The organism is Bradyrhizobium sp. USDA 4354 (assembly GCF_054060315.1).
The window spans coordinates 7319260-7372009 of the sequence record NZ_JBSSDC010000001.1 but is presented as its reverse complement, the minus strand read 5'-3'; the positions used below and the strand labels follow the sequence as shown (position 1 = coordinate 7372009).

Genomic DNA, 52750 nt, shown 5'->3' with positions numbered 1-52750 from the left:
GCAATCAAGCAAAGACCCCGATAACATTCTCGTTAGCAGCAGGAATGATGATCCGGTGCGTCCGAAAAAGCCGTGTTCGCTGGTCACAGTTCCGGGCTGCCTCTCTGCTCTGCTGCAACGTAGCAGCGGACTCGGGTTGCAAGCGTGGAACTTCGAACCTTCCCGGCGCTTTGTGGAACTGGCCGGTGGTTCACATTTGATCGGTGCCGACATGGATCGATTGAAGCTCTCGCTGAGGAGTGCGCTGCTCGTGGCGCCATTGGTGCTCTGGGGCGGAAGCGCGCTCGGGCGCGACGACGGCCGCTACGCCGACTCGCCCCTGAAGCCATGGTTCGACAGCCTGCGCAGCCATCTGGGTCCGTGTTGCTCGGATGCGGATGGTTTCGCCGTTGCCGATCCCGACTGGGAGTCGCACAACGGGCGTTACCGCGTGCGTCTCGACGGGCAGTGGATCGAGGTGCCGGACGAAGCCGTCATCACCGAGCCGAACCGGGCCGGCCGCACCATGGTGTGGCCGGTGAAGACTGCGTTCGGGATTTCGATCCGCTGCTTCATGCCGGGGAGCATGATCTGACACTGGTCAGCGTGAGCGCTTGCTGGATTTGCGCTTCGACGACTTCTTCGACGACGACTTCTTCGACGACGTCCGGGACGTCCTCTTGGCGCTCTTTCGCTTCGAAGCTTTCTTCGGGACCTTCTTGCCCTTCTTGCGCGCCTTCGACAGTCCGATCGCGATCGCCTGCTTGCGGCTCTTCACGCGGCCGCCGCGTCCGCCACGGCCGCTCTTCGCGGTCCCCTTCTTGTAGCGCCGCATCTCGCTTTCGACATCGCTGCCGGAGCTGCGTGAGTAGCGGCGTTTCTTTGCCTTGCGTGCCATGCATGTTCTCCCTTGGCCGAAGAAAACCATTCGGCACAGCCATGGTTCCGGGGAGCGCGGATGCAACGTTCCAGGCGGGCGCCGCAGCCTAGAAGGAGTTCGCCAGCTCGATCTCCGCTTCCAGAGCCTGGATGCGCCGTGCGGCCTCGCTGAAAGACAGATCCCGCGCATATTGGGTGGGTTGATAGGCCTCTTCGCTGAGCCGTTTCAGCCTCAGCCCCTGCGCTCGCGTCATCTGCTCGCTCAGAAAAACCCTGGCGTCGTATTTACCTTGAACCTGCATGTCGCTCCTCCGTCTTGAAATCGTGACTTGACTATATGTTCTTATTTTGTTCTAACAAGCCATGGACAACAGAATTAATGAAATTCGACGTAAAATCAGGGCCTTGAGGCTTGAGATGGCCGACGTCGAGGCGTCGGTGCGCGACCTCGTCGAGCGCGACTGCGACTGCACAGAAAGGGCCCTGGCGCAGATGGATCTGCGCCGGAAAATCAACCTCCTGATCAGCGAATGGAAGGCGGCTGGTGGCAGCGATGTTCTGCCTGACGTCCGTGACCGGGTGCGCGTTCGTCCCGTGAAGACAGTCGGCAACCCCGTACGGGCGATCGGGCGCCGCTGAGATATTTGGAAGCGCGCGGCGGAGGAAGAGCCGGACCGGATATTGCAACGGCGCGCCGAACCGCGATCGCGGTTGAACGTGCGCGCAACGCGAGTGCCGGAGCTTGTGGATGCTGGATGCTGACAGCCCCCAGCGTCGAGCATCAGGCGGCAAGGGCCCCGCGCAATGGCGGAGCCCTCACGAATACCAGGGAGCGCCTATTTGGTTTTGGTCATGCCGCCTTTGTTCGTCATTGTGCCGCCCTGATCGGAGCCGGGACCAGAGCCGCCTTGGCCGGAAGGATCTGCGCCCTTGGAAGATTTGGTATTGGCGCCGGTGGTCTGCGACGATGACATCGAGGATCCGTGCTTGGCCTTCTGCGACTTGGCCTGGGCGGCGAACGGCGCGGCGGCTAGGCCGGTTGCCAACATCACGGCGAGAGCGAGCTTGGTCGTCTTCATGCGGGAAACTCCCTGAGTTAAATTGACGCAGGCAGCCAACCGCTATTCGCCGCAGGAGTTCCGAACAAAGCATCTCCCACGCGTCACGCATGCTTCAAGATTGCTTGTCCTCTACGAGGATGAACACGGCGCCGGTCAGCGTCGCGCCGATCGCGAACGTCGTCACCAAGGTGAGGGCGAAGACCATAGCGGCCTGGCTTCCGCCGTTATTCAGTAGGTTGGCCACGGCTGGATTGGACAGGACGAGCGTGAGGCTGAAGGCGAGGCCGAGGGCTGCGCCCATCATTGCGTGCGTCATCAGCTTGATAAGGCCGCTGGCAGAGATCAGCTCGGACGACTTCTTGGTGCGCATGGGACTGCATCCCGAACTGGCATGCCAACGCGCGCGCGATTCGCTGGTTCCGTTCGATTGAAAGAATTTGTCATCGCTGGCTTCATCCGACGTTCATGCCGGGCTTGCGAGGATGGGTGCCATCAAAACGGGAATATCGATATGGGTAAGGTAGTCTTTCTTTACCGCTCGCTGGCCTATCGCAACGCGGCCGCGGACATCTTGCGCAAGGCGCGCAAGCTCCCGCGTGGCGCGGAGCGGAGCGCGGCTCGCCGCTATGCCAGGGCGCTGCGCGATCTCGCCCGAACGGAAGCTTGGCTCGAAGGACGCGTCGCGCGCGAACCGCGGATCGCTCAGCGCATGACGAGCGCGGCGTCCGGTTAACCGGACGCGCGCTGCAATTCGGCGGAGCCGGCAGTGTCGAACTTGCCGAGAGCGGAGATCGCCGTTTTGCGTATCAACGGCACCTCCAGACGGCACAACAGGCCCTCGGCGCGCCAATCGAACTGCGCCTGTCCGCCAAGCTGGGACTCAATGCTCGCAAGCAAACTCCGCGTGCCGAAGCCGCGCGACTTCGGTGTCATGACCAGCGGACCGCCGGATTCCTCCCAGCTCAGCGTGAGCAGCTCGTTCTCGACCTGCCAACCGATCGCGAGCCGCCCCGATCGAGTCGAGAGCGCGCCATACTTTGCCGAGTTGGTGAAGAGCTCGTGCAGTGCGAGCGCCAGCGTCTGGGCCGTTGCCGGCAGCAACTGAACTTCGGGACCTGCCAATCTGATCTGGTCGCCGAGCGAATAGGGCGCAAGCTCCTCGTCGATCAGCCTGGAGAGCTCGGCGCCCTGCCAGCTCGACAGCGACAGGATGGTGTGCACGCGCGCCAGCGCATTGATGCGCCCCTCGACGGCGTTGACATAGGCCTTGACCTCGTCGGCCCGCGTGAGGCGCACGATCGACTGCGCCAGCGCCAGCGCATTCTTGGCGCGATGATCGACTTCCCGCGCCAGGAGATTCTGCCGTTCCTCGGCGCGCTTGCGCTCGGTGATATCGACGGTGACGCCGCTGACGCGCACCACGCGCCCGCTCTCGTCGACCGTCGCGGCCGCCGTGCCGACGCACCAGCGCACCTCGCCGTCGGGCCGCACGATGCGGAACTCCGTCTCATAGGCGCGCGTGCCCTTGTTGAATTCGGCGATCGCCTTGCGCAACTGATCGACGTCATCGGGATGCAACAGTGCCTGAACGTTGGCCGGATTGACCTCGAAGCTCTCGGGGCCGACGCCGAAGATGCGGTATTGCCCCTCGTCCCACATCCAATCGCCGCTGATCCAGTCCCAGTCCCAGGATCCCATCTTGCCGGCGGCGATCGCCATGCTGCGCCGCTGCTCGCTCTCGCGCAGCTTGGCGGTGGAGCTCTCCAGTTCCGCGGTGCGTGCGCGGACGCGGTCCTCCAGCTCGTGGTTCAGCCGTTCGAGCTCCCGCGTCTTGCGGTAGAGCTCGGCAAACACCTTGATCTTGGCGCGCAGCACTTCCGGCACGACCGGGACCGGCACGTAATCGACCGCGCCCATCTCGTAGCCGCGCAACCGGTCGATGTCGCTGACCTGGATGGCCGAGATGAAGATCATCGCGGTCTTCTGGAAACGCGGATGCTCGCGGATCATCGCGGCGAGCTCGAAGCCATCGAGCTCGGGCATGCAGACGTCGACCAGGATCACTGCGATCTCGGTCTTGAGCAACACCTCCAGCGCCTCGCGCCCCGAGGAGGCAATCACGAGGTTCTCGCCGAGATCCTTCAGAATCACCTCATAGGCGAGCAGCTTGGCGGGCTGGTCGTCGACGAGGAGGATATTGACCTTTTCGTGGTCCATTCGCGGATCCCACTCAGCGGTGCAGCCACATGCGGATCGCAAGCAGCAATTGGTCGGTGTTGACGGGCTTGGCGAGGTAGTCGGACGCGCCGGCTTCGAGGCACTTCTCCCGGTCGCCCTTCATCGCCTTGGCGGTCAACGCGATGATCGGGAGACGGGCGCATGCCGGGTTCTCGCGGATCACGCCGATGGTCTGATAGCCATCCATCTGCGGCATCATGATGTCCATCAGCACGATCGCGATGTCCGGATTGGATTCGACCAGTGTCACCGCCTCGCTGCCGGTCGTCGCCGTCAGCACTTTCATGCCGCGTCGTTCCAGCACGCTCGACAGCGCGAAGATGTTGCGGGCATCGTCGTCGACGAGCAGGGCGGTCTTGCCGATCAGGTCCTCGTCGGAACTGTTAAGCTTCTCCAGCATACGCTGCTTCTCGACCGGCAGCTCCGTGATCACGCGGTGCAGGAACAACGCAGTCTCGTCGAGCAGGCGTTCCGGCGACTCCACGCCCTTGACCACGATGCTGCGCGCCATGGTGTGGAGCTCGGCATCCTCCTCCGCCGAGAGCTCGCGTCCGGTGAACACCACGACCGGGATGTTCGACAGCGCCTCGTCATTGCGGATCTGGTCGAGCACCTCGAAGCCGCTCATGTCGGGCAGCCGCAGGTCGAGCACCACGCAATCGCAGGGCTGCTCGCGCAGCGTCGAGAGCGCGCCGGCCCCGGTATCCGTGGTCAGGATCTCGATGTCGTCGTGGTGCAGCAGCTCGCGGATCGAAAGCTGCTCGGCCTCGTTGTCCTCGACGATCAAGAGCCGCTTGCGCCGCGGTCGCGCATATTCCTTGATCTGCGTCAGTGCGGCCGAGACGCCCTCGGTGGTCGTCGGCTTGTTGACGAAGGAGAACGCGCCGCGCGCCAGCGCATGCTGGCGATCCTCGTCGAGCGTGATGATCTGCACGGGGATGTGGCGGGTGAGCGGATTGTGCTTGAGCTGGCTCAGCACGGTCCAGCCGAGCACGTCGGGCAGGAACACGTCGAGCGAGACGGCCGTCGGCTGGTACTGCTTGGCGAGTTCCAGGGCCTCGGCGCCGCGGGCGGCGACCAGAACCTTGAATCCCTTGTCACGGGCCAGATCGACCAGCACGCGGGCATAGTGCGAATCGTCCTCGACGATCAGGAGGATGGTGTCGCCGGGCTCGAGATTGAGCCGGTCGTCGGGCAGCTGCTCGATGGCGCGTTGCTGGTCAGGCGCGGCCGGCTGCAGCGCCGGCGGCTGGCTGTATTGCTGTGGCGTTGGCGCGGCGCGCGGCGCGAGCGTCGGGCCGGAATATTTCAACGGCAGATAAAGCGTGAAGGACGATCCCTTGCCCGGCGCGCTGCGCAGATGGATCTCGCCTCCGAGCAGGCTCGCGAGCTCGCGGCTGATCGCGAGCCCGAGTCCGGTGCCGCCATACTTTCGACTGGTGCCGGCATCCGCCTGCTGGAACGCCTCGAAGATCAGCTTCTGCTTCTCCAGGGGAATGCCGATGCCGGTATCGGACACTTCGAAGGCGATCACGGCCGGCGCGGTGTTCAGCACCGGGTGATCGGTCCCCCAGCCGCCAACCGCGCCGGCGACGTTCAGGCGCACTTCGCCTTCGGCGGTGAACTTGAAGGCGTTGGAGAGCAGGTTCTTCAGGACCTGTTGCAAGCGCTTGGAGTCGGTGACGATGCTGCGCGGCAGGTTCGGATCGACGTCGATCTTGAACGACAGATTGCGGTTGTCTGCCTCGTGCCGGAACGGCCGGCCGACGGTCTCGAGCAGGTTCGCGGTCAGGATCTCCTCGGCGTCGACCGTCACCGTGCCGGACTCGATCTTGGAAAGATCGAGAATGTCGCTGATGAGGTTGAGCAGGTCGGTGCCGGCGCCGTGGATGGTGCGGGCGAATTCGACCTGCTTGGCCGAGAGGTTGCCGTCCGGGTTGTCGCTGAGCTGCTGTCCGAGGATCAGGATCGAATTCAGCGGCGTGCGCAGCTCGTGGCTCATATTGGCGAGGAATTCGGACTTGTATTTCGAGGTCAGCGCGAGCTCGGTCGCCTTCTCCTCGAGCGCACGGCGGGCCTGCTCGATCTCCTGGTTCTTGCGTTCCACCTCGACGTTGCGCTCGGCGAGCTGCTGTGCCTTCTGCTCGAGCTGGTCGTTGGTCTGCTGCAATTCGCGCTGCTGGGTCTGCAGCTCTCCGGCGAGCTGCTGCGACTGCTTGAGCAGGCCTTCGGTCTGCATCGTGGCCTCGATCGAATTGAGCACGATGCCGATGGAGTCGGTGAGCTGTTCCAGGAACGTCATCTGCGACGTCGTGAAGGAGACGAGCGAGGCGAGCTCGATCACGGCCTTGACCTGACCTTCGAACAGGACCGGCAGCACGACCAGGTTTTTCGGCGCAACGCGGAACAACGCCGAGTTGATCGGCACCACGTCGGACGGAATGTCGGAGACGACACGCGGCCGCTTGTCGAAGGCGCATTGGCCGATCAGGCCTTCGCCGAACTGCAGCACGGGTTGATAGGGGTAGACGCCGTCGCTGGCGTAAGAGGCGAGCAGCAGGAGCTGCGGATCGTTCTCGTTCTCGACCTGGTAGATCACGCCAGTATGCGCGTTCACCAGCGGCGACAATTCGGTGAGCAGCAGCCGGCCGACGGTCGTGAGGTCGCGCTGGCCCTGGAGCATGTTGGTGAACTTGGCGAGATTGGTCTTCAGCCAGTCCTGCTCCGTGTTGACGTCCGTCGTCAGACGGAGATTCGTAATCATCGTGTTGATGTTGTCTTTCAGCTCCGCCACCTCGCCGCGGGCGTCGACCTGGATCGACCGCGTCAGGTCGCCCTTGGTCACGGCGGTCGCCACTTCTGCGATCGCGCGCACCTGTGAGGTGAGGTTGGCCGCCAAGAGGTTCACGTTGCCGGTGAGATCCTTCCAGGTGCCGGCCGCGCCGGGCACGTTGGCCTGGCCGCCGAGACGGCCTTCGACGCCGACCTCGCGGGCCACCGACGTCACCTGGTCGGCGAAGGTCGCGAGCGTCTCGGTCATGTTGTTGATGGTGTCGGCGAGAGCGGCGACCTCGCCGCGCGATTTCATCGTCAAGTTCTGCTTGAGGTCGCCGTTGGCCACCGCGGTCACGACCTTGACGATGCCGCGCACCTGTTCGGTCAGGTTCGCCGCCATCAGGTTCACGGTGTCGGTGAGATCCTTCCATGTACCCGCGACGCCGGGCACCTGCGCCTGGCCGCCGAGCTTGCCTTCGGTACCGACCTCGCGGGCCACGCGCGTGACCTCGCCGGCGAAGGCGTTGAGCTGGTCCACCATGGTGTTGATGGTGTTCTTCAGCTCGAGAATTTCGCCCTTCACGTCGACGGTGATCTTGCGCGAGAGGTCGCCGCGCGCGACCGCCGTGGTGACTTCGGCGATGTTGCGGACCTGCGTGGTGAGGTTCGCGGCGAGCAGGTTGACGTTGTCGGTGAGGTCCTTCCAGGTGCCGCCGACGCCGGGCACGACGGCCTGGCCACCGAGCCGGCCTTCGGTGCCGACCTCGCGCGCCACGCGCGTGACTTCGGCGGCGAAGGAGCGGAGTTGCTCGACCATGGTGTTCAGCGTGTCCTTCAAGAGAAGGATCTCGCCGCGCACGTCCACCGTGATCTTCTTCGAGAGGTCGCCGCCGGCAATGGCGGTCGCGACCTCGGCGATGTTGCGGACTTGGGCCGTCAGGTTGGAGGCCATGAAGTTGACGTTGTCGGTGAGGTCCTTCCAGGTGCCGGCGACGCCGGGCACCTCGGCCTGGCCGCCGAGCTTGCCTTCGGTCCCGACCTCGCGGGCGACGCGCGTGACTTCGCCGGCAAAGCCATTGAGCTGGTCCACCATGGTGTTGATGGTGTTCTTCAGCTCGAGGATTTCGCCCTTCACGTCCACGGTGATCTTGCGAGACAAGTCGCCGCGCGCCACGGCGGTCGTCACTTCGGCGATGTTGCGGACCTGGGCGGTGAGGTTGCCCGCCATCGAGTTCACGCTATCGGTGAGGTCCTTCCAGGTGCCGGCCACGCCAGGCACGTTGGCCTGACCGCCGAGGCGGCCTTCGGTGCCGACCTCGCGCGCGACGCGCGTCACCTCGCCCGCGAAGCGGTTGAGCTGGTCGACCATCGTGTTCAGCGTATCCTTGAGCTGAAGGATCTCGCCGCGCACGTCCACGGTGATCTTGCGGGACAGGTCGCCGCCGGCGATCGCGGTCGCGACTTCCGCGATGTTGCGGACCTGGGCGGTCAAATTGCCCGCCATCGAGTTCACGGAGTCGGTGAGATCCTTCCAGGTGCCGGCGACGCCGGGCACGTCGGCCTGGCCGCCGAGCTTGCCGTCGGTGCCGACCTCGCGGGCGACGCGCGTGACTTCGCCGGCGAAGGCGTTGAGCTGGTCCACCATGGTGTTGAGCGTTTCCTTCAGCTGAAGGATTTCGCCGGACACGTTCACCGTGATCTTCTTGGACAGATCGCCCTTCGCCACCGCCGTCGCGACCTCGGCGATGTTGCGGACCTGGCCGGTCAGGTTCGAGGCCATCGAGTTGACGCTGTCGGTGAGATCTTTCCAGGTGCCGCCGACGCCGCGCACCACCGCCTGGCCGCCGAGCTTGCCTTCGGTGCCGACCTCGCGCGCCACGCGCGTGACTTCGCCGGCGAAGGCGTTGAGCTGGTCCACCATGGTGTTGATGGTGTCCTTCAGCTCCAGGATCTCGCCGCGCACGTCCACGGTGATCTTCTTCGACAGGTCGCCGCCGGCGACCGCCGTCGTCACCTCCGCGATGTTGCGGACCTGCGCGGTCAGGTTCGAGGCCATCGAGTTGACGCTCTCGGTCAGGTCCTTCCAGGTGCCGGCGACGCCGAGCACGTTGGCCTGGCCGCCGAGCCGGCCGTCGGTGCCGACCTCGCGGGCGACGCGCGTGACTTCGCCGGCGAAGGCGTTGAGCTGGTCCACCATGGTGTTGAGCGTCTCCTTCAGCTGAAGGATCTCGCCCGAGACGTTCACCGTGATCTTCTTCGAGAGGTCGCCGCTTGCGATGGCGGTCGCGACGTCGGCGATGTTGCGGACCTGCGCGGTCAGGTTCGAGGCCATGAAGTTGACGTTGTCGGTGAGGTCCTTCCAGGTGCCGGCCACGCCGGGCACCTGGGCCTGGCCGCCGAGCTTTCCTTCCGTGCCCACCTCGCGCGCGACGCGCGTCACTTCCGAAGCGAACGAGTTGAGCTGGTCCACCATGGTATTGATGGTGTCCTTCAGCTCCAGGATCTCGCCGCGCACGTCCACGGTGATCTTGCGCGAGAGGTCGCCGCGCGCCACGGCGGTGGTGACGTTGGCGATGTTGCGCACCTGTGCAGTCAGGTTGCCGCACATCGCGTTGACGGAGTCGGTCAGGTCTTTCCAGGTGCCGGCGACGCCGGGCACGATCGCCTGGCCGCCGAGCTTGCCGTCGGTCCCGACCTCGCGCGCCACGCGCGTCACTTCGGAGGCGAAGGAGCGGAGCTGGTCCACCATCGTGTTGATGGCTTCCTTGAGCTGGAGGATCTCGCCACGGACGTCGACAGTGATCTTCTTGGAAAGGTCGCCGTTGGCGACCGCGATCGTCACCTCGGCGATGTTGCGAACCTGGTTGGTCAGGTTGTTCGCCATCGAGTTGACGCTCTCGGTGAGGTCCTTCCAGACGCCGGTCACCTCAGGAACCTGGGCCTGGCCGCCGAGCTTGCCCTCGGTGCCGACCTCGCGCGCCACGCGCGTCACCTCGGAGGTGAACACGCCGAGCTGCTTGATCATGGTGTTGACGATGGTCGCCGACTGCAAAAACTCGCCGCCGAGCGGACGGCCATCGACGTCGAGCTTGACGGTCTGGAGCAGGTCACCTTGTGCGACGGCGGCGACCGCGCGCGTCACCTCGCGCGTCGGCCACAAGAGGTCGTCGATCAGCGTGTTGACGGAACCTTCCATGTCGGCCCAGGAGCCCGAGGCGAGGCCGAATTTCACGCGCTGGCGGGTCTTGCCTTCGCGCCCTACCACCTGGCCGACCAGCTCAAGCTGCTGCGCCATGCGCTGGTTGGCGGCGATGATCTCGTTCAGAGTGTCGGCTATCTTGCCGTCTATGCCGAGATAGTCGCCACCCATCCGCACCGAAAAGTCCCCGCTGCGCATCGCCTGCAAGGCGAGCAACAGCTCCGCCCGGGAATCCGGCTCCGACGTACCGTTGGTTGGTGGCTTTGGGACGCGACGACCGGACCGTGATGCAGTTCCGGGATCGAGGTCGCTCATACTGATTCCCCCGCAAGCATCGGCCGAATCCGAGGCACGACGCGTTTGGTCGAAATGAAATAGAGCGTCAGCCAAATTCGAAATCAAGCGCCAAGGTGCGGCGCTAGGACATGGAACCCGCTTTGCTCAGCCCGGTTGAAGTAACGATGATCCCTAGAATTGGTTCCACGCCACTCAGAAAAGAAATGCCCTCGGGGCCCCGCCGCTCTGCTTGTCCATCCCCGGGGATTCACTGTTCGGAACGGAGTGCCGCACCCGACGGTTAGCCCGTAAAGACAGGGAGAACGGAGATGAAAGCAGGATTTGCCGCCATCGCTGTCATCGTGTTTGCCGCGGGACCGGCTTTCGGGCAGGGCGGTGCGCCCAGCGGGCGCGGGGCTGTGACCGGCGACCCCGCCGCAAGCTCAGCCAATCCGCGGGCGGAAACACCGACCACCGGGACGGCCAACAGGTCGAATCCGAGCGGCAGCGGCACATCATCTTCGGGCGGCAAGGACGACACTGGCGATGCGGGCCGGGACAAGATGCCGGAGAGCGACCGCACCGTGCGGCCGCAGAGCCAGCAACATCATCCGAACGACAGGTAGAGGCGGCTACTTGTCCGCCATGGTGCGCTCCGCGTCCCTGACCTGCGAGCGCAGCTTCGGGAGTTGCTCGCGCGCGAACGCTGCGAGCGCTGTGTTGTCGGGCGCCTTCAGATAGCGCTCAAGCAGGCTGATGATTGATTCATACTCGGGAATCTGCGCGGCATAGAAGCTTCTGACGTAGGTTGGACCATCCGACATTTCGGGCAGGACGAGGCTCGCGGTCGAGGATGTTGCCCTGCCGACGTGCAGTTCGGCGCCAATTGCCTCCTGGATCTCCTTCAGACTCTTGTCACGCTTGGCCGCTTCCTCGGCGCGCAGGGCGGCGAGATTCTTGACCTCCGCATTGCCCTTGAGGTCGGTGTTCTCAAGAAGACCCTGTTGAAATCGGCCGAAATCGTAGACGCAGCTGATAACCTCAACGGCGGTCAGTTGCCGTTCGTCAGGCTTCCGCTCGCCGGTACTGTTGGCAAGAGCCGGAACGCTGATGAATGCCAGGATGACGGCGGCAACAACTCGGGCAACAACTCGCATCGATATCAATGACAAACGGCATGCGAAGTTCCCTGCACATTACGATGCGGTAAGCGGGTTGCGACGCGAGAGTTCCGTCCCCACGTCCTCCACATGAAACAGTCTGACATCTTCAGGGATAACGCCGACAACTGTCTTCAGCTTGCCGAGCGAGCCGACGGACAACCCGCCCACAAACGCTATTCGCGCATGGCTGACGCCTGGACGGCGCTCGCGAACGAGCAGGATTGGCTCGATGGCGAAATCCCGCCCGTTCCGCTCCACACCGTTGCGCCGAAGCGAGAAGTGTGAATCTGGGTGTGAGACCGCGCACGGAAGGCAAGCAACTGATTTGGGATGATCCGGGAACCGTCGATTGCGTCGATTTGCAGTTCAGAAGGAGGTTTTGGCGATGGCTCCACGTCTGGCTCTTCTTTCCCTCATTCTCGCCTTTGGCGTCTCAGTCGCTTTCGCGACGGTGACGACAGTGCGGCAGGTGCATCTCGAGAACGCATCTGCTGCTGTCCACGCGACGCGCAGTTAGCTCTGTATCGGAACATTCGACGCCGCGGTGCGTAAGCGCTCCGAGACACCAGGAGGAGCCCATCATGGCCCATTCCGACCATGGCATCGTCAAGGACAAGCGTGCGGAGGAGCAGCCGCGCGACAAGCAGCGTGCACAGTCCGTGCACAAGACGGAGAATCCGAAAGGCTCGCCCTCGCGTGAAGCGACGCGCGATCCCAAGCTGAACGACAATAGCAAGACGCCAGGCTCCGGCGTGATGCCGGACGGCTCGAGCGACGCGACAGGCTAGTTCTGACGAGGAACGAATTCCCGCGGGAAGAGTCGACGGATTGCTTCCGGTTGTCATGCCCCCGGTGCGCCGGAAGCAATCTCCAAGGACGGCCCTGGCATCCCCGTGCCGGGGCCGTTTTGCTTATGGAGGGCTTCTGTGCGTCAGCTGCCGCTGCTGCTCTCCGGATCCCCGTGAGTATGTCCGTCAGGTCCGCGGCCGAACACGCCGAAGCTGCTTGACTTCACGCCGGCGGCGGCATCGACGCCCACAGCGTCCAGTCCGAATTTGAGGAGTTCGCGGACCGCTGCCGCCCGCGTCGGCATGCGGTGTTTGAACCGGAAATCGTCAATGGCGGCCAACTCTTCCGGTGAGAGCATGACCTGAAGGCGCTCGGCGCGAAGGTCTTTCATGGCGATCACGCAAATTGAGTAGATTGAGTAGTTTACTCAACGAACCAACTTGGCGAGAGTTCCTCCAGAGACGACAAAGTCTCGATATGAGTAGAAATACATAGTATAAACAATGGGTTATATTAGCAACGTATCCTGCCGTGGTGCATTTTTCCCGAAAGGGAGAAAGTCCATGACGGACGAAGTCAGGTTACCTCGCAAGCTTTCCGAAGAGCCCGAAGCGCCCGAGCCGGTGCGGCCAAGCCACCAGAAGGTCATCGATCAGGTCGAGCGCTGGGCCAACAGCCCAGGGCTCCAGCCGCCGCAATCGAGGACTTCGACGGTGGCGAAGGCGAGCTAAGGCTTCACGAGGGAGAGCCCTTTGCCGATGGCGAGTGAGTCGAGCGGCGCGATTTGTGCGTGACAATACGGAGCTTACGCCTGAGCCACCAGGCCGACACGGAAACGGTTGCCCAAACCGTCAACGCGGCGATGAAAGCGAATGCGACGCTTGCCCCGACGGTGGCATGGAAGACCGCGGCGAACGTCGCGAGACCGATGCTGCCGAGTGCTGCACCTGCGGCATCGAGCGCCGCGGCCTTCTGTCCGCGACGCCGCCCGCTCAGGCCGGCCTTCTCCTTGGCGTGACGCTCGTGGCTTTCGATCAGCGTCGCGCTGGCACAGAAGATCGCCGGAAGTGCAAGAAAAAGCCCGCCGACAGAAACGCCGAAATGCGAGCCGATGGCTCCCGCGAGTACCGTCGCACAGCCGCCGAGCACGAAGCGAACGACGTATTCGTACCACCGCGTCTGCTTCAGCGCCGATGACGATAGCTTGACCAGCATCAGGCGGCACCTCCCAAACCGGCGAGGAGACCGAAGGCGACCACGAGCCATGCGGCAAAGGCGAGGATCGTGGCGGGGAGCGCGCCGAGACGGAATCTCATCAGGAGGTGGCAGACGACGAGGCTGTAGCAGGCGAGCGCGATGGCGCCATAGATCATCGTCCAGCTCTCGGCCGCAGCATATTGCGAACCGTGCTGGACCACGGCGATGCCGAGGGTGACGAGCGCGACCGACGGCGCCGCGCCGAGCAGCCCGGCAAAGCTCTTTGGCCGCAGCATGTCACCGAAGATTGCGAAGACGGATACGATCAGACCGCCGGCGACGAAGCGCACGAGATATTCCGTCATGGCCGTACCCGCGAGGCTTCGGGCCGCTGCTGCCGTGACTTCGCCAGCGTGAGCGGCCTGAACAGTCGCTCGACGACGATGCCAAGTGTGAAGCCTGCCACCACGTCGCTGGTCCAGTGTGCGAGCAGCGCCACGCGCGTCAGCGACAACGCTACCGCGAGTGAGCGCGCCAAGCGGCGCGAGGCCGGTGGCAACAGGCCGGCGGCCGAGGCAAGGGCGCCCATATGCACAGCGTGACCTGAGGGAAACGCGTCGCGGGGACGCCCCGAATAAGGAACGCCGCGCCAGTGGCCGCTAACAGTCAGCCGGTCGGGCCTCGTCTGATCGAATAAGGATTTCAAGACGTGGGGCAATACGGCCGTCACCAGCGAGACCACCAGGACGTGATCGGCAACGGGACGCCGCTGCGGATGCCGGAGACGGGTGTAAAGCCATCCCGCCGCAGCGATCGCGACCAGCACGTGCTCGTCGGCACCCCAGGTCATTGCTTGGGCGGCGTGCTCGAGGTCTGAATTGGTGTTCTGTGCGATCTCGTTCGCGACCGCCGTATCGATCCGGGTGGGTTTGACTGTTGCGAGCGCCATCGGTCCGCCGGTGAGATTTCCTCCATGACGGTTTTGTAAAGCCCGGAGACAAAGAAGGTTCCTGAGCTCCAGCCGCGGGCATCAGCCCGCAGCGCCGCGACTACGGCTGCCCGGATCCGCCGACGGAGCCATAGACCTGGCCCGTCGCCAGCGAAGCCGCCGCGAGCGTTGCGCTCGCGGCGTGGACGACGTGCCGGCGGGATATTGAAGTCTTGTCTTGCTGCGTCATGATGCTCCCCGCGATGTCGAGATCTCAACACGCGGAGACTGGCACCGTTGCTAGGACGCGCGAAGGACGCGGCCAAGCCGGCGTCCTCGTTGGATGTCGACTTACGAGCCTATTTGGACTGACCGACGCTCGGCGCCTTGCCGAGCTCCTTCGCCATATCGAGGTGGTGCTTCAACGCCGGCAGCGTCTTGCCGGCCCAGTCCTTCAGCGCAGCATGGTCGCCGCCCTTGGCGTAGCGTTCGAACAGCGAGACGGCATCCTCATGGGCGCTGACCTGGTAGGAATTGTAGTTCGAGCTGAAATCCTTGCCCGTCGTACTCTTGAGCTTGTCGAGCTTGCTCTGGTGCGAGCTGTCGAGGGCCGTGGGCAGGGTCGCCTGTACCTTGCCATCGCCGACGAGGCCCTTCAGTTCGGTGCTGGTCTTGGTGTGGTCCGTCACCATCCGCTGTGCGAAGCTCTTCTCCTGGGCGTTGCCCTTTTGCTCAGCGAGCTTGCTCGATTCAATTTCGAACATGTCGCTGATGGCGACCTCCTTGACGAAGTCGGCCGTAGTAGGCGCGACGCCGAGTGCCGAGTTGACGCCGGTCTTCTCGCCCAGCGACTGGGCGAGCGCGGGGCTTGCAAAAAGCACGCAGGCCAGGGCGATGATGGTACGTTTCATGGTCCGGTCCCTTCGGGTGGGGCGCAGCTTCCTGCCGCGCGTTGCGCCGATCAACACGTCGCCGAAGCCGAGGTTCCTAGCGGTCAATCCGCGGGATGCCGGCCGGTCCGCGGATTGATGGGATCAGTCGGCTTGCGTCGAAGCCGCTCGGGCAGAAACGGCTCGGCCGGCGTAGCGGTTGCGTCAGCCCGGACGTCCGCATGACGCTGCGCCCGCTCATGCGGCGTCCTGTTGTCGTTGAAATGCCACTTCACGTCGACGCCGTCGACCGGGTCGTTGACGCCGTGCTGGATATCGCGGAAGTCACTCATGGTTCGCCTCATTGCTTTCCGGGCAGGATCGATTCGAGCACCTGCCGCGCTGCTCCCTTGATCATCCCGCTTTCGTTCGGATCGCCCTTCATCAGGGCGAGTGAGAAATTCTTCGCCTGCTGCAGCGTGATATGCGGCGGCAGCGGCGGCACCTCGGGATCGGTTTTCACTTCCAGCACGACGGGCATCTCGCTCGCCAGCGCTTGCTCCCAGGCCGAGCCGAGCAGCTGTGGGCTGTCGACGAAGATGCCGCGCAGACCGATCAGCTCGGCGAAGCGCGAGTAGGAGACATCGGGAATGCGCTGGGAAGCCTCGAATTTGGGATCACCGTTGATGATGCGCTGCTCCCAGGTCACCTGGTTGAGATCCTCGTTGTTGAAGACGCAGACGATGAAGCGCGGATCTTTCCAATCGCGCCAATACTTCGCAGCGGTGATCAGCTCGGCCATGTTGTTCATCTGCATGGCGCCGTCGCCGACAAGCGCAATCACGGGGCGGTCCGGCTGGGCGTATTTGGCCGCGAGCGCATAAGGCACCGCGGCCCCCATCGAGGCGAGGCCGCCGGAAAGCGAGGCTGTCATGCCGCGCCGCATCTTCAAGTCCCGCGCGAACCAATTGGCGCAGGAGCCGGAATCGCTGGTGATGATGGCGCGGTCGGGCAGGCGGGGAGACAATTCCCAGGCGACGAGCTGTGGATTGACGGGCGCCGCGGGCTGATGCGCGCGGTCATCCAACGTCTTCCACCAGCTCGCAACGTCGTCTTCGATAGACCTGCGCCAGGCGTCGTCGGCTTTGGGCCGGAGTCGCGGCAACAATGCGCGCAGCGTCTCGGCGGCGTCTCCGACGAGGCCGACCTCCATGGGAAAGCGGATCGACATCATGCCGGCGTCGACGTCGATCTGCACGCCGCGCGCCGCTCCTTCCTTCGGCAGGAATTCGGCGTACGGAAAGGCCGAGCCCACCATCAGCAGCGTGTCGCATTCCATCATCATGTTGTAGCTGGGCTCGGTGCCGAGCAGACCGATCGAGCCGGTGACCCATGGCAGGTCGTCGGGCAGCGCGGCCTTGCCGAGCAGTGCCTTGGCGCAGCCGGCCGATAGCCGGTCGGCGACCGCGATGACTTCGTCGGTGGCGCCAAGCGCGCCCGCGCCGACGAGCATGGCGACCTTCTTGCCGGCGTTGAGCACCTCCGCGGCGCAGTCGAGATCCGCCTCGCGCGGCGTGATGCTGGGTGCGCTATAGCCGATGCCGGAATGCAGGGTGCCGTGTGCGCGGGGCGGATTCTCGTAAGGCTCTTCCTGCAGGTCGTTCGGCAGGATGATCACGGTCGGGGTCCGCCGCGCCAGCGCAATCCGCACCGCACGATCGATCAGGTGTCGCACTTGCGCAGGCGAGGATGCCTGCATGACGTAGGCGCCGGCGACGTCCTTGAACATCGAGAGAAGATCGAGTTCCTGCTGATAGTGCCCGCCGAGGGCGTTGCGCGATTGCTGGCCGACAATCGCCAGCACCGGCTGGTGATCGAGCAGCGCATCGTAGAGCCCGGTGACGAGATGCGAGGCGCCGGGGCCAGAGGTCGCAATGCAGACGCCGATCTCGCCCGAGAATTTTGCGTAAGCGGTTGCCATGAATGCCGCCATCTCCTCGTGCCGCGCCTGCACGAACCCGATCCTGCCTTCGGCCCGGTTCATTGCACCGAACACGCCGTTGATGCCGTCGCCAGGATAGCCAAAGATGTGGCGCACGCCCCATTGATGCAGACGCTGGACGATGAAGTCGGAGACGGTCTGGGACATTGCGCGTGGCCTTGGCTTGGCAGTTGTGAAACCCAGAGAACCGCTCGTTTCGTGCGATGTTCCTGACCCGCTCACGGAACATGCACCGGAACGATCGCGTGCCTATCCGGTTGGTTTTGCACGTGGCTGAGTGGGAGAATTTCGATGTTGAACCAAAACGAACTGGATCGCAGCGAGACGGGCCGTTTGATCGGCAGCGACAAGGTCGAGGGAACTTCGGTCTATGGCGCCGATCGCAACCGGATCGGTACGATCGAGCGCGTGATGATCGACAAGATCAGTGGACGGGTGTCATACGCCGTGCTCGGTTTTGGTGGATTCCTGGGGCTGGGCAACGACCACTACCCGTTGCCCTGGCAGTCGCTGAAATACGACACCGAGCTTGGCGGTTATGTCACCGGCATCACCACCAAGGAGCTGGAGGGTGCGCCGAAATACGGCGCACGAAGCGATTGGAACTGGAGTGACGATGCCGCGGTGCGCGGCATCAACTCCTATTACGGCGTTCCCTTCGTTTGAGATTTCAGGGAAAGGGAGATCGATGAGCAAGGAACGGCCCAATGACGATCCCCGGCAGCAGAACGACTGGGGCTCGCACCGGCAGACGGATAAGCCCTGGAAGGGCAATCCCGAGAAGGAACAGGCGTCGGACAAGGTGAAGCCCGATCTCGAGAAGTGGCACGAGACGAACACGCACTGAAGCTGCGCCCCATTGCGGCGGTGCTGTGCCCGATCGATTTGAGAGTGCCAGCGCGCGGGCACTAGAGTTTAGGCCGTTCCAAGACCTGCTTCCCTCCGCCCCGGTCCCGCATGCACGTGCACCTGCTTGGCATGCAGCGCCTCGCCACACTCCGAGCACACCATGACGGGATCGAACAGCTTGCCGCAAGCCTTGTGCTCATGCAGCAGCGGGCGGCCGCGCTCGTCGCCCATATGGGTGTCGCCCCAATGCACCATCGCCATGATGATCGGGTAGAGATCGAGCCCCTTCCGGGTGAGGATGTATTCGTAGCGCTTAGGTGCCTCGGAATAGGGGACGCGGCGCAGGATGCCGAAGCGGACCAGCTTCTTCAGCCGCTCCGAGAGCAGGTGGCGCGTGATCTGGAGCGAGGACTGGAACGCCTCGAACCGCCGCACCCGCAAGAAGCACTCGCGCAGGATCAGCAGCGTCCAGCGGTCGCCGACCACGGCGACGGTGCGGGAAAGCGAGCAGGGCTCCTCGTCCAGCGTGTCCCATTTCATGTGCGGTCTCCGATGTCCAAGTCTGAAAAAGGAACTGATCTGAACTATCAACACAATTTCGAGCCGAACAGTAGCATTGTGTGCCCGGATTTGACAGTTCTATTTTAGAACTATAGCCTCCGGCCCAACGACACCTGTTCTCACCGGAGGAGGCAACCTTGCCCAAGCGAAACGCGACCGCCGCCGTGATCGGGGCCGGAGATTTCATCGGCTCCGAGATCGCCAAGAGGTTTGCCGCCGAAGGGTTCTCGATCTTCGCCGGCCGCCGCAATGGCGACAAGCTCGCGCCGCTCGTGAAAGACATCGAGGCCGCAGGTGGCGAGATCCACGCGCGCTCGCTCGATGCACGGAAGGAAGATGAAGTCATCGCCTTCCTCAATGATGCCGACAAGCACGCGCCGCTGGAGGTCTGCATTTTCAATGTCGGCGCCAACGTCAATTTCCCGATCCTCGACACCACCGAGCGCGTGTTCCGGAAAGTGTGGGAGATGGCCTGCTATTCCGGTTTCCTCGCAGGGCGCGAGGCGGCGCGGCTGATGCTGCCGCGCGGCGGCGGCAACATCTTCTTCACTGGTGCCACGGCCTCCCTGCGCGGCGGCAGCGGCTTTGCCGCCTTCGCCAGCGCCAAGTTCGGCCTGCGCGCAGTCGCGCAGGCGATGGCGCGCGAGCTCGGGCCGAAGAACATCCACGTCGCTCATCTCATCATCGATTCCGGGGTCGACACCGAATGGGTGCGTCAGCGGCGGCTCGAGGCGCTCGGGCCGAATGCGCTTGATAATCCCGACCTCCTGATGCCGCCGTCGTCGGTCGCCAATGCCTATTGGCAGCTTTACCAGCAGCCCAAGACTGCCTGGACCTTCGAGATGGAAATCCGCCCGTTCGGAGAGAAATGGTGATCGCGGCGCGAAAGTCCGGCTAGACTGATCTCAACATCAAGCAAATTCCGGGAGGTACTTAAGTGAAGACCGCGATCACCGACTTGTTCGGCATCGAGCACCCCATCATTCAGGGCGGCATGCATTTCGTCGGCTTTGCCGAGCTGGCCGCTGCCGTCTCCAATGCCGGCGGACTCGGCATCATCACCGGTCTCACGCAGAAGACGCTGGAATTGCTCGCGAAGGAGATCGCGCGCTGCCGCGACATGACCGACAAGCCGTCCGGGGTGAACCTCACCTTCCTGCCCACCTTCTCGGCGCCGCCCTATCCCGAATACATTGCGGCCATCGTCGAGGGCGGCATCAAGGCGGTGGAGACCGCAGGGCGCAGCCCGGAAGCCTACATGCCCGCGCTGAAGGCCGCCGGCATCAAGGTCATCCACAAATGCACGTCAGTTCGTCACTCGCTGAAGGCCGAGCGCATCGGCTGCGACGCCGTCAGCGTCGACGGCTTTGAATGCGGTGGACATCCCGGCGAGGACGACATTCCCAACATGATCCTGCTGCCGCGCGCGGCCGAGGAGTTGAAGATCCCGTTCGTCGCCTCCGGCGGCATGGCCGACGGGCGCAGCCTCGTCGCCGCGCTGTCGCTGGGTGCCGCCGGCATGAACATGGGCACGCGCTTCATCGCCACCAAGGAAGCGCCGGTGCATCAGAACGTCAAGAACGCGCTGGTCGCGGCCACCGAGCTCGACACCCGCCTGATCATGCGGGCGCTGCGCAATACCGAGCGCGTCCTCAAGAACGCCAATGTCGACCGCCTGGTCGAGATCGAGCGCGAGAAGGGCGCCAAGCTCACGATCGACGATATCCACGATCAGGTCGCGGGTGTCTATCCCAAGATCATGCTGGACGGCCAGATGGACGCCGGCGCCTGGAGCTGCGGCATGGTCGCAGGCCTGATCCACGACATCCCATCCTGCAAGGAGCTCATTGATCGCATCATGGGCGAGGCGGAAACCATCATTCGCAGTCGCCTGATCGGGTTCCTGGACGGGGCGGAAGCGACGCGAAAGGTCGCCTGACACCACCAAACTTCTTAACCACGGCCGCATTTGACCGCTGGAATTGCGCGTGACGCCTCCTAAATAGGGGTAAATTGCCCCTTTAATAAATCAATTTCAGGAGGCGTCCGTGGTCCTGAAAAGCGTTCCCTTCGCAATTGCCCTTGCCCTCGCGATCGCAGGGGGCGGCATTGCGCGCGCTGACGACTACAAGCCCGACGAATATCTCGGCCTCGATCTGTCCAAGGCTGTGCTGTCGCCGAAGCGTCTCGGGCCGGAGACGCACTTCGCACCGGTCGCACTCGAAGCGCGCGGCGGCAACGAGGCGCAGGCGCGCGCTGTGCCCGTCGACGTCCCGAAGAAGGTTGCGGCTGAACGCGTCCGCGTGGCCGAGCCGAAGGTCGCGCATACCAGGAGCGCACAGCCCCGCGGCGCCGCCCGCGCCAAGCTCGCGAATCGCCGCGGCAATCCGCTCGATGCACAGGCGATGGACACGCGCATTCAGACCTGGCCCTGCCGCTCCGGTGGCATCTGCAACTGGAAGCGCTAGCCGCGGCGTTGCGACCGCTTCACCTCGCCCCGCAAGCGGGGAGAGGGAGTAGGCCGTTGTTCCGGCCGCATCTCCTACGTCATCCCTGCGTCGCAAAACCGTAGGCGGGGAGTCAACAAACCGTAAGCTGGAAGACAAGGAGCGCAGGCACCTTTCGTCGCGATTCGACGAAGGTCTCCTGAATGGCAACGCTCCGCGCCTCGCGCGCATGGACCCGGCGGCAGTTCCTGGTCCGCTCCGTCTCCAGCCTCGCCATCGCCTCGCTTGCGAAGCCTCACCTGAGCCGCGCCGCTGATCGCCCGCAGATCGCAGGCGGCATCCAGTCCGGCGATGTCTCGGGCGGCTCTGCCGTGGTCTGGGCGCGCGCCGACCGGCCGGCTCGGATGCAGGTGGAATGCTCGACCGTCGAGAGCTTCAAGACGATCATCGCGTCAGCCTCCGGCGATGCACTGCCTGACGCCGATCTCACCTCAAAACTGCTGCTGAACGATCTGCCTCCCGGGCAGGACATCTTCTACCGGGTCCGCTTCGACGACATTGCCACCGGTCTTGCCGGCGAAAGCCGCATCGGCCATTTCCGCACCGCGCCGGCAGCTAGCCAATCGATCTCGTTCCTGTGGTCCGGCGACACCGCGGGGCAGGGCTGGGGCATCGACGTCTCCCGCGGCGGCTATCGCAGCTATCGGACGATGCTCGACAACCGGCCGGATTTCTTCATCCATTCCGGCGACCACATCTATGCCGACTGCACGATTCCTGCCGAGCAGAAGCTGCCGAATGGCGAGACATGGCGCAACTTCGTCACCGAGGAGAAATCGGAGGTCGCGCACACGCTGGCGCAGTTCCGCGGCAATTACAGATACAACCACCTCGACGAGCACTTCCGCGCCTTCCACGCGGAGGTGCCGATGTTCGCGCAATGGGACGATCACGAGGTCACCAACGACTGGTCGCCCACCGGCAGCCATGACGAGTCCGGCTACGAGGACGACGGCACGCCGCGCCTGGTCGCGCGCGCCCGCCGCGCCTTCTTCGACTTTATGCCGATCCGCGACATCGGCGCGCGAAAAGGCCGCGTCTATCGCAAGATCGCCTACGGGCCGCTGCTGGACGTCTTCATGATCGACATGCGCAGCTACCGCGATGACAGCTGGAACAAAGGCGATGATCACCGCGGCTGGATCCTGGGCGCCGAGCAGCTCGCCTGGCTGAAGCGCGAGCTTGCCGCCTCGCGCGCAACCTGGAAGGTGATCGCGGCCGATTTGCCGATCGGCCTGATCAGCCTGGATGCCGTGGCGCTCGGCGATGGGCCGCCCGACCGACGCGAGCACGAGATTGCTGATTTGCTAGCGTCCATCAAGCGCGCCGGCATCCGCAACATCGTCTGGCTCACTGCCGACATGCACTACACCGCCGCGCACTATTACGATCCGAACAAGGCGCGATTCCAGGATTTCGCCCCGTTCTGGGAGTTCGTCTCCGGCCCGCTGCATGCCGGCACCTGGGGACCTGGCGAGCTCGACGACACCTTTGGCCCGGTTGCGATGTATCAGCATGGCTGTAGCCCCGCGCAGGGCGAGAATCTGGCGCCCTGCTTCGGCTTGCAGTTCTTCGGCAGGGTCGACATCGATGGCCGCAGCGGTGTGATGACCGTGACCTTGAAGGATGTCGACAATCGCGACCTCTGGTCGGTCGATATCGTGCCGCAGCCGCAGGTGCGTCCGGCCGTGGTGGCGCAGCATTGGTAGGCCGCTAACCCGATCTTGATTGGCCGTGCGGCACCTCGGCACTATAGTTGCTGCTCCCGCCACTTCTTTTCCATCACCGAAGAGTCCGTCGCCGCGGTCTCACCGCGCGTCCGGTGGGATGAATTACCTCAGGAGCCTTTTTCATGGATCATCTGAAAACACAGGGCATCAGCATGCCCAAGCTCGGCCTCGGCACCTTCCGCATGCAGGGCGATGCCTGCCGTGCCGCGGTCGAGAACGCGCTGTCGATCGGCTATCGCCACATCGATACCGCCGAAATGTATGCCAATGAGGAGTCGATCGGCTCGGCCATCGCGTCGTCCCGCGTGCCGCGCGGCGAGCTGCACGTCACCACAAAAGTCTGGCACGAGAACCTCCCCCCGGATGCGATCCGCCGCGCTTTCGACGCCAGCCTGCAAAAGCTCCGGCTCGACCATGTCGACCTCTATCTCGTGCACTGGCCGTCGAGGGCTGCGAACTGGGGCGCGGTGTTCGAGACCATGATGAAGCTGAAGGAGGAGGGGCGCACGCGGGCCATCGGCGTTGCCAATTTCACCACCGCGCTGCTCAAGGTCGCGGTCGAGGACATCAAGGCGCCGATCGCCTGCAATCAGGTCGAATATCACGCCATGCTCGATCAATCGAAGGTGCTGGCCTATCTCCAGGCCAAGTCGATTCCGCTGGTTGCCTATTGTCCGCTGGCGCAAGGACGTTTCGCGACCGATCCGGTGCTGGCCGAAATCGGCACCAGGCACAACGCGACCGCCGCGCAGGTCGCGTTGAAATGGCTGCTCGACCAGGACGGCGTCGCCGCGATCCCGAAGGCCTCGCGCCGTGAGAGCCAACAGGCCAATCTCGACGCGCTGAAGATCACGCTCGACGATGCCGATCGCAGGAAGATCGCTGGGCTGGCGAAGGACAAGCGCTGCGTCAATCCCGGCTTCGCACCGGCATGGGATTAGGCGCTGTCACCCGCTGCCCTTGTGAGAGAAGAGAGCACGCAAGGAAATGGCCCCCGCGAGGGGCCATTTTCATTCGCGTTGCGCATGAGGCGCCAGTGGCGATGGCTGCGCTTGATAATGGCGGCTAACCGCAGCGCTGCTGCGCGGGAGTTGGTGCGGCGGTGGCGACGTACTTGCCATCCCTGATCGTGTACTCGCCGCGCTCGCTGCGATTGTAGATCGCGCGCAGGCTGCCGTCCTTCTGCAACAGCAGTCCAAATTCGCGCGCCTGGCGCAGGGTGGGGAAGTACACCATCACATTGAGCAGGCCCTCGGCATTGACTGTGGCGGACACCACTTCGTTCTCGTCCCTGGCCTCGCCGAAATCGCGGCGGTACATCACCCGTCCGTCCTTCCGGATCTCGTAAGTCAGGAGCGCCCCCATGTCCCGGTCGGGCCGGGCCCCGCAGTCGACCGCCCACGAGCCGAGCAGGCCCCATTGCTCCACGGTTGCAGCCAGCGTCTCGGCGCCGGCCATGGAGGTGAACGCGACCCACAGCACCGCAGCCGCAGCGGTCCAGCGGCTCAAACAACGCATCATGTCCTGAAAGACCCCGCCTCGAAGAATTCCAAAGTGTAGCATCACGCTCGCGGCCGTTCCACGCTAGCTGCCGATCGCTCGCGAATTTGATCCGCGTCAATGAGGCAGGGCGTTTCGAGGGTAGGATGGCGTTCCCGAAGGCGAACGTGGATAGACCAATGCTGAATCAAGTCATGGATTTTGCGGGCGAAGTGCTGCCGGGGAGCTGTGCCGAACCGCCATATTCCGAGGCCGCGTTTCTAACCGAGCTGGGCGATCGCTTACGGTCCTCGCGCATGCGCTGCGATCTGTCCCGCCGCGAGCTGGCCCGCCGATCCGGGATCTCCGAGCGCTATATCGCCCAGATCGAGGCCGGCAAGGGCAACGTCTCGATCGTCCTGTTGCTGCGGCTGGCATCCGCGATCCACGGCAGCCAGCCCCAGGCGGCGTGAGGAGACGCTCGACCAGGCCTCAGGCCAGCTTCTCCACATTGGCGCTGCGGGCCGGCACGCCGAATTCCTTACGGCAGACCTCGGCCAGCACGGCGACGCCCTCGCGGATTTGCTGATGCGTGGGGCTGGCAAAGCACAGCCGCAGGCGTGAGCTGGAATGGCCCTTGTTGGTCGACCACTCCGGCCCCGGATTGATCGAGACGCCGGCCGCGAGCGCAGCCTGATACAGCTTCAGCGTATCGACCTGGTCGGGCAGCTTCACCCAGAGAAAGATGCCGCCCTTCGGCTCCTCGAATTCGGCGGCCGTCCCGAACTGCTCGTTCAGCGCTTCCATCAGCGTGTCGAGCTTGGTGCGCAGCGCCTTCGTCAGGGCCGGCACATGGCTTGCGAAATGCGGCTTGCAATAGGCGGCCAGCACCATCTGCTCCAGCGCACCGGAGCCCGCATCGGTCTTCAGCGCCAGCATCCGCGACATCACCTCCCAGGGCGCCACGACGAAGCCGACGCGCAGCGCCGGCGCGATCGACTTGGAGAACGAGCCGATATGGATCACCCCGCCGTTCGGGCTCATCGCGTAGATCGCGGGCGGCCGCTGCCCCGACCAGACGAGGTCGGCATAGCAATCGTCCTCGAAGATGGGCACGCCGTATTCGGTTGCGAGCCGCACCAGCTCAGTGCGCCGGCTCTCGGGCATGATGCTGCCGGTCGGGTTCTGCACCGTCGGAATGGTGTAGATGTATTTCGGCCGGATCCCGCGGCTCTTCAGGCCGGCGAGCGTCGTCGCCAGCACGTCCATGCGCATGCCATCCTTGTCGAGGGGAATGCCGACGACGTTGACCCCAAGACGTGCCAGGCGGGTCAGGGAGCCCTGATAGCTCTCCTGCTCGAAAATCACGGTGTCGCCGCGCGCCAGCAGCGTGGCGTTGACGAGGTCGAGCGCCTGGAGCGAGCCGGAGACGATCAGGAGGTTGTCGACCGTACAGGCGATGCCGGCATCGCGCTTGAGTTTCGTCACCAGGAATTCGCGCAAGGGGAGGTAGCCCTGCGGACCATGCGCCAGCCCGTAAGTAGCGAGCGAGCGGCCCTCGCGCCGCAGCACCGTGTTGGTCGCTTCGATCAGCTCGTCGAGCGGCACCTGTTCGGAATCGTTATTGCCGCCGACGAAGCTGTACTTGGCAAGGCCCGTCCAGCGCGCAGAGGGGGCCGGCAGCCCTGCCGGAAACAGGGGCGCGAAATCGAAGCTGGACGTCATGGGAGCGTTCCTCGTTTTGTTCTTGTTGAGCGGCGGCTTTGCACCGGTCGCCTTATTTGTTGCCGGCCGTCCTAGTCGGGCGGCCTCACTTCTTTGTGGCCGTCCTGGTCGGACGGCCTTGGCTGATGAAAGCGTAGTGCGCGTTGGCGATGCCGCCAACCATCAAGGCTTCGACCACCGGCTCGGCGATCTCGCCGGTGGCAGCCCAGTCGACGAGAAAATTGGCACCGGTCCCGCCGCGCACGTCATCGGTCGGAATGAAGATCGACACGGTGGCGAGCGGCCTCAAGGCCACCGGCGTCTTCAGATAGCTCTCGACCTGCTTGCCTGCGGTGTCGAAATAGGCGATGCGTTTGACGACCAGCGGCCGGGTCTCGGAGGCGTTGTGTACGCTGAGCGTCACCGAGAAGTCGACACGCAGCTTGCCCTGGCTCATCGCGACGCTGGAATAGGCGGGCACGTAGAATCCCCCGGAGACGGCGAGGTCCTCCGTCGGCAGCGCGGTGAGCGAATCGGTAAAGTTTTGTTCGATACTGACCTTGGATTGCGCGGCGGCGGGCACGGCAAAGGCGAGGGGACCGAGCAGCATGGCTGCGAAGAGCCCATTGCGCATGTGACGAATTGCTCGCTTGCCGCACCGCAACCCGTCTCTAGGGTGCGGCAAAACGGACCAATTTGGCATGCACGAGCTCATTCGCGACATCACTCTCTCTATCCTGTTTGCCTGGATGCTGGGCCTTCTCGCCCATTTCTCCCGGCAACCGCTGATCCTGGCCTACCTTATCGCCGGCTTTTGCATAGGTCCATTCGGTGCCGGCTGGGTCCATTCGCAGGAATCGATCAGCGTCATCTCCGAGCTTGGCCTGATCTTCATGCTGTTCATGATCGGGCTCGAGATCGACCTGAAGAAGATCGTGCGGGCAGGGCGGGTGATCCTGTTCGCGGCGGGCAGCCAGCTGCTCGGCGGCTGTCTGCTCGGGGTCCTGTACTTCGTCGGCATTGGCCTGTCGCTCGGCGGCGGGCATTTCGATGCGGTCTATCTCTGTGTCGCCTGCGCGCTGTCGAGCACCGTCATCATCGTCAAGGTGCTCTACGAGAAACGCGAGCTCGATACGCTGCCGGGCCGCATCACCCTCGGCATCCTGGTGCTCCAGGACATCTTCGCCATCCTGTTTCTGGCGGTGCAGCCGAGCCTGGCCAATCTGCAGGTCAGCGTCATCCTGCTCTCGATCGGCCGCGTCGCGGTGCTGGTCGCGGCCGCGCTGCTGGTCAGCCGCTATGTGCTGCCGCGCCTGTTCCACCAGATCGCCCGGCGGCCCGAGCTGATCCTGCTCGGCGCGCTCGCCTGGTGCTTTCTGGTCGCCGAGACCGCGCACAGGCTGTCGCTGTCGCGCGAGATGGGCGCGTTGATCGCAGGCGTCTCGCTCTCGACCTTCCCTTACGCGCTCGATGTCACCGCCAAGGTCACCACGCTGCGCGACTTCTTCATCACGCTGTTCTTCGTTGCGCTCGGCATGACCATTCCCGTGCCCGGCCTCTCGGTGATCAGCCTTGCCTTGATGATCGCGGCGTTCACGGTGGTGAGCCGCCTCGTCACCACCTTCACCCCGCTCTACTTGATGAAGCAGGGCCTGCGCGCCAGCCTGTTGCCGGCGCTCAACCTCGCGCAGATCTCGGAATTCTCGCTGGTGGTGATCCAAACCGGCATCAACGACCATCACATCGCAGCCGAGACGGCGAATGCGGCCTCCTTCGCCTTCGTGGTGCTGGCGGTGCTCTCCACCTTCGTGATGACCCGCAGCGACGAGATCACCCGCTGGGCGATCGGTCCCTTGAAGCGGATCGGCCTGCGCGATCTCGACCACGGCGACGGCCATGCCGAGGAGGGCCACGAGGGCCATGGCGAAGCCCGCCGAATCGTCATCCTCGGCTTCTTCCGTGCCGCGAGCGCGCTGCTGGCCGAGATCGAACGGCAGACGCCTGTGATGCTCGAGCAGATCACCGTGGTCGATTTCAACCCCAATGTGTACCAGACCCTGCTCTCGCGCGGCTTGCACGTGATCTATGGCGACATCAGCAATGTCGATACGCTGCTCCATGCCGGCATCGGCAAGTCCGAGATGATCATCCTCAGCGTGCCGGATTCGCTGCTGAAAGGCGCCACCAACGAGAAGCTGGTCCGCCACGTCCGTGCGCTCAATCCGACCGCCCTGATCGTCGCCACGGCCGACCTCTTGGCCGACGTCGGCGCGCTTTACGAGGCTGGCGCCAGTTACGTCACCGTAACCCGGCTCAGCGATGCACATGAGCTGTTTACCGTGATCGAAGCCGCCCAGGCCGGCCTGCTGGCGGACAAGCGCGCCGAGCTCGATCAGCGCCTCGGCGAGCGCCGCGAGGTGCTGCCCTGATGGCGTCCGGCCGCCTTCCTTGCGGGCAATCTGCGCCTATATCGCTGGTATGCCCGGTGCAAGCCTGAAACGCCTTGGCAGGCCTGCCGTCAGGCATATGTGGTTGCGCTGGGGAGACTAGCGCCCCGCCCCAAGTCCGGCTAAGCCTCCCCGCCATAACCGATAGAGATTGGGAAATGCCCGATAGCGTTCAGGAAGTCTTGCAGGCCTTTGCCGGGGGTGAGCTCGTGGTCGTCACCGACGACGAGGATCGTGAGGGCGAGGGCGATCTGATCGTCGCCGCCTCGCTCTGCACGGCCGAGAAGATGGCCTTCATCATCCGCCATACCTCCGGCATCGTCTGCGCGCCCGTGACGACCGAGGACGCGCGCCGCCTGCGGCTCGATCCGATGGTCGCCCACAACGATTCCGCGCACACCACCGCGTTCACGGTCTCGATCGACTATAAGCCCGACGGCGGCACCGGCATCTCCGCCGAGGAGCGCGCCTCGTGCTGCCGCGCGCTCGCCAATCCCAATGTCGGCGCCAACGACTTCGCCCGGCCCGGACACATCTTCCCGCTGATCGCCAAGGACGGCGGCGTGCTTTTGCGCTCCGGTCACACCGAGGCCGCCGTCGACCTCTGCAAGCTCTCCGGCCTGCCGCCGGTCGGTGTCATCAGCGAGCTCATGAACGACGATGGCAGCGTGATGAAGGGCGAGCAGGTTGCCCGCTTCGCCGCCGAGCACAAGCTCAAGCACGTCACCATCGCGGATATGATCGCCTACCGCCAGGCGCGCGAGAAACTGATCGAGCGGGTCTCGACTTTCGTCACCGAGAGCCCGATCGGTCCCTTGCAGGGCTATGCCTACCGCTCGCCGTTCGATTCCATCGCTCACGTTGCCTTCGTCTATAACGGCGTCGGCGACGGCAAGAACGTGCTGACGCGCTTCCACAAGCCGAACATCGTCAAGGACACCTTCACCGGCCACAAGCGCATGGCGGTCGTGCTCGAGCATTTCAAGAAATCAGGCCGTGGCGTGCTGGTTTACTTGCGTGACGGCGCGGCCGGTGTCCCCGTGGCGCCGCTGCCGGACGAGTCGGCGACCGAGGCTGACCGCAACCGCCAGTGGCGCGAGGTCGGTGTCGGCGCGCAGATCCTGCGCGACCTCGGCGTCACCTCGATCCGGCATCTCACCTCCTCGGTGCACGACTACAAGGGTCTGTCGGGCTTCGGCATCGAGATCGTCGCCAACGAGCAGCTCGAAAGCTGACCACGTCGCTTCGAGGGTGCGCGCCGCTGCGCCGCCCCGGAACGAACGAAGCCAGGATGCAATTGAACTTGTTGCCGCGGCGCTTTACTTTGTCCGGCAATTATTGACGGAACCAGACGCGAAAGGACGTTTCATGAGCGTGCGCCCTCAGGCCAAGGATAAGCCGGCTGCGGCTTCTTTCCAGTGGGACGATCCGTTCCTGCTCGACGAGCAGCTCACCGAAGACGAGCGCATGGTGCGCGACACCGCTCGCGCCTACGCCCAGGACAAGCTGCTGCCGCGCGTCTCCAAGGCCTACCTCGAAGAGAAGACCGACCGCGAGATCTTCAACGAGATGGGCGAGCTCGGCCTGATCGGCATCACGCTGCCGGAAGAGTATGGCTGCGCCAATGCGAGCTATGTCGCCTATGGCCTCGTCGCGCGCGAGATCGAACGGGTCGATTCCGGCTATCGCTCGATGAACTCGGTGCAGTCCTCGCTGGTGATGTATCCGATCTACGCCTATGGCGACGAGAACCAGCGCAAGAAGTACCTGCCGAAGCTCGCCAGCGGCGAGTGGGTCGGCTGCTTCGGCCTGACGGAGCCCGACGCCGGCTCCGATCCGGCCGGCATGAAGACCCGCGCGGAGAAGGTCTCGGACGGCTATCGCCTCACCGGCAGCAAGATGTGGATCTCGAACGCGCCGATCGCCGACGTGTTCGTGGTCTGGGCCAAGTCCGCCGCGCACGACAACCAGATCCGCGGTTTCGTGCTGGAGAAGGGCATGAAGGGCCTCTCCGCCCCGAAGATCGGCGGCAAGCTCTCACTTCGCGCCTCCATCACCGGTGAGGTCGTGATGGATGGCGTCGTGGTTCCGGAAGACGCCCTGCTGCCCAACGTCTCCGGCCTCAAGGGCCCGTTCGGCTGCCTCAACCGCGCGCGTTACGGCATCTCCTGGGGTGCGTTAGGGGCCGCCGAGGACTGCATGCATCGCGCCCGCCAGTACACGCTCGACCGCAAGCAGTTCGGCAAGCCGCTCGCCGCCACCCAGCTGGTGCAGAAGAAGCTCGCGGACATGGAGACCGAGATCGCGCTGGGCCTGCAAGCCTCGTTGCGAGTAGGCCGCCTGATGGACGAGGGCAAGTTCGCGCCCGAGATGATCTCAATCGTCAAGCGCAACAATTGCGGCAAGGCCCTCGATATCGCCCGCACCGCCCGCGACATGCATGGCGGCAACGGCATCTCGATCGAGTATCACGTGATGCGCCACGTCCACAATCTGGAGACGGTCAACACCTACGAGGGCACCCACGACGTTCACGCCCTGATCCTCGGCCGCGCGATCACGGGCATTCAGGCGTTTTTCTGATTTGGTTCTCCGTCATTCCGGGGCGCGCGAAGCGCGAACCCGGAATCTCGGGCTGCATGATTCCTGTTCCATCGAGATTCCCCGGTGCGCAATTGCGCACCTGTGGTCTGCCCCTCGCGGGCCATCCCGGATGACGCCAAGAACAAAGAAGAAGCCATGTCCGACAACGACGACGTCCCGTTCAACCGCAATTTCCCGCTGAAACCCGGCATCGTCGAGGAGGTCCGCCCCGGCGTGCGGCGCGTGCTCTGCAACAATCCGAGCCCGTTCACCTTCACCGGCACGGTCAGCTACATCGTCGGCGAGGGCAATGTCGCCATCATCGATCCGGGTCCGGATGACGAGGCGCATGCGGCTGCGCTGCTCGATGCCGTGCGTGGCGAGACGGTGACGCACATCTTCGTCACCCACACCCATCGCGACCATTCGCCGAACACCGCGCGGGTCAAGCGGGCGACCGGTGCGCCGGTTTATGCCGAAGGCCCGCATCGCGCCTCGCGCCCGCGTTTCGAGAGCGAGAAGCACAATCCGGAATCCGGCGCCGACCGCGATTTTGCGCCGGACGTCAACCTCGTACATGGCGACGTCGTGGAAGGCGGCGGCTGGCGGCTCGAGGCCGTGGCGACGCCCGGCCACACGGCCAACCATCTGGCATTCGCCTGGCCCGAGCGAAAATTCAACTTCGTCGGCGATCATGTGATGGGCTGGTCGACCTCGATCGTGGCACCGCCCGACGGCTCGATGATCGACTACATGGACTCGCTGGACCGGCTCGCGGCACGCGAGGAGGATCTCTATTTCTCAGGCCACGGCCCCGAGATCCCCGAGGCCGCACGCTTCGTGCGCTTCCTGATCCGTCACCGCAAGGCGCGTGAGGCCTCGATCCTGCACCGTCTCGCCAAGGGCGAGACCGACATCCCGACCATGGTCCGCGCGATCTATATCGGTATCGATCCTAGGCTGACGACAGCCGCTGGTTACTCGGTGCTGGCGCATCTCGAAGACCTGGTCGCCCGCGGCGTGGTCGCGACGGATGGCGACCCCGTGATCGGCGGAACATATCGGATGGCGAACGCGTAGCTCTCCGCCGTCATTCCGGGGCGATGCGCAGCATCGAACCCGGAATCTCGCGCCACAATGTCGAGATCCCGGGTTCGCCGCCCCGGGATGACGCTGACGCGTCACTTTTTCACCGTCTTCGCCGGCGCCTTGGGCGGCGCGACCGGCGTCTTCTTGACCGGCTTGAGCGCGTCGGCATCGGCGGCGGTGTTGAGATCGTCGATGAATTTTTTGACGCGCGCGGCGTTGCTGCCGAGATCGCTGTCGAAATTGCGCGAAGCAGAGCGGATATCGACGCGGGAATCATCGCCATCGGGCACGACCCTTATCGAAACGTCTTCGCGAAAACCCATGATCGGCGTGCGCGCGACCGCTTCGATGCGGCCGATGCGGCGCGGTGGCTGCGGTGCGCGCTCATCGATCACGATCCATTTGCGCTTGTGGACGAGCTGGAGCGCGATCGCATAGGCGCGGTCGGCCGAAATATCGAGCTCGACGGGCTCGATTTCGGGATAGAAGTGGCGCTGCTGCTCCGCCGAATAGAGGCCGGCGTAGACCGCGGGGTTGGTGCCCTCGCCGGTGCGCAGCCGCGCCAGCGCATCGAAGCGCGGCGGATCGATCGGATCGGAGGTGATGTCGTAAATCGACGGCAGCTTACGATATTGCAGGCCGAGATAGGCGGGGTAGGCGAGGATAGCGCCGTCGATCAGGAAGGCGAGCAGGATGCGCGCCATGCCACGCGAGCCGTTCTGCCAGATCGCGGCAAAGCCGGCGAGCCCGAACAAGATCGAGAGGCCGGCGATCGCGAGCCCGCCGAAGAAAGTCACAAGCGCCGGCTTCGGCTCCAGGAAATCGAAGCGGACGACGATGATCGACACCACCACCGCCACCACCGCGAACACGGCCAGATTGCGCGCCCAGCTCGCGAGGCTGGACACGGGCTCCGACTGGTAGGGAGCGGAAAACCTGCGGGCCATCGAGTGAGCTCTGCCGGGGTTGGCGATGCCGGCCGATCTGGCGCGACGATGGGCCGTTGAGACCACGGCGCGGGGGCAAATTCAAGGGTCGATCACCCTCTTACCCTCCCCTCCAGGGCAGGGGAATCGCATGTGGGATTCTGTAAGTCATTGCGAAGCGGCGAGAAATTGATTCTGAAGGTAGCTCCTGATTCGGATGGAGCGGCCGATGAACCGATTTGCGGAGTGCTTCGAGGAATTGCCGGACCCGCGCGCGGACAATGCGCTGCACGATCTGACGGAGATTTTGTTCATTGCGTTGATGGCGACGCTGTGTGGGGCAACGAGTTGCACCGACATGGCGCTGTTTGCGCGGATGAAGGCCTATCTTTGGGAGGGTGTGCTGGTGCTCGAGCATGGTCTGCCGAGCCACGACACGTTCAGCCGCGTGTTCCGCATGCTCGATCCGGCAGCGTTCGAGAAAGCCTTCCAGCGCTTCATGAAGGCCTTTGCGGAAGGCGCGAAGATCAAACAACCGAGGGGAGTGATCGCGCTCGACGGCAAAGCGCTGCGGCGCGGCTACGAGCGCGGCAAGAGCCATATGCCGCCCGTCATGGTGACCGCTTGGGCGGCGCAGACCCGCATGGCGCTGGCCAACGTGCAGGCGCCGAACAACAACGAAGCTGCCGGCGCGTTGCAGTTGATCGAACTTCTGCAGCTCAAAGGCTGCGTGGTGACGACCGATGCGCTGCATTGCCATCGCGGCATGGCCAAAGCGATTGTGGCACGGCGCGGCGATTACGTGCTGGCGGTGAAGGAGAACCAGCCGGCGCTGTTGGCCGACGCCAAGGCTGCCATCGGTGCCGCAACGCGCAAGGGAACCAGAGCGACCACCACCACCGATGCCGATCACGGGCGCAAGGAAAGGCGCACTGCCGTTGTCGCACCGGTCAAGGACATGGCGCAAAAGCACGACTTTCCCGGGATCAAGGCCGTGGCCAGGATCACCAGCAAGCGCGGCAAAGACAAGGCCATCGAGCGCTTCTTCCTGATGAGCCAAGCCTACAGCTCCAAGGATGTTCTGCGTATCGTCCGTACTCACTGGACCATCGAAAACGGCCTGCATTGGCCGCTCGACGTCGTCCTCGACGAGGATCTGGCCCGCAACCGCAAGGACAACGCCCCGGCCAACCTTGCCGTACTCCGGCGTCTTGCCCTCAATGTCGCCAGAGCCCATCCCGATACAACCACCTCCTTGCGCCTCAAGCTTAAGCGCGCCGGATGGAACGATGCCTTTCTCTTCGAGCTTCTTGGCCACATGCGATAGCCCTACCCTGGAGGGGGAGGGTCGATCGCGCGCAGCGCGAGCGGGGTGGGGTGACAGTCTTTCCGTTGAGGCGGTGCCCGTGTGGAGAGATCACCCCACCCCGTCTCACATTTTTCGCTTCGCTCAAATGCGAGCCGACCCTCCCCTGGAGGGTAGGGGAATCGCATATGGCGTTGGCGGGGTGTTGCCAAGCGGCTGGAACTGGATTCTTTGGGTGTCTCTCGATTCCCGAGGGAGCCCTAAATGCGCAAGCTCAAGCGCCTGTTTCGACCGCTCAAGGATCCGCGCGCCAGCAACAGCCGACACGATCTGGTGGATATCCTTGTCATTGCATTGGCGGCTACGCTGGCTGGCGCCAAGACCTGCACCGAGTTCGAGTTCTTCGGCCAAGGCCGCGAGGAACTGTTGCGGCGATTCCTGGAGCTTAGGCACGGTATTCCGAGCCACGATACGTTCAGCAACGTCTTCCGTGCGCTGGACCCGAAAGGTCTGGAAGCGGTTTTGCGCAAGTTCAGCAAGAGCTTCGGCATCGAGGGCGTGGTCAGCATCGACGGCAAGGCTCTGCGCGGAGCCTTCGCGCGTGGCCGGCAGGCCACGCCGCTGCATATGGTCAACGTCTGGGCGGCCGGCACGCGTATGGCGTTGGCTCAGCGGAAGGCCCCCAATCGCAACGAGGTTGCTGGAGCTCTCGAAGTCCTCGCGCTGCTCGATCTGGACGGAGCTCTTGTCACCGCCGACGCCTTGCATTGCCGGCCCGATACCGCGCAAGCCATCCGCGACCGGAAGGGGCACTACGTGTTGGCCATCAAGAGCAATCGTGGCCGGCTCTTCAAGGCCGCCAAGACGCTGGTCGACACAGCCCGAAAGGCTGCGCGAGCGAGTCAACGAAGGGCCACCGCCCACGGCCGCATCGAACGCCGGCAGGCCATCATCGCGCCGGCGCCACAGTTGGCGAAGCAATACGACTTCCCTGCTATCGCCGCCGTCGGCCGCATCGACAGTTGGCGCGCCAACTCGGGCAAGACCGCCAAGCATACGGTCCGATATTTCCTGGCCTCGCGCCTGCTGTCGGCCAAAAAGCTGCTCGAGGCCGTGCGCGCCCACTGGAGCATCGAGAACAACCTGCACTGGGTTCTCGACGTTCTGTTCGACGAGGACGCCTGCCGCAGCCGCAAGGATCACGCTGCGGAAAATCTCGCTCTTATTCGCAAGCTGGCCATCAATGCCCTGCAGGCAACGCCCGGTCCCGCGCGCATCAGCCACAAAATGCTCCAGGCCAGATGGAATAACGACTTCCTTCTCTCCACTCTCGCCCATATGCGATAGCCCTACCCTCCAGGGGAGGGTGGCGCCAAGCCTCACGCCGCCGCGTTCGGGAAGCGATAATCCTTGAACTGGTCGCGCAGCGCCGTCTTCAGGATCTTGCCCGTGGCCGTGTGCGGAATGCCATCGACGAAAGCGACGTCGTCGGGCATCCACCATTTTGCGATCTTGCCGTCCATGTATTTGAGGATGTCCTCGCGTGTCGCCTGCTGGCCCTGCTTGAGCTGCACGATCAAAAGCGGCCGCTCGTCCCATTTGGGGTGGAACACGCCGATCACGGCGGCTTCCGCCACCGCCGGATGGCCGACGGCGAGGTTCTCGAGGTCGATCGAGGAGATCCACTCGCCGCCGGACTTGATCACGTCCTTGGAGCGGTCGGTGATCCGCATGTAGCCGTCCTCGTCGATGGTCGAGACGTCGCCGGTGTCGAAGAAGCCTTCCTCGTCGAGGATGTTGGTGTCGATGCGGTAATAGGCCTTGGCGACGGCGGGCCCGGAGACCTTGAGGCGGCCGAAGGTCTTGCCGTCCCAGGGCAGCTCCTTGCCGGCATCGTCGGTGATCTTCATCTGCACCGCGAAGGGGGCATAGCCCTGCATCTGCAGCACGTCGAGCTTGGCATCGCCCGTTGCGTTGTGGAACGGCGGCTTCAGCGCCGCGACGGTGCCGATCGGGCTCATCTCGGTCATGCCCCAGGCGTGGCGGACGTTCGAGCCCATGTCGAGGAAGGCCTTGATCATCGAGCGCGGCATCGCCGAGCCGCCGCAGATCACCATCTTCAGATCCGGCAGCTTGAGATTGTTGGCGGCCATGTGCTGGAGCAGCATCAGCCACACCGTCGGCACGCCGGCGGTGTGCGTCACCTTCTCGGTCGAGAGCAGCTCATAGACCGAGGCGCCGTCGAGCTTGGCGCCGGGCATGACCAGCTTGGTGCCCTGCGAGGGCGCGGAAAAGGCGATGCCCCAGCTGTTGGCGTGGAATAGCGGAACCACCGGCAACATTGTCTCGGACGCACTGGTGCCGAGCGCGTCGACATTGTTGGCCATCAGCGCGTGCAGCACGTTGGACCGGTGCGAGTACAGCACCCCCTTCGGATCGCCCGTGGTGCCCGACGTGTAGCACATCGCGGCTGCCGTGTTCTCGTCAAACTCCTTCCATTGAAACTTGCCGTCAGCCTCGGCAATCCAGTCCTCGTAGGCGACCACATTCTTCAGCGTGGTCTCAGGCATGTGCGCCTTGTCGGTGAGCACGACGTAGCGCTCCACGCTCGGTAGCTTGTCGGCGATCTTCTCCAGGATCGGAACGAAGGTGATATCGGTCATCACAATGCGGTCCTGCGCATGGTTGATGATCCAGGCGATCTGCTCGGGGAAAAGGCGGGGATTGACCGTATGGCAGATGGCGCCGATCCCCATGATGCCGTACCAGACCTCCAGATGGCGCCAGGTGTTCCAGGCGATCGTTGCGACACGGTCGCCGAGCTTGATGCCGTCGCGTTCCAACATCTGCGAGACCTTGAGCGCGCGCTTGTGGATCTCGGCGTAGTTGGTGCGATGGATCGGTCCCTCGACCGAGCGTGTGACCACCTCCTGCTTGCCATGAATCCTGGCGGCGTGTTCGATGATCCGGTGGCAGAGCAGGGGCCAATCTTGCATCAAACCGAGCATTCTCACGTTCCTCCGAGAAGTCGCTGGGCGCGTTATCGCTCTCAGCGTTGGGCCAAAGAATTGACATGACTTTTAGCCTGCCGGACTTTCGCCGCAAATGGTCTTGTCGCGGCTATATGTCCGCCGGCGCGGCAATGGTTACCGCTGCGCTGGGGCTGTTGCTGCTCGCCGAAAGGGCAGAGGCGCGGAAATATCCTGCGCCGCTCGATATTTTCAACTTTGGAACGCCAAAGCCGCGCGCAGCCGTTCGGGCCGCCAGGATTCCACTGCCGAAGCCGCGCCCCGACGAGGCCCCCAAGGCATCGGACGAGGGACCGCCACAGCCAGACGGTAAGCCATCTCCGGACAAGCCGAGCGCGGACAAGCCCGCCGAAGCCGCGCCACCGCCCCAGAAGCAGGCTTCGGCCTGCCGGCTCGCGCTGACCGAGGAGATCGCGATCGCGCCCTCCATTCCGGATATCCGCGGCCCCGGCGCCTGCGGCGGCGAGGATCTGGTGGCGGCTGGAGGCCATCGTGCTGTCGGACAAGCGCAAGGTGACCGTCAAGCCCGCCGCCATCCTCCGCTGCACCATGGCGTCGGCGGTCGCCGACTGGGTGCGCAAGGACATGGCGCCGCTGGCGACCAGCCTCGGCTCCGCCCTCAGCGACCTCGACAATTTCGACAGCTTTGAGTGCCGTGGCCGTAACCGCGTCGCGGGCGCGATGCTGTCCGAGCACGGCAAGGCTAATGCGATCGACATCCGCGCCATCAAGCTCGCCAACGGGCAGTCGATCGGCTTCACCGACCGCACCATGTCGCGCGAGGTGCGCGAGCGCGTGCTGCATTCGGTTTGCGCGCGCTTTTCCACCGTGCTCGGTCCGGGCTCGGACTGGTACCACGAGGACCACATCCATCTCGATCTGGCGCAGCGGCGCAACGACTACCGGATCTGCCAGTGGAACGTCTGGGATCCCCTGCCGCAGGTCGCCCCGCTGCTGCCGGCGGAACGGCCCGAGGAGGCGCCGCCGCGCGAGGTCGCGGCCAAGCCCGAGGCAAAGGAAGGCGCTGAGGACGCGGCGGAGAAATCCTCGTCGCCAGAGGACAAGCCGGAGCCCGAGAAGAAGGCTCGGCAGTCCAAGCCGGCAACAAAAAAGCGCCGGTAAAACCGGCGCTTTTGACTATCAGCGATCGCGGGCGATCAGTAGCTGGCCGCTTGGCCGGTTTGGCTGCTGCCGAGCGCCAATCGCGAGTTGTACGGCGAGTCGCCATGCTTGGGCTCGAGCACCACGACGAGGGTGCCGACCTTGACGCGATCATAGAGATCGATCGCGTCCTCGTTGGTCAGGCGAATGCAGCCTGACGAGATCGAGGCCCCGATATATTCCGGCTGGTTGGTGCCGTGGATGCGGAACAGCGTGTCCTTGCCCCCCGAATAGAGGTACAGCGCGCGGGAGCCCATCGGATTGTCCGGGCCCGGTGCGACATAGGTCGGCACGCCCAGGCGCGAAATTTCGCCGGGGGTGGGGTGCCAGGCAGGCCACTCGGTCTTGCTGCCCACCTTGGCGATGCCCGACCAAGCCATGGCCTCTTCGCCGACGGTGATGCCGTAGCGGATCGCCTTGCCGCCCTCCAGCACGTAATAGAGGTAATGGTTGTCGGAATCGACCACGATCGAACCCGGCGATTCCTTGCGGTGGTACTGGACGATGGCGCGGCGGAACGGCTCTGCGACCGGGGTGTTCTCGTATTTGACCTTCGCGAGGAGTTCCTTATCCTTCGGCTTGAAGGCCTTGGTGTCGGTCGCCTCATAATGAGTGGCCTGCATGCAGCCCGACAGCATCAGGCCAGCGGCCAAAATCCCAAACTTAACTTTCAGCGACGACATGGTTTGGTTCCAATCAAAACAATACCGTGCGGAAGGGGCCTGAGCTTAGCGCCCAAGTTCCTCGACTCCGTTAATCCCATTATCGTCGAAATCTGCCACAATTCCAGCGCTGAAGCCCTTTTCCCGCGCTGCAAGAGCCCAGCTGTGGCTTTTCTGCCGCAAATTTGGGGGTGTTCTGAGGGTTTTTTGGCCAGACGCGGAAGACTGTCGATTCCGTGCCACAGTTGAACCCCGGGGAAGCCACAAATGCAAACGCTCCGTTAATGTTGTTGTCATCGTGAACCTGTCAGAATCGCGCTAAGGGCTGTCATTCTGTCGCAGGATCTCTGGAGCTTTTGATGTTTTCGGTGTTTGTTCCGTCCGAGTCCGCCCTCAAGAAGGCTGTCATCGAGGATCTTGCGGCGGTGCCGGAGAACGCCGTCTGGATCGACCTCGTCAATCCGAGCGCGGCCGAGGACAAGGCGGTGGAGCGGCTCGCGGGCATCGCCATCCCGACCCGGGAAGACATGCAGGAGATCGAGATCTCCAGCCGCCTCTATATGGAGAACGGCGCGCGCTACATGACTGCGACGCTGATGTGCCACTCCGATACCGACATGCCCCGGACCACGGCGGTGACCTTCATCCTCGCCGACCACCGCCTGGTGACCGTGCGCTACGACCTGCCGAAGCCGTTCGCCCTGGTCGAGGCCAAGCTGGCTCGCTCCTGCACGCCTTCCATCACCGGCGAGATGGTGCTGATGGAACTGCTGGACGCAGTGATCGATCGCTGCGCCGACATTCTGGAGCGTTGCGGCACCGAGATCGATCAGGTCAGCCACGACATCTTCGAGCCTGAGAGCGAGCGCCACGGGCAGGCAAAGAGATATTCCCAGATCTTGATCTCGATCGGCCGCAAGGGCGATTTGACCTCGAAGGTTCGCGAGAGTCTGGTGTCGATCGGCCGCGTCGTGACGTTCCTGTCCGCGGTGGTCGAGGGCGTGAAATGGTCGAAGGACATGCGCGAGCAGCTCAAGACCATGCAGCGCGACGTCGCCTCGCTGACGGACCACGCCTCCTATCTGTCCAACAAGATCACCTTCGTGCTCGACGCCATGCTCGGAGTCGTCAATCTCGAGCAGAACAACATCATCAAGCTGTTTTCGGTCATGGCCGTTGTCCTGATGCCGCCGACGCTGATCGCCTCGGTCTACGGCATGAATTTCAAGGTGATGCCGGAACTCGAATGGGTGCACGGCTATCCGATGGCGCTGGTGATGATGCTGATCGCCGCCGTCGTCCCGTACTGGATTTTCAAGTGGAAGAAGTGGCTGTAGCTGCCATGGTCGAGCAAAGATACCTACCGAGACCTTACGCCGCTCGCTGAGACACGGTGAATCATGTCGCAGAATAGATCGGGATTGCGGCGGCGCGGTGATGTGCGCATCGTGCCGCAATTCCTCCGGTAAAATTTGAGCGGTGGGCTGAACGTTTGCGCGAAACTTGTCTGCGATAAGCAGTGCGTAGCCGCGAGGAACAGCCATGGTTGAGAAACACATAACGTCGCCCCGCAACGTCATCGATCTGGCGAACTATCGCCAGGTCCTGGCGAGCGGCAAGGCGCCGTCGATGTCGGCACGCATGTGCCGGCACTGTGGTGCTCCGCTGCTCGATGGTGAGAACGACGACGACTGCTCGACTGCATTCAGCACGGCCGCTCCGCGGCCGCGAGAGAGGTCACGTCGGATTCGACTCGATTGAGGAACGGAAGGCAAGGGCGATCCAGGTCTTGCGGCGGCGTTGTCTGGATCGCCTTGCTTCCGTCCCGAGCTACGGCGAAATCAGCCGATCAATTCATCCGTCATTCCGGGGCGGTCCGCAGGACCGAACCCGGAATCTCGAGATTCTCAGGTGCGCAAGGGCGCACCAGGGTTCGATGCTTCGCATCGCCCTGGAATGACGCTCACCGTCAAACGTGCTGGCCGCCGTTGATGTGGATCTCCGCGCCGTTGACGTAAGAGCTGGTGTCCGTGCACAGCACGTAGATGATTTTTGCCACTTCGTCGGGCGTGCCGAGGCGGTGCATCGGGATCTGCTGCTCGACGATCTTCTCGGTGCCCGGCGACAGGATCGAGGTGTCGATCTCGCCTGGGGCGATCGCGTTGACGCGCACGCCGACGCGGCCGAAGTCGGAGGCCATCTCGCGCGTCAGCGCGGCGAGCGCCGCCTTCGAGGTGGCGTAGGCGGCGCCCGCGAAGGGGTGAACGCGCGAGCCCGCGATCGAGGTGACGTTCACGACCGAGCCCTTGGCCGTCTTCAATTCCTCAATCAGCCCTCGCGCGATCATGATCGGCGCAAAGAAGTTGACATGGAAGACGTGAGTCCAGGTGTCGAGGTCGGTGTCGACCGAGCCGAGCCTGGAGCCGCCCGGCCCTTTGGGCGAGATCGCGGCATTGTTGACCAGCGCGTGCAGCGTGCCGCCTTCGAGCCGCCGGCGGATTTCACTGATCGCGCGCGCAGTGTCCTGGGGATCGCCGAGGTCGACCTGGATATGGTCCTCAGGGCCGGCGTCCCACGGGCAGTCCTCGGGGAAGGGATGCCGCGAGCAGGTGATGACGCGCCAGCCCGCCGAGGAGAAGCGGATCACGGTGGCGTGGCCGATGCCGCGGCTGGCTCCGGTCAGGAGCAGCGTACGACGCGGCGCATTGGACGAATGCGGCATGGACATCTTTCAATTCGGCCCAAGGCTCGAGACAAGGTTCAAGATGAGGCTCAAGGGTACATCCGCGTCTTGGACCATTTCTGGCCGGCCGCGTCACGGCGAAATTCGATGCGGTCGTGCAGCCGAAACGGGCGGTCGTGCCAGAACTCGATACGCAAGGGCGTGATGCGCCAGCCGCTCCAGCCCGGCGGCCGCGGCACTTCGCTGATGACGTATTTGGCCGCAACCTTGGCGATGGCCTGTTCGAAAGCGAAGCGGCTCTCCAGCTCTTGCGACTGCTTGCTCGCCCAGGCGCCGATCTGGGCCTGCTTCGGCCGCGTCGCGAAATAGGCATCGGCCTCCGCGTCGGTCACCGGCGTCACGTTGCCGCGGATGCGGACCTGACGGCGCAGCGACTTCCAGTGAAAAAGTAACGCTGCCTTAGGATTTGCGGCGAGTTCGCGGCCCTTCTGGCTGGCGATGTGGCTGTAGAAGACGAAACCTTCGGTATCGAAGCCCTTCATCAGCACCATGCGCACATCAGGCAGCCCATCGGGGTCGACGGTTGCGAGCGCCATGGCGTTCGGATCGTTAGGCTCGCTCTTGATCGCCTCGTTCAGCCAGGCCTCGAACAGCGCAAATGGCTCATCGGCAGCGGTGAAATCACCGGATGTTAAGGGTGTCTGGTGTTTCATCGAGGTCGTGTCGGTCATGTCTGGAGTCCGAGTTGCGTCCCGCGGCCCAAAACGCGTTGTTGTCCGCTACCGTCCTATATAGGGCATGGGGAGGCGTTGGCCTATCAGCGATCCGGCCGTCCGGCTTTGTCATGACGATGATTCTGATCGGGCTTGGTGCCGGGGGGTGCAGCTTTTCCCGCAACGACAGCAGCACCTATGCCAAGGCCGACGAGAGCGACCTCACCGGCTCGATCGCGCGGCAGGCGAAGGACGCCCCTCCGACCGAGATCGATCTCGCCTTCACCCGCAATGCCGCCTCCGACGTCCTCAGCAAGGGCGACAAGGATTCCAGCCAGCACTGGGAGAATCCGGAGACCGGGGCACGCGGCTCGGTAACGCCGATCGCGCAGTCCTATGCCGCCGAGGACGGACGCAAATGCCGCGATTTCCTGGCGAGCTATGTCAACGGCAGCACCGAAAGCTGGCTCCAGGGCGCCGGCTGCCAAAGCAGCCGTGGCCGCTGGGAGATTCATACGCTAAAGCCGTGGCGGAGCTGAGCATGATCCGGAAAAGTGGGAGCCGGTTTTCCGACAAGATCATGCTCCAAACATAGAGCTTCAGCGCGCTCCTAGTTGCAAAAATGCCACTCTCTTCCCACATGACCGGCAGGTGGGGCGGGGAGCCCTTTGAACAATTCGATTTCTTGAAGGAGACGTGACGAATGCGCGACCCCTATGAGGTCTTGGGGGTGCCGCGGAGCGCCAGCGCTGCCGCGATCAAAAGCGCCTATCGCAAGCTGGCCAAGAAGCACCATCCGGACAGCAACAAGGGTGATCCGAAAGCGGCCGAGCGCTTTGCCGAGATCAACTCGGCCAACGAGATCCTCGGCGACGAGGACAAGCGCAAGCAGTTTGACCGTGGCGAGATCGACGGCGAGGGCAAGCCGCGCTTCCAGGGCTTTCCGGGTGGCGGCGGCCCGCGCGGCCGCGCGGGCCCTGGCGGGTTTGAGAGCTATACGTTCCGGAGCGGCGGTGCGGGCGGCCCGGGCGGCGGCGCGTTCGAGGATATCCTCAACAGCATGTTCGGCGGCGGAATGCGCGGCGCGCGGCCCGGGGCCGGCGGCGGCGCCCAGTTCGAGTTCGACACCGGCGGCATCGGGCTCGATCTCGACGTCAACGTCGCCATGTCCGTCTCGCTGGAGGAGTCGGCCAAGGGTGGCGAGAAGCGCGTCCGGCTGCCGACGGGCAAGGAGCTCAACGTCAAGATTCCGGCTGGCGTCACCGAAGGCCAGCAGATCAGGCTCCGGGGGCAGGGGGAGAGCGCGCAAGGCCATCCGCCCGGCGATCTCCTGATCACCATCAACATCGCGCCGCACCCCTTCTTCAAGGTCGAGGGCGCCGACCTCAGGATCGACCTGCCGGTCACGCTCTACGAGGCGGTGCTCGGCGGCAAGGTCCGTGTGCCGACCCTCGGCAATGCCGTAGAGCTCTCGGTCCCCAAAAACACCTCCAGCGGCCGGACCTTCCGCCTCAAGGGCAAGGGCTTGCCCAAAGCCGGTGGAACCGGTGATCTCTTCGTGACCATCAGGATTATGCTACCGGACGGGAACGACGCCGCGCTTGAGGCATTGATGGAGAAGTGGCGGGACCAACATCCCTACAATCCGCGTAGCGGGCTCGGCTAAGCACGATCCGGAACCGGAGGGCCGTGTTGACGCAAAGTGCGCAGCGGTTTTCCGAAAAGATCGTGCGCAAGCAAAAGCGCGCTATTCGAGGGCCCACCTCGACGATCGGAGCATTCTCTTCCCGAAGGGATGATGCTCAACATACGCCTGAAGCGCGCATTGCGCTTCGACGCTGAGGTTTGAGACGTGTCGGTTGTCCGGCGGGGCAGCCGATAAAAAGGTGCGGCCTCGAGAGGGGGACCAGCGCGGTACCAAAAACCCCAATCGAGGCCGCCCGCGTCGATCGGCGGATCGAACGCCACTCATAATCGCGTGAACACCCGGTGCGATAATGAGACGCGTCGATGTCCTGATTCCAAATTTTCAATGACGGAATCTGGGCACCGCGCTTGTGCGGTTGCTCAGGTGCCGTTTTTCTCCGCCTGGTCGTAGACGGCCTGCGCCACCCTGGTCAGCCGGTCGCGATCACTGCCGCCACTGACGACGTAGCCGACGCCGCGCTCGGCCCAGAACAGCGCGCCGTCCTTGTCCGTTTTGGCGTAGCGCATTTGCGTTGCACCATTCTCGGTCTTTGCGGAGTAGATCGTGTACCGCTCGCCCGAGGCGCCCTCGTACATCAGGAATGACGCCGGACCGTTTGGTCCCGGCAAGAGCCGACCGCCGACGAGCTTCAACCCGCTCGCTTCCAGGTTCGGCGCGAACACGGTCCAGCCGCAGCGTCGGGTCAGCCAAGCCTGCAAGTGGTCACGCTCGTTGCCGCCGACCTCGACGGGGTGACGGACCTCGACGACATAGAGGCGATGGGCGTCGAGCGCGTCCGCCGTAAAGCTCTGGAAGGTCGACGGCGCGTTGGCGGCGCCATGCGCGACCCAGCCGGCCGTGCCGCCGACGATGAAAGCAACCAGCACGGCCGCTGCGGCGCCATAGAGCCATTGCCGCGGGCGGCGCTCCAGCCGCTCCAACTCGAGCCGCGCCGGCACCGGTTCCTGGGCGACGGCGTCGTAACGGGCGTGCAGCATCTCAGCCATGGCACGCCAGGACTGCACGCGCTCGGCCTCGTCGGGATGGGCGGCAAGAAAGGCTTCGACGTCGGCGCGGCGCTCGGCCGGCAGCTCGCCGTCGACATAGGCGTGCAGTTCGTCCTCGGTCACTGGGATCTTGCGGTCGTTCATATCGGTCGTCTCTGGCTCTGCGGCCCAAAATATCTTTTGCGAGTTCGCTTCGCGCAGCTCACTGTCGGGCTGCGGGCGGACATTGTTCGATGCATCGACCCGGCCATCATTTCACCCGCCTGAGCGCCGTCCGCTCGCCCTCCAGCGAGGCTTTGACGTGGGCTCTTGCGCGTGCCAGGCGCGACATCACGGTGCCGATCGGCACGCCCTGGATGTCGGCGACCTCGCGATAGCTCATGCCTTCCAGCATCACCAGCAACAGCACCGAACGCTGTTCCTCGACGAGGGTAGCCAGCGCCTTCTCGATGTCGCGTCCTTCGGCCTCGGTCCCGCTGGCATCAGGGTTGTTCTCCGTCAGCGGCATGAATTGCGGGCGCCTCGCCAGCGAGCGCCGCCGATTCTTGTTGAGGTTGGTCAGGATCGTATAGAGCCAGCTCCTGACGTCGCCTCCGAGAAACAACCGCTCCGAACGCAGCGCGCGCACCAACGTATCCTGCACCAGATCGTCGGCCGCATCCGCATCGCGCGTCAGCGCGCGGGCGTAGCGGCGCAACGCCGGGATCATGGTTTCCACACTCTGGCGAAACGCATTCATCGCGGTCTTGATGTCCCCAGCGTTCGGCGCGAGCGCCTCAACCATCATAACACCCGAGCGGAACGGCTATTCCGGCACTCGAAACAGCGTTAACGCCGCGGATTAGGGCTGTACCGCAGGGGAGGGCTGGTGTACCTCCAGACCTCAACGAGAGCTCGACGGGACGTTCAAAAATGGCGCAGAATTCAGGTCTGATGCAAGGCAAGCGCGGGGTGATCCTCGGCGTCGCCAACAACCGCTCGATCGCCTGGGGCATCGCCAAGGCATGCCACGCGGCCGGTGCCGAGCTCGCCTTCACCTACCAGGGCGATGCGCTGAAGAAGCGCGTCGAGCCGCTTGCCGCCGAAATCGGTGGTCTCGTGCTCGGCCATTGCGACGTCACCGATGCCGCGACCATCGACGCCGCCTTCGCGGTGCTCAAGGAGAAGTGGGGCAAGATCGACTTCCTGGTGCATGCGATCGCCTATGGCGAGCAGCTCGACGGCCGTTACGTCGACACCACGCAGGAGAATTTTTCGAAGTCGATGCTGATCTCCTGCTATTCGTTCACTGCCGTGGCGCAGCGCGCCGAGAAGCTGATGACGGATGGCGGCTCGCTGATCACGCTCTCCTATTACGGCGCCGAGAAGTGGATGCCGCATTACAACGTGATGGGCGTGGCCAAGGCGGCGCTGGAAGCCAGCGTGCGCTATCTCGCCGCCGATCTCGGCGAGAAGAACATCCGCGTCAACGCCATCTCGGCAGGTCCGATCAAGACGCTTGCCGCCTCCGGCATCGGCGACTTCCGCTATATCCTGAAGTGGAACGAACACAACGCGCCGATGCGGCGCAACGTCTCGACCGAGGACGTCGGCGGCAGCGCGCTGTATTTCCTCTCCGACCTCTCGCGCGGCGTCACCGGCGAGGTGCATCATGTCGATTCCGGTTACCACGTGCTGGGCATGAAGCGCCCGGACGCGCCTGACATCTCGCTGAGTGGCAAGGATTAACGTTCAGCCGTCATGCCGGTGCCCACGATCTATTTCCTTCGCCACGGCGAGACCGAATGGAACGCGCTCGGCCGGCTCCAGGGCACCAAGGACGTCCCGTTGAACGCACGCGGCCGCGGTCAGGCGGTGCACGCTGCCAGCGTTCTGGCCGATCTGTTCAAGCGCGAAGGCAAGGACAGAGCGGCGCTGCCCTATGTGTCGAGTCCGCTCGGACGAGCACGGCAGACCATGGAGCTCGTGCGCGGCAAGCTCGAGCTGCCGCCTGCCGACTATTCCCTCGACGACCGCCTGCGCGAGATCGGCTATGGTGTCTGGGAGGGGCTGACACTGGCGGAAAGCGAGTCCTCTGATCCCGATGTCTATGCCAGGCGCCTTGCCGACAAATGGACGGTGGCGCCAAGCGGCGGCGAGACCTATGCTGCCGTGCAGTTGCGCATGCTCGACTGGTACGAGTCGCTTTTGGTCGACACTGTCGCGGTCGCCCACGGCGGCACCTGCCGCGCCCTGATGGTGGCCTTGGGCCTCGAGACCCCCGCCAGCGCCGCCGAACTTTATATTGGGCAGGGGGCCGTCTACGTGTTCCGCGCCGGCCGGCTGGAGAAGTTCAGTTAAGTCCACTCGCTGTCATTCCGGGGCGGCGCGAAGCGCCGAACTCCGGTGCACCCTTGCGCACCTGAGAATCTCGAGATTCCGGGTTCGATGCTCCCGCATCGCCCCGGAATGACTGGAACGGGGTTGAATGCGGTGTTTCCGGGCGCTACCACAAGTCAGAACTGACTTACGAGCTAGAGACGGATGTCCTTCAACACCTTCGGCCATATGTTCCGCGTCACCACCTTCGGCGAGAGCCACGGGGTGGCGATCGGCTGCGTGGTCGACGGCTGCCCGCCCATGATTCCGCTCGCCGAGGCCGACATCCAGAAAGACCTCGACCGCCGCCGTCCCGGCCAGTCGCGCTTCACCACCCAGCGCCAGGAGCCGGACCAGGTGAAAATCCTGTCCGGCGTGATGGCACATCCGGAGACCGGCGTGCAGGTGACGACGGGCACCCCGATCGGCCTCCTGATCGAGAACACCGATCAGCGCTCGAAGGACTATTCCGAGATCAAGGACAAGTTTCGTCCCGGTCACGCCGACTTCACCTATGAGGCCAAATACGGCCTGCGCGACTATCGCGGCGGCGGTCGCTCCTCCGCGCGCGAGACCGCGATGCGCGTTGCCGCCGGCGCCATCGCGCGGAAGGTGCTGCCCGACGTGAAGGTGCGCGGCGCACTGGTGCAGATCGGGCCTCACAAGATCGACCGCGGCAAGTGGGACTGGGACGAGATTGCCAAGAATCCGTTCTTCTGTCCCGACAAGGACAAGGCGACGTTCTTCGAGACCTATCTCGACGGCATCCGCAAGAGCGGTTCCTCGATCGGTGCTGTGATCGAGGTCGTCGCGGAAGGCGTGCCGGCAGGTCTTGGCGCGCCGATCTACGCCAAGCTCGATTCCGATCTCGCGGCTGCGATGATGACCATCAACGCCGTCAAGGGCGTCGAGATCGGCGCCGGCTTTGGCGCCGCCGAGCTGACCGGCGAGGAGAACGCCGACGAGATGCGCACCGGTAACGACGGCACGCGCTTCCTGTCCAACCATGCCGGCGGCGTGCTGGGCGGCATCTCCACCGGACAGCCGGTGGTGGTGCGTTTCGCGGTGAAGCCGACCTCGTCGATCCTGCAGCCGCGTCTCACAGTCGATCGCAAGGGCGCCGATACCGAGATTTTCACCAAGGGCCGCCACGACCCCTGCGTCGGCATCCGTGCGGTCCCCGTCGGCGAAGCCATGATGGCCTGCGTTCTGGCCGATCACTTCCTGCGCGATCGCGGGCAGGTGGGGCGTTGATGTCGCGGTACTAGCCCACCGCGCAGCTTGACGGCCCCGCAACTTCGCCCGCAAATGCGGCCATGAACAGCTCCGAGCTCCAGCGCATTTCCAACTGGCTGATCGACGGCGCTTGGTCGGCTCAGGAGCCGGCCGTAGGGATTGCCGATTTCTGCGAACGTCTGGTCGCGGCCGGCCTGCCGCTGTGGCGGTTCGGCATCTTCATCCGCACGCTGCATCCCGAGATTTTCGGCCGCAACTTCATCTGGCGGCAGGGCCAGGGAGTCGAAGTCGGCAGCGTCGATTTCGATATTTTGGACACGCCCGAATTCGCCCGCAGTCCGCTCCGCATCGTGTTCGAGCAAGGGATCGAGGTCAGGGGGCGCGCAAGCGATCCCGACAGCAAGCGATTTCCGTTCGTCGACGACATGCGCGCCGAAGGCGCGACCGACTATATCGCGGTGCCGGTGCCCTTTCTCGATCGCTCCATCCATGCGACCAGCTGGGTCACGCACCAGCCCGGCGGCTTCAGCGACGAGGACATCGCGGCGATCCGCTCCGTCGTGACGCCGCTCGCGCGCATCAGCGAGATCATCAGCCTGCGCCGCACCGCCGAGATGCTGCTCGACACCTATGTCGGCAACCGTGCTGGCTCGCGCATCCTCGGCGGCCAGATCCGCCGCGGTCACACTGACACCATGCAGGCGGTGATCTGGCTTTCGGATCTGCGCGGCTTCACCGCGCTATCGGATCGGCTGCCGGCCGAGACCGTGGTCACGATCCTCAACCAATATTTCGACTGTCAGGTCACCGCGATCCGCGGCCACGGCGGCGAGGTCTTGAAATTCATGGGCGATGGTCTGCTCGCCGTCTTCCCGATCGACGAATATGTCGGCGATGCCGCTGATGTCTGCGCGCGGGTGCTGGAGGCGGCGCGCGAGTCCCGCGCCAGCGTCGAGGCGCTCACCTTTCCGGTCGGGGACGTCGTCGAGCGCTTCCGCTTCGGTGTCGCCCTGCACGTCGGCAACATTCTCTACGGCAATATCGGCGGCGGTAACCGTCTCGACTTCACCTGCATCGGCCCTGCCGTCAACCTTGCCGCAAGGCTGGAGAAGATCACGGGTCGCTTGGGGCGGACTGTCGTCGCCTCGGAAGGCTTTGCCAACGTCTGTCGCCACGATTGGCATGAGCTCGGCGAATTTCCGATCGCGGGATTCTCCAGGGCGCAGCGCGTGTATGGGCTGGCGGAAGAGACTCCGGCCGTGATGGCTTAAAGACAATCATGGTCTTGGATACCAAGCGATGGGCGAGCGCGGTAATTTCGTTGTGTGTGGCTGCTTGTGGGTTTGTCCGGGACGACGTTCTTGACGAACCCTATCGCCTCGTCGCGGTCGATAGTCTCGAAGACATGGCGCTCTGCCGTTCGATCGGAACTAATCGAGATTGCGTTGGCGATGGCCTACCTGGTCCTACGGTATTTCAGGCCGGCTCGAACGCCCAGTACATCGTGTTCGCGCGGCATCCACGTCGGCGGGGCGAGTCACCGAACCGCTCGGTTACGGAATTTTACTACATCTCGCGAAGCAGAAATGAGCAGGACGCTACGGTGCCTGTACTCCTGAGCGGCCCCTTCAATGAACCTGAATACCAGGACGAGAAGAGAAGGCTACAGCTGCCTGAGTTCAGCAAGATACTCGCCGACCTGAAGTAACGCTGCGACGAAGTCATCACGCTACTCCTCCGGCTCGGTCGTGAACAGCAGCGGATAGCCCTTGGCGCGGCCGGCGTCGGTGGCGCGCGTGGCCTTGGTCTCGGCGACGTCCTTGGTGAACACGGCGACGACGCAGGCGCCAAGCTTGTGGGCGGTGATCATCACCTTGTAGGCCTGATCCTCGGTCATGCGGAACTCAGCCTTCAGCACCAAGGTGACGAACTCACGCGGCGTGTAGTCGTCGTTGATCAGGATCACCTTGTGCAGCCGCGGCCGCTCGACCTTGGTCTTCGTCCTGGTTTTCGGCTTGGTGACGGCGTCGTTCATTCCGCCTCCTGGACACGGCGGCTTGGGTTCCCTGCCGGAGCGATCAGCCCGCGGCCTTTGCACCATATTGCAGGACCTGCACCTTCTCCAAGGTGATCAGCCCGCTCGACATCATGCCGTCCAGGATGGGCAGGAATGCGTTGATGTTATCCTCGCTGTCGACGATCTCGATCAGCAGCGGCAGGTCTTCCGACAGCCGCAGGATCTTTGAGGTGTGCAGCCGGCTGGACTTGCCGAACCCCATGGGACCGCGCAGCACGGTGGCGCCGGCCAGATGTCGCTCGCGCGCGGTCATCACGATCGCCTCATAGAGCGGCTTGCCGTCGAAATGGTCGCTCTCGCCGATGAAGATCCGGAGCGAAACTGCCTGATCGGGGATTTGCATTGCTCAGCTCCTTGTCAAGCGATTGTAGCGGCTCGCCATGATATGCCCTGCCCATACCGACACCAGCCAGCAGATCACGGACGCCGCGACATAGGCGAGTGCCGTGTACCTCATGCCGCCGTGGAGCAGGCGGAAGGTCTCCAGGCTGAAGGCCGAGAAGGTGGTGTAGCCGCCGCAAAACCCGGTCATGACGAATTGTCGGTGCTCGGGCCGCGCCAGCACGCGGCCGTCGGGGCCGGTCAGCGTCGCGTAGAAGCCGATGATCAGGGAGCCCGTCGCGTTGATGAACAGCGTCGCGAAAGGAAAGCCCGGCCCGGTGTCGAGCGCGAGCCCGACCAGATAACGCGTCAGCCCGCCGACGATGCTGCCGGCGGCAACCCAGGCGTAGAGAACCGCGCTGCGCCAGCGCTCGGCAGAAGGGGAGCTCATCTGCCTCTAGCCTCCCAGACGATCCGCAAGGAGAAAGCCGCAGCTGACGGCGGCGAGGCACAGCCCGACCGAGCACACGACATTGCCGAGCGCCGAAAGCGGCTCGCCGCCACGCGCGAGTGTCAGCGTTTGCAGACTGAACGAGGACACCGTGGTGTAACAGCCGAGAAACCCGGTTACCGCGAACAGCCAGGGATTGGGCGAGGCGAAGACCGAGCCCGGATGCGTCGCCAGCGCGCCAAAAATGCCGATCAAGAAGGCGCCGGTGACGTTGATGGTCATGGTGCCCCACGGAAACGTTTCGCCCAGCCGCCGCGCGATCGCACCGGAGACGAAGTAGCGCGCACAGCCGCCCAGCACGCTGCCGATCATGATCGCGAACAGTCCGCTCAGCATGATGAACCGCCCCCCGTCATCACTTGTCCCCTGCCGCCAGACCGTTGCCGACCGCAAGCAGTCCCACAAGCGAAACCAGCGCGAAGCCGAGCCCCGCAAGGAACGTTCCTGCCGGACCATAGGCGTCCCACAAGGCGCCCGCGATCACGCTCGCGGCCAGCAAGGCAAGCCCGGTGAACAGGTTGAAATAGCCGAATGCGGTGCCGCGCAGGCTCGGTGGCGCGGCGTCGGCGACGAGGGCCGAGAACAGCCCTTGCGTCAACCCCATATGCAGGCCCCACAGCACGACCCCGAGCGCGAGGCCTGCGAGATTCGGCAGCAGCGCCAGCGCGAGATCGGCGCCTGCGAGGAAAGCGAGACCGAGCGCGAGCAGGCCGGTCCGGTTGATCCGGTCCGACAGCACGCCGGCCGGATAGGCCGACAGGGCATAGAC

60 protein-coding genes and 1 pseudogene (1 of these 61 cut by a window edge) are annotated in these 52750 nt (G+C 64.1%); 30 read left to right on the top strand and 31 right to left on the bottom strand.

Annotation, left to right across the window (positions count from 1 at the left end):
- The first annotated feature begins 211 nt into the window (after positions 1-211).
- Complete coding sequence (locus ACVIIV_RS34295) at positions 212-574, top strand: hypothetical protein (protein WP_456748902.1); 363 nt, start codon at positions 212-214, stop codon at positions 572-574.
- A gap of 6 nt (positions 575-580) precedes the next feature.
- Here the strand turns inward: ACVIIV_RS34295 and ACVIIV_RS34290 are convergent, their stop codons facing one another.
- Together ACVIIV_RS34290 and ACVIIV_RS34285 are read right to left on the bottom strand one after the other, a co-directional pair.
- Positions 581-877: a DUF6496 domain-containing protein gene (locus ACVIIV_RS34290; RefSeq protein ID WP_456748131.1), complete on the bottom strand. Its 297-nt coding sequence runs from the start codon at positions 875-877 to the stop codon at positions 581-583.
- Between the two features lie 88 nt (positions 878-965).
- Positions 966-1160, bottom strand: a complete 195-nt coding sequence (locus ACVIIV_RS34285; protein WP_100233984.1) for a DUF3072 domain-containing protein — start codon at positions 1158-1160, stop codon at positions 966-968.
- A gap of 115 nt (positions 1161-1275) precedes the next feature.
- Here ACVIIV_RS34285 and ACVIIV_RS34280 point away from each other — a divergent pair, with 115 nt between their 5' ends.
- Entirely contained in the window at positions 1276-1497 is a 222-nt protein-coding gene (locus ACVIIV_RS34280; RefSeq protein WP_456748130.1) for a hypothetical protein, read from the top strand.
- 197 nt (positions 1498-1694) lie between these two features.
- Here the strand turns inward: ACVIIV_RS34280 and ACVIIV_RS34275 are convergent, their stop codons facing one another.
- Complete coding sequence (locus ACVIIV_RS34275; protein WP_456748129.1) at positions 1695-1937, bottom strand: hypothetical protein; 243 nt, start codon at positions 1935-1937, stop codon at positions 1695-1697.
- A gap of 94 nt (positions 1938-2031) precedes the next feature.
- A complete protein-coding gene (locus tag ACVIIV_RS34270; protein WP_456748128.1) occupies positions 2032-2289 on the bottom strand; it encodes a hypothetical protein in 258 nt (85 codons plus the stop codon).
- 141 nt (positions 2290-2430) lie between these two features.
- On the opposite strand from ACVIIV_RS34270, the gene ACVIIV_RS34265 reads away from it, so the two are divergent.
- Complete coding sequence (locus tag ACVIIV_RS34265) at positions 2431-2652, top strand: hypothetical protein (RefSeq protein WP_456748127.1); 222 nt, start codon at positions 2431-2433, stop codon at positions 2650-2652.
- Here the strand turns inward: ACVIIV_RS34265 and ACVIIV_RS34260 are convergent.
- Positions 2649-4136 (bottom strand): HWE histidine kinase domain-containing protein, encoded by a 1488-nt coding sequence (locus ACVIIV_RS34260; RefSeq protein WP_456748126.1) that lies wholly within the window; start codon positions 4134-4136, stop codon positions 2649-2651. The two genes, ACVIIV_RS34265 and ACVIIV_RS34260, sit on opposite strands and share 4 nt — an antisense overlap.
- Before the next feature lie 13 nt (positions 4137-4149).
- A complete protein-coding gene (locus ACVIIV_RS34255; protein WP_456748125.1) occupies positions 4150-10446 on the bottom strand; it encodes a HAMP domain-containing protein in 6297 nt (2098 codons plus the stop codon).
- 290 nt (positions 10447-10736) lie between these two features.
- On the opposite strand from ACVIIV_RS34255, the gene ACVIIV_RS34250 reads away from it, so the two are divergent.
- The gene (locus tag ACVIIV_RS34250) at positions 10737-11033 is read left to right on the top strand and encodes a hypothetical protein (RefSeq protein WP_456748124.1); all 297 of its coding nucleotides are present in this window, start codon (positions 10737-10739) and stop codon (positions 11031-11033) included.
- A 6-nt stretch (positions 11034-11039) separates the two neighbouring features.
- Here the strand turns inward: ACVIIV_RS34250 and ACVIIV_RS34245 are convergent, their stop codons facing one another.
- Positions 11040-11564, bottom strand: a complete 525-nt coding sequence (locus ACVIIV_RS34245; RefSeq protein ID WP_456748901.1) for a DUF4142 domain-containing protein — start codon at positions 11562-11564, stop codon at positions 11040-11042.
- Between the two features lie 93 nt (positions 11565-11657).
- Between ACVIIV_RS34245 and ACVIIV_RS34240 the strand changes: the two genes are divergently transcribed.
- Both ACVIIV_RS34240 and ACVIIV_RS34235 read left to right on the top strand, forming a co-directional pair.
- Entirely contained in the window at positions 11658-11855 is a 198-nt protein-coding gene (locus tag ACVIIV_RS34240) for a hypothetical protein (RefSeq protein WP_456748123.1), read from the top strand.
- A gap of 296 nt (positions 11856-12151) precedes the next feature.
- Positions 12152-12358 (top strand): hypothetical protein, encoded by a 207-nt coding sequence (locus ACVIIV_RS34235; protein WP_456748122.1) that lies wholly within the window; start codon positions 12152-12154, stop codon positions 12356-12358.
- A 143-nt stretch (positions 12359-12501) separates the two neighbouring features.
- Here the strand turns inward: ACVIIV_RS34235 and ACVIIV_RS34230 are convergent, their stop codons facing one another.
- Positions 12502-12750, bottom strand: a complete 249-nt coding sequence (locus tag ACVIIV_RS34230) for a hypothetical protein (RefSeq protein WP_456748900.1) — start codon at positions 12748-12750, stop codon at positions 12502-12504.
- Positions 12751-12922: 172 nt separating this feature from the next.
- On the opposite strand from ACVIIV_RS34230, the gene ACVIIV_RS34225 reads away from it, so the two are divergent.
- Complete coding sequence (locus ACVIIV_RS34225) at positions 12923-13090, top strand: hypothetical protein (protein ID WP_456748121.1); 168 nt, start codon at positions 12923-12925, stop codon at positions 13088-13090.
- Between the two features lie 4 nt (positions 13091-13094).
- Here ACVIIV_RS34225 and ACVIIV_RS34220 read toward each other — a convergent pair whose 3' ends face one another.
- The 7 genes from ACVIIV_RS34220 to ACVIIV_RS34190 form a co-directional block, all read right to left on the bottom strand.
- On the bottom strand, positions 13095-13574 hold the full coding sequence (locus tag ACVIIV_RS34220; protein ID WP_456748120.1) for a hypothetical protein: 480 nt from the start codon (positions 13572-13574) through the stop codon (positions 13095-13097).
- Positions 13574-13921, bottom strand: a complete 348-nt coding sequence (locus ACVIIV_RS34215) for a DUF3147 family protein (protein WP_456748119.1) — start codon at positions 13919-13921, stop codon at positions 13574-13576. Before ACVIIV_RS34215 ends, ACVIIV_RS34220 begins: the two co-directional genes overlap by 1 nt.
- The gene (locus tag ACVIIV_RS34210) at positions 13918-14505 is read right to left on the bottom strand and encodes a phosphatase PAP2 family protein (protein WP_456748118.1); all 588 of its coding nucleotides are present in this window, start codon (positions 14503-14505) and stop codon (positions 13918-13920) included. Before ACVIIV_RS34210 ends, ACVIIV_RS34215 begins: the two co-directional genes overlap by 4 nt.
- Before the next feature lie 100 nt (positions 14506-14605).
- Positions 14606-14734 carry a hypothetical protein gene (locus tag ACVIIV_RS34205; protein ID WP_456748117.1) on the bottom strand — a complete coding sequence of 43 codons (129 nt, stop codon included), beginning with the start codon at positions 14732-14734 and terminating at the stop codon, positions 14606-14608.
- 109 nt (positions 14735-14843) lie between these two features.
- The gene (locus ACVIIV_RS34200) at positions 14844-15395 is read right to left on the bottom strand and encodes a DUF4142 domain-containing protein (protein WP_456748116.1); all 552 of its coding nucleotides are present in this window, start codon (positions 15393-15395) and stop codon (positions 14844-14846) included.
- Between the two features lie 83 nt (positions 15396-15478).
- A complete protein-coding gene (locus tag ACVIIV_RS34195) occupies positions 15479-15706 on the bottom strand; it encodes a hypothetical protein (RefSeq protein ID WP_456748115.1) in 228 nt (75 codons plus the stop codon).
- A gap of 8 nt (positions 15707-15714) precedes the next feature.
- Complete coding sequence (locus ACVIIV_RS34190; RefSeq protein ID WP_456748114.1) at positions 15715-17502, bottom strand: thiamine pyrophosphate-requiring protein; 1788 nt, start codon at positions 17500-17502, stop codon at positions 15715-15717.
- 144 nt (positions 17503-17646) lie between these two features.
- Here ACVIIV_RS34190 and ACVIIV_RS34185 point away from each other — a divergent pair, with 144 nt between their 5' ends.
- Both ACVIIV_RS34185 and ACVIIV_RS34180 read left to right on the top strand, forming a co-directional pair.
- Positions 17647-18021: a PRC-barrel domain-containing protein gene (locus tag ACVIIV_RS34185; RefSeq protein ID WP_456748113.1), complete on the top strand. Its 375-nt coding sequence runs from the start codon at positions 17647-17649 to the stop codon at positions 18019-18021.
- 22 nt (positions 18022-18043) lie between these two features.
- Positions 18044-18202, top strand: coding sequence for a hypothetical protein (locus ACVIIV_RS34180; protein WP_198028190.1), 159 nt, complete (start codon positions 18044-18046; stop codon positions 18200-18202).
- Positions 18203-18270: 68 nt separating this feature from the next.
- Here the strand turns inward: ACVIIV_RS34180 and ACVIIV_RS34175 are convergent, their stop codons facing one another.
- Entirely contained in the window at positions 18271-18744 is a 474-nt protein-coding gene (locus ACVIIV_RS34175) for a winged helix-turn-helix transcriptional regulator (protein ID WP_456748112.1), read from the bottom strand.
- Positions 18745-18902: 158 nt separating this feature from the next.
- On the opposite strand from ACVIIV_RS34175, the gene ACVIIV_RS34170 reads away from it, so the two are divergent.
- The 5 genes from ACVIIV_RS34170 to ACVIIV_RS34150 all read left to right on the top strand — a co-directional run bounded on the left by ACVIIV_RS34170 (position 18903) and on the right by ACVIIV_RS34150 (position 23943).
- Positions 18903-19640, top strand: a complete 738-nt coding sequence (locus ACVIIV_RS34170) for an SDR family oxidoreductase (protein ID WP_456748111.1) — start codon at positions 18903-18905, stop codon at positions 19638-19640.
- Positions 19641-19702: 62 nt separating this feature from the next.
- Entirely contained in the window at positions 19703-20704 is a 1002-nt protein-coding gene (locus tag ACVIIV_RS34165; protein ID WP_456748110.1) for an NAD(P)H-dependent flavin oxidoreductase, read from the top strand.
- Positions 20705-20813: 109 nt separating this feature from the next.
- Positions 20814-21233: a hypothetical protein gene (locus tag ACVIIV_RS34160; protein WP_456748109.1), complete on the top strand. Its 420-nt coding sequence runs from the start codon at positions 20814-20816 to the stop codon at positions 21231-21233.
- 182 nt (positions 21234-21415) lie between these two features.
- Positions 21416-22981, top strand: coding sequence for an alkaline phosphatase D family protein (locus tag ACVIIV_RS34155; protein ID WP_456748108.1), 1566 nt, complete (start codon positions 21416-21418; stop codon positions 22979-22981).
- A 143-nt stretch (positions 22982-23124) separates the two neighbouring features.
- The gene (locus ACVIIV_RS34150) at positions 23125-23943 is read left to right on the top strand and encodes an aldo/keto reductase (RefSeq protein WP_456748107.1); all 819 of its coding nucleotides are present in this window, start codon (positions 23125-23127) and stop codon (positions 23941-23943) included.
- Positions 23944-24067: 124 nt separating this feature from the next.
- Here the strand turns inward: ACVIIV_RS34150 and ACVIIV_RS34145 are convergent, their stop codons facing one another.
- Positions 24068-24520 carry a hypothetical protein gene (locus ACVIIV_RS34145; protein ID WP_456748899.1) on the bottom strand — a complete coding sequence of 151 codons (453 nt, stop codon included), beginning with the start codon at positions 24518-24520 and terminating at the stop codon, positions 24068-24070.
- Positions 24521-24681: 161 nt separating this feature from the next.
- On the opposite strand from ACVIIV_RS34145, the gene ACVIIV_RS34140 reads away from it, so the two are divergent.
- Positions 24682-24954, top strand: a complete 273-nt coding sequence (locus ACVIIV_RS34140; protein ID WP_456748106.1) for a helix-turn-helix domain-containing protein — start codon at positions 24682-24684, stop codon at positions 24952-24954.
- Positions 24955-24973: 19 nt separating this feature from the next.
- Here the strand turns inward: ACVIIV_RS34140 and ACVIIV_RS34135 are convergent, their stop codons facing one another.
- Together ACVIIV_RS34135 and ACVIIV_RS34130 are read right to left on the bottom strand one after the other, a co-directional pair.
- Complete coding sequence (locus ACVIIV_RS34135) at positions 24974-26206, bottom strand: aminotransferase-like domain-containing protein (protein WP_456748105.1); 1233 nt, start codon at positions 26204-26206, stop codon at positions 24974-24976.
- An 85-nt stretch (positions 26207-26291) separates the two neighbouring features.
- On the bottom strand, positions 26292-26819 hold the full coding sequence (locus tag ACVIIV_RS34130) for a DUF3124 domain-containing protein (protein WP_456748104.1): 528 nt from the start codon (positions 26817-26819) through the stop codon (positions 26292-26294).
- Positions 26820-26886: 67 nt separating this feature from the next.
- Between ACVIIV_RS34130 and ACVIIV_RS34125 the strand changes: the two genes are divergently transcribed.
- The 4 genes from ACVIIV_RS34125 to ACVIIV_RS34110 all read left to right on the top strand — a co-directional run bounded on the left by ACVIIV_RS34125 (position 26887) and on the right by ACVIIV_RS34110 (position 32295).
- On the top strand, positions 26887-28614 hold the full coding sequence (locus ACVIIV_RS34125) for a cation:proton antiporter (RefSeq protein ID WP_456748103.1): 1728 nt from the start codon (positions 26887-26889) through the stop codon (positions 28612-28614).
- A gap of 176 nt (positions 28615-28790) precedes the next feature.
- Entirely contained in the window at positions 28791-29867 is a 1077-nt protein-coding gene (ribB, locus tag ACVIIV_RS34120; RefSeq protein ID WP_456748102.1) for a 3,4-dihydroxy-2-butanone-4-phosphate synthase, read from the top strand.
- Between the two features lie 133 nt (positions 29868-30000).
- Positions 30001-31215: an acyl-CoA dehydrogenase gene (locus ACVIIV_RS34115; protein WP_024340297.1), complete on the top strand. Its 1215-nt coding sequence runs from the start codon at positions 30001-30003 to the stop codon at positions 31213-31215.
- Between the two features lie 156 nt (positions 31216-31371).
- Positions 31372-32295 (top strand): MBL fold metallo-hydrolase, encoded by a 924-nt coding sequence (locus tag ACVIIV_RS34110; RefSeq protein ID WP_456748101.1) that lies wholly within the window; start codon positions 31372-31374, stop codon positions 32293-32295.
- Between the two features lie 101 nt (positions 32296-32396).
- Here ACVIIV_RS34110 and ACVIIV_RS34105 read toward each other — a convergent pair whose 3' ends face one another.
- Positions 32397-33251 (bottom strand): DUF1499 domain-containing protein, encoded by an 855-nt coding sequence (locus ACVIIV_RS34105; protein ID WP_456748100.1) that lies wholly within the window; start codon positions 33249-33251, stop codon positions 32397-32399.
- Positions 33252-33459: 208 nt separating this feature from the next.
- Here ACVIIV_RS34105 and ACVIIV_RS34100 point away from each other — a divergent pair, with 208 nt between their 5' ends.
- Positions 33460-34557: an ISAs1 family transposase gene (locus ACVIIV_RS34100; protein WP_456742655.1), complete on the top strand. Its 1098-nt coding sequence runs from the start codon at positions 33460-33462 to the stop codon at positions 34555-34557.
- Between the two features lie 243 nt (positions 34558-34800).
- Positions 34801-35883, top strand: coding sequence for an ISAs1 family transposase (locus ACVIIV_RS34095; RefSeq protein WP_456742802.1), 1083 nt, complete (start codon positions 34801-34803; stop codon positions 35881-35883).
- 32 nt (positions 35884-35915) lie between these two features.
- On the opposite strand, the gene ACVIIV_RS34090 is transcribed toward ACVIIV_RS34095, so the two are convergent.
- Positions 35916-37544, bottom strand: coding sequence for a fatty-acid--CoA ligase (locus ACVIIV_RS34090; protein WP_456748099.1), 1629 nt, complete (start codon positions 37542-37544; stop codon positions 35916-35918).
- 65 nt (positions 37545-37609) lie between these two features.
- Between ACVIIV_RS34090 and ACVIIV_RS34085 the strand changes: the two are divergent.
- A pseudogene (locus tag ACVIIV_RS34085) lies at positions 37610-38687 on the top strand (extensin family protein).
- Between the two features lie 35 nt (positions 38688-38722).
- Here the strand turns inward: ACVIIV_RS34085 and ACVIIV_RS34080 are convergent.
- A complete protein-coding gene (locus ACVIIV_RS34080; protein ID WP_456748098.1) occupies positions 38723-39409 on the bottom strand; it encodes a L,D-transpeptidase in 687 nt (228 codons plus the stop codon).
- Between the two features lie 338 nt (positions 39410-39747).
- Between ACVIIV_RS34080 and ACVIIV_RS34075 the strand changes: the two genes are divergently transcribed.
- Positions 39748-40725, top strand: a complete 978-nt coding sequence (locus ACVIIV_RS34075) for a magnesium transporter CorA family protein (RefSeq protein ID WP_456748097.1) — start codon at positions 39748-39750, stop codon at positions 40723-40725.
- Between the two features lie 632 nt (positions 40726-41357).
- Here ACVIIV_RS34075 and ACVIIV_RS34070 read toward each other — a convergent pair.
- Both ACVIIV_RS34070 and pdxH read right to left on the bottom strand, forming a co-directional pair.
- Positions 41358-42110: an SDR family NAD(P)-dependent oxidoreductase gene (locus ACVIIV_RS34070; protein WP_456748898.1), complete on the bottom strand. Its 753-nt coding sequence runs from the start codon at positions 42108-42110 to the stop codon at positions 41358-41360.
- A 50-nt stretch (positions 42111-42160) separates the two neighbouring features.
- Complete coding sequence (pdxH, locus tag ACVIIV_RS34065; RefSeq protein ID WP_456748096.1) at positions 42161-42802, bottom strand: pyridoxamine 5'-phosphate oxidase; 642 nt, start codon at positions 42800-42802, stop codon at positions 42161-42163.
- A 113-nt stretch (positions 42803-42915) separates the two neighbouring features.
- Here pdxH and ACVIIV_RS34060 point away from each other — a divergent pair, with 113 nt between their 5' ends.
- Together ACVIIV_RS34060 and ACVIIV_RS34055 are read left to right on the top strand one after the other, a co-directional pair.
- On the top strand, positions 42916-43323 hold the full coding sequence (locus tag ACVIIV_RS34060; protein WP_456748095.1) for an RT0821/Lpp0805 family surface protein: 408 nt from the start codon (positions 42916-42918) through the stop codon (positions 43321-43323).
- Positions 43324-43487: 164 nt separating this feature from the next.
- Positions 43488-44450 (top strand): DnaJ C-terminal domain-containing protein, encoded by a 963-nt coding sequence (locus ACVIIV_RS34055; RefSeq protein ID WP_456748094.1) that lies wholly within the window; start codon positions 43488-43490, stop codon positions 44448-44450.
- 401 nt (positions 44451-44851) lie between these two features.
- Here the strand turns inward: ACVIIV_RS34055 and ACVIIV_RS34050 are convergent, their stop codons facing one another.
- Positions 44852-45622 (bottom strand): anti-sigma factor family protein, encoded by a 771-nt coding sequence (locus ACVIIV_RS34050; RefSeq protein WP_456748093.1) that lies wholly within the window; start codon positions 45620-45622, stop codon positions 44852-44854.
- A gap of 106 nt (positions 45623-45728) precedes the next feature.
- Entirely contained in the window at positions 45729-46217 is a 489-nt protein-coding gene (locus tag ACVIIV_RS34045) for an RNA polymerase sigma factor (protein WP_456748897.1), read from the bottom strand.
- A 173-nt stretch (positions 46218-46390) separates the two neighbouring features.
- Between ACVIIV_RS34045 and fabI the strand changes: the two genes are divergently transcribed.
- The 5 genes from fabI (at position 46391) to ACVIIV_RS34020 (ending at position 50780) form a co-directional block, all read left to right on the top strand.
- Complete coding sequence (gene fabI, locus ACVIIV_RS34040; protein WP_456748092.1) at positions 46391-47206, top strand: enoyl-ACP reductase FabI; 816 nt, start codon at positions 46391-46393, stop codon at positions 47204-47206.
- Positions 47207-47218: 12 nt separating this feature from the next.
- A complete protein-coding gene (locus tag ACVIIV_RS34035) occupies positions 47219-47818 on the top strand; it encodes a histidine phosphatase family protein (RefSeq protein ID WP_456748091.1) in 600 nt (199 codons plus the stop codon).
- Between the two features lie 183 nt (positions 47819-48001).
- Positions 48002-49090 (top strand): chorismate synthase, encoded by a 1089-nt coding sequence (gene aroC / locus ACVIIV_RS34030; protein ID WP_456748090.1) that lies wholly within the window; start codon positions 48002-48004, stop codon positions 49088-49090.
- A gap of 62 nt (positions 49091-49152) precedes the next feature.
- The gene (locus tag ACVIIV_RS34025) at positions 49153-50343 is read left to right on the top strand and encodes an adenylate/guanylate cyclase domain-containing protein (RefSeq protein WP_456748089.1); all 1191 of its coding nucleotides are present in this window, start codon (positions 49153-49155) and stop codon (positions 50341-50343) included.
- An 8-nt stretch (positions 50344-50351) separates the two neighbouring features.
- Positions 50352-50780, top strand: a complete 429-nt coding sequence (locus ACVIIV_RS34020) for a hypothetical protein (RefSeq protein ID WP_456748088.1) — start codon at positions 50352-50354, stop codon at positions 50778-50780.
- Between the two features lie 21 nt (positions 50781-50801).
- Here ACVIIV_RS34020 and clpS read toward each other — a convergent pair whose 3' ends face one another.
- The 5 genes in view from clpS to ACVIIV_RS33995 are tightly spaced (at most 43 nt apart) and all read right to left on the bottom strand, a layout consistent with a single transcriptional unit that may run on beyond the window.
- The gene (gene clpS / locus ACVIIV_RS34015; protein ID WP_027570976.1) at positions 50802-51107 is read right to left on the bottom strand and encodes an ATP-dependent Clp protease adapter ClpS; all 306 of its coding nucleotides are present in this window, start codon (positions 51105-51107) and stop codon (positions 50802-50804) included.
- 43 nt (positions 51108-51150) lie between these two features.
- On the bottom strand, positions 51151-51492 hold the full coding sequence (locus ACVIIV_RS34010) for a DUF190 domain-containing protein (protein WP_456748087.1): 342 nt from the start codon (positions 51490-51492) through the stop codon (positions 51151-51153).
- A 3-nt stretch (positions 51493-51495) separates the two neighbouring features.
- Positions 51496-51921, bottom strand: a complete 426-nt coding sequence (crcB, locus tag ACVIIV_RS34005) for a fluoride efflux transporter CrcB (protein ID WP_456748086.1) — start codon at positions 51919-51921, stop codon at positions 51496-51498.
- Between the two features lie 6 nt (positions 51922-51927).
- Positions 51928-52317, bottom strand: a complete 390-nt coding sequence (gene crcB, locus ACVIIV_RS34000; RefSeq protein ID WP_456748085.1) for a fluoride efflux transporter CrcB — start codon at positions 52315-52317, stop codon at positions 51928-51930.
- Between the two features lie 19 nt (positions 52318-52336).
- Positions 52337-52750, bottom strand: partial view of an MFS transporter gene (locus ACVIIV_RS33995; RefSeq protein ID WP_456748084.1) — the end only. The gene runs 789 nt beyond the window's last position; 414 of the gene's 1203 nt are visible here — the last part of the coding sequence; the start codon falls outside the window, past its right edge; the stop codon is at positions 52337-52339.

Excerpts from the sequence above, each read along its gene's own strand:
- ACVIIV_RS34155 (WP_456748108.1), top strand. The coding sequence starts at position 21,416 with ATGGCAACGCTCCGCGCCTCGCGCGCATGGACCCGGCGGCAGTTCCTG.
- clpS (WP_027570976.1), bottom strand. The coding sequence starts at position 51,107 with ATGAACGACGCCGTCACCAAGCCGAAAACCAGGACGAAGACCAAGGTC.
- ACVIIV_RS34050 (WP_456748093.1), bottom strand. The coding sequence starts at position 45,622 with ATGAACGACCGCAAGATCCCAGTGACCGAGGACGAACTGCACGCCTAT.
- ACVIIV_RS34245 (WP_456748901.1), bottom strand. The coding sequence starts at position 11,564 with ATGCGAGTTGTTGCCCGAGTTGTTGCCGCCGTCATCCTGGCATTCATC.
- ACVIIV_RS34045 (WP_456748897.1), bottom strand. The coding sequence starts at position 46,217 with ATGAATGCGTTTCGCCAGAGTGTGGAAACCATGATCCCGGCGTTGCGC.
- ACVIIV_RS34145 (WP_456748899.1), bottom strand. The coding sequence starts at position 24,520 with ATGCGTTGTTTGAGCCGCTGGACCGCTGCGGCTGCGGTGCTGTGGGTC.
- ACVIIV_RS34235 (WP_456748122.1), top strand. The coding sequence starts at position 12,152 with ATGGCCCATTCCGACCATGGCATCGTCAAGGACAAGCGTGCGGAGGAG.
- ACVIIV_RS34060 (WP_456748095.1), top strand. The coding sequence starts at position 42,916 with ATGACGATGATTCTGATCGGGCTTGGTGCCGGGGGGTGCAGCTTTTCC.
- ACVIIV_RS34200 (WP_456748116.1), bottom strand. The coding sequence starts at position 15,395 with ATGAAACGTACCATCATCGCCCTGGCCTGCGTGCTTTTTGCAAGCCCC.
- ACVIIV_RS34140 (WP_456748106.1), top strand. The coding sequence starts at position 24,682 with ATGCTGAATCAAGTCATGGATTTTGCGGGCGAAGTGCTGCCGGGGAGC.
- ACVIIV_RS34260 (WP_456748126.1), bottom strand. The coding sequence starts at position 4,136 with ATGGACCACGAAAAGGTCAATATCCTCCTCGTCGACGACCAGCCCGCC.
- ACVIIV_RS34175 (WP_456748112.1), bottom strand. The coding sequence starts at position 18,744 with ATGAAATGGGACACGCTGGACGAGGAGCCCTGCTCGCTTTCCCGCACC.
- ACVIIV_RS34100 (WP_456742655.1), top strand. The coding sequence starts at position 33,460 with ATGAACCGATTTGCGGAGTGCTTCGAGGAATTGCCGGACCCGCGCGCG.
- ACVIIV_RS34095 (WP_456742802.1), top strand. The coding sequence starts at position 34,801 with ATGCGCAAGCTCAAGCGCCTGTTTCGACCGCTCAAGGATCCGCGCGCC.
- ACVIIV_RS34020 (WP_456748088.1), top strand. The coding sequence starts at position 50,352 with ATGGTCTTGGATACCAAGCGATGGGCGAGCGCGGTAATTTCGTTGTGT.
- ACVIIV_RS34090 (WP_456748099.1), bottom strand. The coding sequence starts at position 37,544 with ATGCTCGGTTTGATGCAAGATTGGCCCCTGCTCTGCCACCGGATCATC.
- ACVIIV_RS34105 (WP_456748100.1), bottom strand. The coding sequence starts at position 33,251 with ATGGCCCGCAGGTTTTCCGCTCCCTACCAGTCGGAGCCCGTGTCCAGC.
- ACVIIV_RS34070 (WP_456748898.1), bottom strand. The coding sequence starts at position 42,110 with ATGCCGCATTCGTCCAATGCGCCGCGTCGTACGCTGCTCCTGACCGGA.
- crcB (WP_456748086.1), bottom strand. The coding sequence starts at position 51,921 with ATGAGCTCCCCTTCTGCCGAGCGCTGGCGCAGCGCGGTTCTCTACGCC.
- ACVIIV_RS34240 (WP_456748123.1), top strand. The coding sequence starts at position 11,658 with ATGAAACAGTCTGACATCTTCAGGGATAACGCCGACAACTGTCTTCAG.
- ACVIIV_RS34035 (WP_456748091.1), top strand. The coding sequence starts at position 47,219 with ATGCCGGTGCCCACGATCTATTTCCTTCGCCACGGCGAGACCGAATGG.
- ACVIIV_RS34215 (WP_456748119.1), bottom strand. The coding sequence starts at position 13,921 with ATGACGGAATATCTCGTGCGCTTCGTCGCCGGCGGTCTGATCGTATCC.
- ACVIIV_RS34180 (WP_198028190.1), top strand. The coding sequence starts at position 18,044 with ATGAGCAAGGAACGGCCCAATGACGATCCCCGGCAGCAGAACGACTGG.
- ACVIIV_RS34230 (WP_456748900.1), bottom strand. The coding sequence starts at position 12,750 with ATGAAAGACCTTCGCGCCGAGCGCCTTCAGGTCATGCTCTCACCGGAA.
- ACVIIV_RS34250 (WP_456748124.1), top strand. The coding sequence starts at position 10,737 with ATGAAAGCAGGATTTGCCGCCATCGCTGTCATCGTGTTTGCCGCGGGA.
- ACVIIV_RS34075 (WP_456748097.1), top strand. The coding sequence starts at position 39,748 with ATGTTTTCGGTGTTTGTTCCGTCCGAGTCCGCCCTCAAGAAGGCTGTC.
- ACVIIV_RS34210 (WP_456748118.1), bottom strand. The coding sequence starts at position 14,505 with ATGGCGCTCGCAACAGTCAAACCCACCCGGATCGATACGGCGGTCGCG.
- ACVIIV_RS34190 (WP_456748114.1), bottom strand. The coding sequence starts at position 17,502 with ATGTCCCAGACCGTCTCCGACTTCATCGTCCAGCGTCTGCATCAATGG.
- ACVIIV_RS34285 (WP_100233984.1), bottom strand. The coding sequence starts at position 1,160 with ATGCAGGTTCAAGGTAAATACGACGCCAGGGTTTTTCTGAGCGAGCAG.
- ACVIIV_RS34205 (WP_456748117.1), bottom strand. The coding sequence starts at position 14,734 with ATGACGCAGCAAGACAAGACTTCAATATCCCGCCGGCACGTCGTCCAC.
- ACVIIV_RS34265 (WP_456748127.1), top strand. The coding sequence starts at position 2,431 with ATGGGTAAGGTAGTCTTTCTTTACCGCTCGCTGGCCTATCGCAACGCG.
- ACVIIV_RS34150 (WP_456748107.1), top strand. The coding sequence starts at position 23,125 with ATGGATCATCTGAAAACACAGGGCATCAGCATGCCCAAGCTCGGCCTC.
- ACVIIV_RS34185 (WP_456748113.1), top strand. The coding sequence starts at position 17,647 with ATGTTGAACCAAAACGAACTGGATCGCAGCGAGACGGGCCGTTTGATC.
- ribB (WP_456748102.1), top strand. The coding sequence starts at position 28,791 with ATGCCCGATAGCGTTCAGGAAGTCTTGCAGGCCTTTGCCGGGGGTGAG.
- ACVIIV_RS34280 (WP_456748130.1), top strand. The coding sequence starts at position 1,276 with ATGGCCGACGTCGAGGCGTCGGTGCGCGACCTCGTCGAGCGCGACTGC.
- ACVIIV_RS34125 (WP_456748103.1), top strand. The coding sequence starts at position 26,887 with ATGCACGAGCTCATTCGCGACATCACTCTCTCTATCCTGTTTGCCTGG.
- ACVIIV_RS34290 (WP_456748131.1), bottom strand. The coding sequence starts at position 877 with ATGGCACGCAAGGCAAAGAAACGCCGCTACTCACGCAGCTCCGGCAGC.
- ACVIIV_RS34275 (WP_456748129.1), bottom strand. The coding sequence starts at position 1,937 with ATGAAGACGACCAAGCTCGCTCTCGCCGTGATGTTGGCAACCGGCCTA.
- ACVIIV_RS34295 (WP_456748902.1), top strand. The coding sequence starts at position 212 with ATGGATCGATTGAAGCTCTCGCTGAGGAGTGCGCTGCTCGTGGCGCCA.
- ACVIIV_RS34225 (WP_456748121.1), top strand. The coding sequence starts at position 12,923 with ATGACGGACGAAGTCAGGTTACCTCGCAAGCTTTCCGAAGAGCCCGAA.
- ACVIIV_RS34135 (WP_456748105.1), bottom strand. The coding sequence starts at position 26,206 with ATGACGTCCAGCTTCGATTTCGCGCCCCTGTTTCCGGCAGGGCTGCCG.
- ACVIIV_RS34195 (WP_456748115.1), bottom strand. The coding sequence starts at position 15,706 with ATGAGTGACTTCCGCGATATCCAGCACGGCGTCAACGACCCGGTCGAC.
- ACVIIV_RS34055 (WP_456748094.1), top strand. The coding sequence starts at position 43,488 with ATGCGCGACCCCTATGAGGTCTTGGGGGTGCCGCGGAGCGCCAGCGCT.
- crcB (WP_456748085.1), bottom strand. The coding sequence starts at position 52,317 with ATGCTGAGCGGACTGTTCGCGATCATGATCGGCAGCGTGCTGGGCGGC.
- ACVIIV_RS34130 (WP_456748104.1), bottom strand. The coding sequence starts at position 26,819 with ATGCGCAATGGGCTCTTCGCAGCCATGCTGCTCGGTCCCCTCGCCTTT.
- ACVIIV_RS34080 (WP_456748098.1), bottom strand. The coding sequence starts at position 39,409 with ATGTCGTCGCTGAAAGTTAAGTTTGGGATTTTGGCCGCTGGCCTGATG.
- ACVIIV_RS34220 (WP_456748120.1), bottom strand. The coding sequence starts at position 13,574 with ATGCTGGTCAAGCTATCGTCATCGGCGCTGAAGCAGACGCGGTGGTAC.
- ACVIIV_RS34025 (WP_456748089.1), top strand. The coding sequence starts at position 49,153 with ATGAACAGCTCCGAGCTCCAGCGCATTTCCAACTGGCTGATCGACGGC.
- pdxH (WP_456748096.1), bottom strand. The coding sequence starts at position 42,802 with ATGACCGACACGACCTCGATGAAACACCAGACACCCTTAACATCCGGT.
- ACVIIV_RS34010 (WP_456748087.1), bottom strand. The coding sequence starts at position 51,492 with ATGCAAATCCCCGATCAGGCAGTTTCGCTCCGGATCTTCATCGGCGAG.
- fabI (WP_456748092.1), top strand. The coding sequence starts at position 46,391 with ATGGCGCAGAATTCAGGTCTGATGCAAGGCAAGCGCGGGGTGATCCTC.
- ACVIIV_RS34110 (WP_456748101.1), top strand. The coding sequence starts at position 31,372 with ATGTCCGACAACGACGACGTCCCGTTCAACCGCAATTTCCCGCTGAAA.
- aroC (WP_456748090.1), top strand. The coding sequence starts at position 48,002 with ATGTCCTTCAACACCTTCGGCCATATGTTCCGCGTCACCACCTTCGGC.
- ACVIIV_RS34270 (WP_456748128.1), bottom strand. The coding sequence starts at position 2,289 with ATGCGCACCAAGAAGTCGTCCGAGCTGATCTCTGCCAGCGGCCTTATC.
- ACVIIV_RS34255 (WP_456748125.1), bottom strand. The coding sequence starts at position 10,446 with ATGAGCGACCTCGATCCCGGAACTGCATCACGGTCCGGTCGTCGCGTC.
- ACVIIV_RS34115 (WP_024340297.1), top strand. The coding sequence starts at position 30,001 with ATGAGCGTGCGCCCTCAGGCCAAGGATAAGCCGGCTGCGGCTTCTTTC.